The following is a 56,745-nucleotide window of genomic DNA, read 5'->3' as shown; positions in this document are numbered from 1 at the left end:
CAACTACCTGCACCTAATACAGTAACCATGTTATCCCCCCTTAATTTCGTGGGCGTGCAATGATTTTGATCGGTGTTCCTTCAAATCCGAACGTATCACGAATACGGTTTTCTAAAAAGCGCTCATACGAAAAATGCATGAGTTCAGGATCGTTGACAAATACAACGAACGTCGGTGGTTTTACTGCAACTTGCGTCATATAGTAAATTTTTAATCGTTGGCCATTATGTGTCGGTGTCGGATTCATCGCAATCGCATCCATAAGCACTTCATTTAATACATTTGTTTGGACACGCATCGCATGATTTTCGCTTACCATTTGAATAACAGGAAGCAACTTATGCAACCGTTGTTTCGTTTTTGCAGAAACGAATACAATCGGGGCATAATCAAGAAATTGAAAATGGTCACGAATATTTTTCTCAAACTCATTCATCGTCTTTTCGTCTTTTTCGATCGCATCCCACTTGTTCACAACGATCACGACACCACGGCCAGCTTCATGCGCATACCCAGCGATTTTTTTATCTTGCTCAATAATCCCTTCTTCAGCGTTAATGACGACAAGCACCACATCGGAACGCTCGATCGCTTTTAGCGCTCGCAATACACTATATTTTTCGGTGCTTTCATACACTTTTCCTCTTTTGCGCATCCCTGCTGTATCAATAATGACATATTCTTGTCCATCTCTCTTAAACGTCGTATCGATCGCATCGCGCGTCGTTCCTGCGATATCGCTCACAATGACCCGTTCTTCCCCTAAAATAGCGTTAACAAGTGATGATTTTCCAACGTTCGGACGACCGATTAAACAAAACTTTATAACATCCGCATCGTATTCTTTCGTTTCACGCTTAGGAAAATGAGCAACGACCGCATCGAGCAAATCTCCGATGCCTAGTCCGTGCGTGCCAGAAATCGGAATCGGCTCTCCGAATCCGAGCGTATAAAAGTCATAAATGTTTTCACGCATGTCTGGATTGTCAATTTTGTTTACGGCTAGAACGACCGGTTTGTTAGAACGATATAAAATTTTCGCTACTTCTTCGTCTGCTGCTGTGACGCCATCTCGACCGTTTGTCATAAAAATGATGACGTCCGCTTCGTCGATCGCAATTTCTGCCTGTTGGCGAATTTGTGTTAATAACGGTTCATCGCCAATATCAATTCCACCTGTATCAATAATGTTAAACGTTGTATTTAACCATTCCGCACTACTATAAATTCGATCACGCGTTACTCCTGGTACATCTTCTACAATGGAAATACGTTCCCCCACAATACGGTTAAAAATCGTTGACTTTCCGACATTCGGACGACCAACGATCGCTACAACTGGTTTCGACATATTCTCACACTCCTTCACTAAAATTCGAAACCGGAACAAAAAAGAAGCCCTTCCATTGAAGGGGCTAGCTTTCCCATTTTATCAAAAAAATCAATGTTTCACAATAATGAGCAAATCATCGCTTAAGGCGTGGGCAATGCCGTCTAAAATCGCCTCTAAATTGGCTGCGATGCGCTGCATTTCTTCATCGGTTTCACAAACGAACGTCACCCCACCCGCCACTTTATGTGGTGACGTCGTAATGACAGCTAAAATCATTTTTTCTACGGTCATTTTAACACCTTCCCTGCTTGATTCGTTTCAGACTTCGTCGGCATGCGAATCGCATTTTCTAACGTCGGTACGTTACGAATGATCGCTTTTGCTTTTTCGATATCTTTTTCTTGCGGTAAAATAAAAATGCCTACTCGACCATCATCTAAATCACGCTTCGCAAGCGGCACAAGCGCTGGCGTGCCCGAGTCGCGATACACGCCTAATGCTGTTGAAATATCATGTAAAATTGCTTGGCGTTGACCAAGATTTGCGATCGTAGAGCGAGCGTTAAAGTTTTTCGGCTTTAAAATAAAGCCCATGCCATACCGTAAAATTTCTTCGCGACGTGCTTCTAACCCGATATTCATGATGTAAATATTATCAACATACAGCCCCGCCCCTTTAAAGTGTGGTTTTACGTATTCCACTTCGACAATATCACCAAGCCGACTGCCGGACATGAATTTGCGAGCAAGGATAAACGAAATGGCAGCCGCAACAATTCCAAGCCATATATTCCAAACTAAATAAGCAAACGTGCTTAAAAATGACGCAAAAATAACCAAATAGTTTCTCCCTTCAAAAACAATCGCAATCCCTTCAATGTACGTCTTGCCGCGCGGAACAAGCTCGTATTGGTCAAGCTCATTTAACGTATTTCGTTCCATGTTGCGCACGTCACGAAACTGCGAAGCAGCTAATGCTAAAAATGTGATAGCTGCAAACTCTTTCTCCATAATGGCGGGTACCGCAATCGTTCCAAGTCCAGCAGCAATAAAACCAAGTGCAATATGAATAATTTTCCCATGCAAATACGTCGGATATTGACGATAGTCCGTTTTTAATAAATATAGACGCGTTAACACACCGACGGTTACGCCAAATAAAATCGGGTACGTATATTCGTTCACGTCTTAACCTCCCTTGCTCGTTTTTGAAATCGTGCATCAATGTATATCGGTAACTGTTCAAGCCATTGCCATCCAAATAAACAAGCGCTCGCTAACGCCCATCCATCTAAAAAAGAAAGAGAACCGATCAAATGGGGAAAGGAAAATTGCTTTAACACAAATGCGTATAAGAAATCACCTTGACAACAACCAACCGTTAACACAAGTAAGCGATCATAAAATGACCGATATAACGCAAACGATGCAAATAAAAGTACTAACGCCAGCAACCATGTTGCTTCAGTAAACACCCAAACCGGATCAAATAACAATAAAAAATGAAATGCGGCATACAACATAGTCAAACTGGCACTAGCGAACGCAAAATAAATGAACGCTTTTCCCCTTTGCCTCATTACAAAAAAATAACTAACGATGAGCATGAGAATGTAAGCAAGTGAAACAGAGAACGAATACACCGTTATCTCATGAATAGATAGCGTAATTAACAATAAAACATATAGACAGATCAATAGACGAGTGCGGTTTTTCGGAGCAAAAAACGTGTAAACAATCCATAAAAACCAAAGAAGCCAATAAAAATAACTTCCTTCCACCATAACACCTCCACTTTCCATTATGTCTTATTTTTAAAAATTTAATCTCTGTATGTGAAAAAAGAGAGCGGGCAAAATAAAATAAGCAAGGAGGGATCAAGATGGGGAAAGATCGTCAAGAAAAGAAGTTGAAACAGTCGCGTCGCGTCGAATCTGATCGCGATCCAGCGAAAAATTTTAAAGGAAGCACAAAAACAGAAAAATAACGATCTACACAACAAAAGGTGCCCCGCTTTTTTCGGGACACCTTTTTTCATGGGCGCTGGCTGTAACGCGTCGTGTCGATGCCGCGTTCGTGCAACCAATGATGCGTTTTTCCTGTAATGACGACAGGAACTTTTTGTAAGTCAAAAATCGTTCGAGTACCTAGTGCGGTCATAATGACCGTTAAATCTTCGTGCAACTGATTGATGTCTGCCATAAGCGCGTCCACTCCTTTTTCAATCAAGAGACGCAACATATAGCCCGCCATGCCTACCGCAGAAGCACGAAGAGCAATACATTTGGCCACATCGAGTGCATGTTGTACTCCTCCGCTTCCGATAATGCTTATACGCTGGACTTCGGACGCCACTTCCGCAATCGATGCTGTCGTTGTTATTCCCCATTCGTTAAAGTAATCAAGTTGGTTTTCACGTCGCTTATTCTCGATTTGCGCAAAATTTGTCCCCCCAAAGCCTCCGACATCAACAGCACATACACCTATATCCTCTAACTTCCGTGCCGTCTCTTTGCTCATTCCAAATCCGACTTCTTTTACGATCACAGGCACATCAACAGCAGAGACAATTTGTTCAATGCGTGAAAGCGCCCCGCAAAAATTGCGATCTCCTTCAGGCATCACTAACTCTTGAACGACATTTAAATGAATTTGAAGCGCATTCGCCTCGATCATATCGATTGCACGTTTCGCCTCGTCAACCGTTGCCTCGCTACCTAAATTGGCGAATACAATACCATGCTTATTGACTTGACGAATAATGGTAAACGACTGTTGCTCTCGCTCATCTTTTAAAGCTGCCATCTGCGAACCAACGGCCATGGCTAAGCCATATTCATTTGCGACATAAGCAAGCTGTTCATTAATTTTTGTCGTCTCCGCACCTCCACCGCCCGTCATCGCATTAATAAAAATCGGCGAACGTAAAGAAAGTTCGCCGATTTTTGTTTGCAAATCGATATGAGCAGTGGATATATTCGGCAAGCTATTGTGCACAAATGTCACATCTTCAAATCCGTGCAAGCGACGTTGTCCTGTTGCGAGCGCGTATTCAATATGTTGTAATTTTCGTTTTGCACGTTCCACTGCGATCACCATGTTATTTTAATTTTTTTAACTGCTCTCCAATCACTTCGCCAATTTGGAATCCTGTCGTTTCTGTTAAAGTTGTATATTCACGATAGTCTTCTTGTACGTCATCTTCAAGCAACTCACGAATGCTTAACGACAAACGTTTCTCTTGTTCGTTTACGGCAAGCACTTTTACTTTTACGACGTCGCCTTCTTTCAACACTTCATGCGGCGTACCAATATGTTTCGTTGCAATGTGAGAAATATGAACAAGACCTTCGACGCCTGGGAACACTTCGACAAACGCTCCAAATGGAGCTAAACGTTTGACTGTGCCTTCGAGTACGTCACCTTCTTTTATTTTTTGTTCAATGCCGTCCCAAGGCGCTGGAAGCGCAGCTTTCATTGATAAAGAAACGCGTCCGCTTTCTTCATCAATTGCAAGCACTTTCACTTTTACAACATCGCCTTCTTTTACAACATCTGACGGATGATCTACACGTGTATGAGCAAGTTGAGAAATATGTACAAGACCATCAATGTCGCCAATATTGACGAACACACCGAAGTTGGCCATGCGTACTACCGTTCCTTCAAGCACTTGACCGACTTGAAGCGACTGTAATGCAGCTTTCTTTTTGGACGACTCCTCTTCTTCTACAACCGCGCGATGTGATAAGACAACGCGATTTTTTTCGCGGTCAAGCTCAACGACTTTTACCGTTAATGTACGTCCTTTGTAGTCTGTAAAATCTTCAACAAAATCTTTTTCAACAAGCGACGCTGGAATAAATGCACGGACACCAACATCCGCCACAAGCCCACCTTTTACAATATCTTTCACTACTACATCAAACGTGTCACCGTTTGCGAGTTTTCTCTCTAACTCTTCCCACGCTTTTTCTGCATCTGCAGCTTTTTTCGATAAAATAAGCGCTTCATCTTCTACTTTTTTTACTTTTGCGATGACCGTATCCCCAATTGATAGTACATCGCTCGCTTTCTCGATATGAAGGCTTGATAGCTCACTAATTGGGATAATACCAACTAGCTTGCTTCCTTCGACATCGACAAGCACTTGCTTGTCTTCTACTTTTGTTACTTGACCTTTCACTGTGTCACCTACTTCATAGACACGCACATCGACTTGATTCATCTCTTCCATAGTGAATACCTCCTTACACTCCACACCTGCTCAACGACAGAAATATATGTTCAATGGGCGAACATCAGTATGCTCGTCCATTCGACACGAAGAAAAAACTTCCTTTTTTACTAATCTGTATTAAAACAGTCGTTTTGTCAAGTCATAACTATTGATGTTCGTTTAAAAGTTGTTGAATATGTTCCATAATAACTGCCGTTACTTCATCGGCGCTCGCTCTTCTTTCCCGCCATGACGTAAAATCAATGGGCGCACCGTATACGACCTTTAACTTTTTCCCAACACGATAAGGACCGATAATAGCGCATGGTACAACAACCGCTTCGCTACGCAACGCAAAAAAACCTGCTCCTGCTAACCCTTTTTTTAATTTCCCGTCTTTGCTTCGTGTTCCCTCAGGAAATAATCCAAGTACTTTTTTCTCCTTCAGTAAAGCTAAGCCTGTTCTAAGCGCTTCACGATCCCCCATTCCACGACGAACAGGAAACGCACGAAGGCGTGAAACGAGTTGTTTTACAACCGGTGTGCGAAACAGTTCCTCTTTTGCCATAAAATGAACAGGGCGCGGACATGTAATACCGACGATCGGTGGATCTAGGTTGCTAATGTGATTGGCGCAAATAATGACAGCACCTTCTTTTGGAATATGTTCCACTCCGCTTACTTCAATTCGGTAAAGCGGAGTCAGCACTTGTTTCACAATTGTGCGGGCAAACGTGTAAAAACTCACTACCCTTCCACCCTTTCTCGAACAATGCGCATAATGCGATCAACCACTTCATCGATCGATAACGATGTCGTATCAATTTCAATCGCGTCTTCTGCTTTTTTTAGCGGAGCAACTGCACGCTCAGAATCGATTTGATCACGCCGAGCAATTTCTTCTTTCAGCTGCTCGAAGTCAGACGGAATGCCTCTTAAGACGTTTTCTTCATGCCGACGTTTCGCGCGTTCTTCAACAGAGGCAAGTAAAAAAATTTTCACTTCAGCATGTGGCAACACGTGCGTACCGATATCGCGGCCGTCCATGACGACACCGCCATGTTGCCCTAACTCCCGCTGGCGTTTTACCATTTCTTCGCGGACCGATGGGTGTTTTGCCACATACGATACGTTGTTTGTGACGTCATTTGTTCGAATGGCTTCGGTCACATTTTCACCATTTGCAAATACGAGTTGTCCACTCGGTGACGGCTTTAATTCAATATATGTATCATGAAGTACATTCATTAATTGTTTTTCGTTATGAACATCTACACCGCGCTGAAGCGCGCAATATGTTAAGGCGCGATACATCGCTCCTGTATCAATATAGACATAAGATAAAGCTTCTGCTAATCGTTTCGCGACCGTGCTTTTTCCAGCAGCCGCCGGTCCGTCAATCGCGATCGAAATTTTCTTTTCCATAATGCCTCCTGTAAAACATTTTGTTTTCAATATAAAAAGCAGGAACGCTCCTGCCTTTTACATTGTACCATACCGCTTATCTTTGGTCGAATGTTTCAATCGTTTTTGTTTCAGAATTTTTTATGACACCTTCGTAATGAACGACTTTTACAATATAAGGAGCCAACGATGAATGAGAAACAATAAATTGAGCAAGGAGTAAAAAAATAAATTGAATGATTGCTAATTTCCATAACATACGTTCAACGCGCTTCACTTCTTTCCCTCCGCACCATTTTATTCTTATTATGGGAGAAGGAGTGCGTGTTTATGCGTCAAGTTGCTCCTTTTTTCTTAGTTCAAGTTGTTTTTCAAAGCTGTAACGAATTAATGTGAGACGATCAACATCGTTCACTTCCAAAAACTGCAAGGATGCTTTTACGACGTTTTCCTCAAATATACGCACAACACGGGCAGGAAAATGTAAATAATGATAATCTCCTGAACGCATATGTAGCACAAGCCAAATTTCAATGGTCATCCCGTGTTTGATTCCTGTTTCTCTATGGGGTAATACAATTGCTGCCCCACCTGCACTTATGTCGCTTGTGACGGTCGTAAATGGGACAAACTCATCTTGTAACGGATGAATCGCTACATCAACAATCGCATCGACACGCACGAACTGACGACGTTGAATACGAAGAAGTTGATTGTCTCCAGGATATGATAAAATGAGCAACGGAATGTTTCGTTTTGTGCGACCTAGCACTTCCGCTTCAAACGCATATACTGCTTCATCTTCTCCGACAAAACTGACCTTTAGCTGCGTTCCGTCTAACAAAAATGCTGTACGATTTGTGCTCATATCAATTGGATAATCAATGTAAATTTTCCCATCTTCTATTTCAGCCACTTTACACTTATACTTTTCCATATGTTCGCTATATTTTAGTTCAAGCGTTAACGGCACCCCAATTTTAATCAATGTGTAAATCCCCCTCACTAAAACATTTCCGTTATATGAAAAATACACCTCATAGCATTTTCAATTTGACAATAACATGATACCATCAAAATGAAAAGAAAAGAATTGGGAACGAGGAAGAAATTATGTGGGCTATTATTTCTGCGGGGATTGCCCCCGGATTAGCGTTGCTCAGTTATTTTTATTTGAAGGACGAATACGAAACCGAACCGTTATCACTTGTTTTACGCATGTTTTTATACGGTGCATTTTTAGTTTTTCCACTTATGTTTATTCAACACGTTTTAAAAGTTGAGCATATGTTGCCTAACCATTTTGTTGAAGCGTTTTTATCAACGGGTTTATTGGAAGAATTTTTTAAATGGTTTGTGTTTTACTATGCCATTTATGATCATCGGGAATTTAATGAACCGTATGATGGCATTGTGTATGGAGTAAGTGTATCGCTCGGGTTTGCTACGCTTGAAAACATTTTATATTTATTTGCCAACGGCGTTGAATTTGCAGTAACCCGCGCGCTTTTACCTGTATCGAGCCATGCGCTATTCGGCGTCATTATGGGTTTTTATTTAGGAAGAGCAAAATTTAGTTTGCCGAAGAAAGAAAAAAATTATATATGGTTGTCTTTCCTTCTCCCATTTTTATTTCACGGCATATACGACTACATTTTATTGACACAAGAACGCTGGATTTATTACATGCTTCCATTTATGATTTTTTTATGGTGGCTCGCTTTACGAAAAGTAAAACTTGCAAGAGGAATGTCGATAGAGATCCCTCAATCATCAAGCCAGGCGTAACGCTTGGCTTTTTATTATGTTTTGTTATGTATAAAAACGTCATTGTGACAAAAAATATCGTCAAAAGGTATTGTTTACACATCAAGGGAGGAGTCACAATGCGCAAATGGTTCATTTGTTTGTTTTTAATCTTTTCGTTCAGTTATACATCGCAAGTGCACGCGTTTTCTAAACAAGTTATCCAGCGCGGAGCTGTCGGTGACGATGTCATCGAACTACAAGCAAGATTGCAATATCTCGGCTTTTATCGAGGGAAAATTGATGGAGTATTTGGTTGGCGAACGTATTGGGCGTTACGAAACTTTCAATACAAATTTAAATTGCCCGTAGATGGTTTAGCCGGAGAAACGACAAAGAAAAAATTAGTGCGAGCTTCAAAATATTACAAATCATTTGTTCATAACAATTTGCGAAAAGGAAATACATTTACTCATTACGGTGGCGTTCCGCTAAGCAAACAAGTAAAAGTACGGCAAACAAAAGCCAAAAATCAAACAACTGCGAAAAAAACGACAAATACACGTAGCAACTCTAAACAAACAGCCGTAAAACGTGTCAAAGCAGCTGCGGTAAATGTGCCAAACGGGTTTTCCCAAAATGATATACAATTGATGGCTAATGCTGTACACGGAGAGGCTCGCGGTGAACCATATATCGGCCAAGTGGCTGTTGCAGCAGTCATTTTAAATCGTGTCAATAGCCCTTCGTTTCCGAATACAGTCGCCGGTGTCATTTTTGAACCGGGGGCGTTTACAGCTGTTGCAGACGGGCAAATTTGGCTCACCCCAAACGAAACGTCTCGCAAGGCGGTACTTGATGCGTTAAACGGCTGGGATCCGTCGGGCGGAGCGTTATATTATTTTAATCCGGATACGGCGACAAACGGTTGGATTTGGAGTAGACCACAAATTAAACGAATTGGAAAACATATTTTTTGTAAATAGGAGGGGAGCCTTTTGCTACGAATTTTACTCATTGGAGCACTATCGATCGGCGTTGTAGGAACAGCCTATTGGGGATATCGGGAGCATCAACAAAAAAATGCCATTTTGATTCATGCTGAAAACAATTATCAACGTGCCTTTCATGATTTAACGTATCAAATCGACTTACTTCACGATCAAATTGGGACAACGCTTGCAATGAACTCCCGTCAATCGTTGTCGCCAGCGCTTGCAGAAGTGTGGCGCCTTGCTTCTGAAGCACACGCAACCGTTGGACAGCTCCCACTTTCTCTTTTGCCGTTTAATAAAACAGAAGAATTTTTATCGAATATTGGTTCATTCAGCTATCGTGCAGCCATTCGCGATTTAGATAAACAGCCGTTGAACGCTGAAGAATATAAAGCGTTACAACAACTATATAAAAAATCTGCTGATATTCAACAAGAGTTGCGAAACGTCCAGCATCTTGTATTAGAAAACAACTTGCGCTGGATGGATGTCGAGTTGGCACTTGCGACAAACAATCGTCCAAACGACAACACCATTATAGATGGATTTAAAACGGTAGAGAAAAATGTTCAATCTTATAATGAAACTGATTTCGGTCCTTCGTTCACAAGCGTAGAAAAAAGAGAAAAAGGATTTGAACATATTTCTGGAAAAAAGATTACGGAAGCAGAAGCAAAACAAATCGCAAAAACGTTTCTCGGTTTAAAAGGGAATGAAAAAATTGAAGTCGTTCATAGCGGAAAAGGTGCAAGTGATGCATTTTATAGTGTGACGATTAAAAATCCGAAAACGAAGAGTGAAACGTATATGGATATTACCGAAAGAGGAGGATATCCAATTTGGGTCATTGAAAATCGTCCTGTTAATAAACAAAACATCAGTTTAAACGAAGCGACGATGCGCGGGCTTCAGTTTTTAAAGCAACATAAATTTAACAACTTTGAATTGTACGAAAGCACTCAATACGATCACGTTGCTATGCTCACGTTCGTCACAGCAAAAGATGGCGTTCGTATTTATCCTGAATCGATTAAAATGAAAATCGCACTAGATGACGGGAACATCATTGGTTTTTCCGCACGTGACTACCTATCATCTAAGCGCGACCGAACGATTCCAAAACCAGCAATTTCAATTGAGCAAGCGCGCAAAAAAATGAATCCGAATGTTACCATTATGGAAGAAAGAAAGGCGATTATTATGAACAATATGAATGAAGAAGTGCTTTGCTATGAATTTTTAGGAACGCTCGGAGATGACACATATCGCATTTTTATTAATGCGCAAAATGGAATTGAAGAAAAGGTAGAAAAACTTCAAAATCCTGAACCGATATACGGTGAAATATAAGGGGCTGACAATTAGCCCCTTTTTTCTGTTGTTTCAATAATCGCCTCTTTCATAATAGCGATCATCGCCCCTAGTTGCTCAAACGTACTAGCTAACGGTGGCATAAAAACGATCACATCGCCGAGCGGGCGTGTTAACATCCCTTTTTCTCTCATCGTTAATGTCGTTCTATACCCCATCCGTTCCGTCCACGGATACGGTTCGTGTGTACGGCGATCACGCACAAGTTCGATGCCACACATGAGTCCAAGCTGACGTACATCACCGACATGATTAAGTTCATTAAACGATGCAAGCTGTTCAGCGACAAATGTGGCTTTTTGTTCTATTTGTTCTATCAGTCGCTCACGTTCAAAAATTTGTATATTTGCTAAAGCAGCGGCACAACCGAGCTGGTTTCCTGTGTAAGAATGTCCGTGGAAAAACGTTTTAAACTCTGTATAGTCGCCATAAAATGCTTCATAGATCGCTTCGGTCGTCAATGTAGCAGCAATCGGCAAATAACCGCCCGTAATGCCTTTTGCCACCGTCATGATGTCAGGTTGCACATCTTCATGCTCGATCGCAAATCGTTTTCCTGTTCGGCCAAAACCGGTAGCTACTTCATCGACAATGAATAAAATGTTATATTGCCGACATAATTGTTCTACCCCTTTTAAATATCCTTTTGGCATGACATGCATACCACCTGCCCCTTGAATCATTCCTTCAACAATCATGGCGGCAATTTCTTCATGATGTTCAGCAAATAACGCTTCTAATGCACCTAACGCCTCATCGCGCACAACGTTCGGATCGTTGCTTGGATGGCGATAGACGAGCGGAAACGGTGCTTTATAGCTCGTAAACATAAGCGGTTCATATACGGTATGAAAAAGATCAATCGCTCCGACGCTAATGGCGCCGACTGTATCTCCGTGGTACCCATTTGTTAATGTGACAAATTTTTGTTTTTTATGTTCTCCGATGTTTCGCCAATATTGAAAGGTAATTTTGAGCGCAATTTCTACAGCTTCTGCTCCACTGTCTGAATAAAATACGCGCGTTAAATGACTTGGCGTCCATTCGATTAGCTTTTCGGCTAATGCAATGGCAGGAATATTCGCTGCCCCTAACAGCGTTGAATGAGCAATACGTTCAAGCTGAGCACGAATGGCATCATCAATTTCTTTTTTTCGATGTCCATGAACGTTTAACCAAAGAGATGAATATCCGTCATAATATGTTTTTCCGTTTACATCCGTCAAAAAAATGCCTTCCCCGCTTTCGATAACGAGCGGATGTTGTTCATAATCTTTCATTTGTGTAAACGGCAACCATAAATATGTTTTACTTTTTTCAATCCACTCGTTCATTGCCACCATTCCTTTCTCCATACAATTTGTTGATGTGAAAAGTTTGTCATATGCGGAATTTCGCCGATCACCGGAACATGTGTCATCGCTTCAATCATTCGTATGTTTTCTTGTTCAATTTCATTTTTTGGTGTAGAAAAGCCGTTCATAATAATGCCAGCTATTTGTAAACCAAATGCTTTCGCATATTCCACTGTCAGCACCGTATGATTGATCGTTCCAACGCTTGCTCGCGCGACGATGATTAACGGAAGATGTAGCAGTTGAGCTAAATGGGCAATGAGAAACGACTTATCAACGAGTGGAACCGCAATTCCTCCTGCTCCTTCAACAAGCACGAAATCATAAGTTTGTTGCAGTTGATGGACGTGTGCCACAATGTGATCGGGCTCGATTGTCACTCCGTCGATTTTTGCAGCAAGATGCGGCGAACAAGGAGTTTGTAGTAAGTATGTACATCCATCTTCATCAGTCACATCAATCACTTTTCGGTACACGTCGACATCAGGCGCGATCCATTTCCCATCTTGCCATTGCGCTCCACTTTGCACAGGCTTATAAGCTATCACACGTATACGCTTGTCAACAAGCGTGCGCAACATACAAGCAGTGACAAATGTTTTTCCTACGTCTGTATCTGTCCCTGTAATAAAAAAACCTTTCATTATGCTCCTCTCCCCCTTATTTGTCAACCTATATTTTATTACAGTTAACAATATAAAACAATAAAAAAAGCGCCCGAATTTTATTCGGACACTTTCTTCTCTCTTTTAGCAATGCATGTAGCAATCAAGTCACCGTGAAAACGACCGTTTTCAATAAAAATTTCATTTGCGTTATTTCCAGCCGCAATGACGCCTGCAATAAAAATACCTTCCACATTTGTTTCCATCGTTTCTGGATTGTACGTTGGCCGGCCTGTTTCAGCGTCAATATAAACGCCCATTTTCTTTAAAAAATCATGGTCAGGATGATATCCTGTCATCGCAAACACGAAATCGTTTTTTATTTTCTTTTCTTCACCATTTACTGTATAAATGACGGCGTCTTCTGTAATTTCTTTCACATGTGCATTGAATTCCATCGTGATGACCCCTTGGCGCACAAGGGAGTCAAATTCAGGCAAAATCCATGGTTTAATGCTTGAAGAATATTGGGAACCGCGATATAAAACGGTGACGCGCGCCCCCGCTTTCACGAGTTCTAATGCTGCATCAACGCTTGAATTTTTTCCTCCGATGACAACGCAATCTGTGTTGTAGTACGGATGGGCTTCTTTAAAATAATGCGTCACTTTCGGCAAATGTTCGCCAGGCACGTTCATATAATTTGGGTTGTCGTAATATCCCGTCGCAATAATGACGTATGTTGCTTCATACGTACCTTTGCTCGTTTCAACAATAAACGAGCCATTCGCTTGCTTCGTTACGCGTTCGACTTTTTCAAATGCATGAACGCGAATGTTTTTTCGAGTGACAACTTCTCGGTAATAAGTGAGCGCTTGATTGCGCTTCGGCTTTCGATTTTCAGTAATAAACGGAACACCACCAATTTCCAAGCGGTCGCTCGAGCTAAAAAATGTTTGATGTGTCGGATAATGATATAGTGAATTGACGATGTTTCCTTTTTCAATGACAAGCGGGGAAAAGTTTACGTTTTGTAAAGCAATCGCAGCTGCTAACCCACATGGTCCTCCACCGACAATAATAATTTGTTCTTTTTTCACTTGACGCTCACCCCAATTAAAAAATCTCCTATCATACAATGATAGGAGATTTTTTGTATTCATGCAAATATTAAATCCAACCGCGGAAACGGCATGCTTCCGCCATCTTACGTACACCGACCATATATGCCGCTAAGCGCATATCGACGCGACGCGTTTGTGAAGTTTCATATACGTTATTAAACGCTTTCACCATCACTTTTTCCAGCTTTTCTTCCACTTCTTCTTCTGTCCAGTAATATCCTTGATTGTTTTGCACCCACTCGAAGTAAGAAACTGTTACCCCACCAGCGCTTGCTAAAACATCAGGAACGATTAAAATGCCGCGCTCCGTTAAAATTTCTGTCGCTTCTAACGTCGTCGGACCGTTTGCCGCTTCGACGACGATTTTCGCTTTAATGTTGTGGGCATTTTCTTCTGTAATTTGGTTCTCGATCGCAGCTGGCACTAAAATGTCGCACTCTAGTTCAAGCAATTCTTTGTTTGTAATTGTATTTTTAAACAACTTTGTTACCGTACCAAAGCTGTCGCGACGATCTAATAAGTAATCAATGTCAAGACCGTTCGGATCGTACAAACCGCCGTATGCATCAGAAATGCCGATCACTTTCGCTCCGGCATCGTGCATAAATTTCGCTAAATAGCTTCCTGCGTTACCGAATCCTTGCACAACAACACGCGCGCCTTTTAAGTCGATGCCGCGCTTTTTCGCCGCTTCACGAATGCAAATAGTAACCCCTTTTGCTGTTGCCGTTTCACGACCATGTGAACCACCGAGTACAAGCGGTTTTCCTGTAATGAATCCCGGTGAGTTAAATTCGTCAATTCGGCTATATTCATCCATCATCCACGCCATAATTTGTGAATTTGTAAACACATCAGGCGCAGGAATATCTTTCGTTGGGCCGACGATTTGGCTAATGGCGCGAACGTAACCGCGACTTAATCGCTCTAATTCACGGAATGACATGGTACGCGGATCGCATACAATTCCACCTTTTCCACCGCCATACGGTAAATCAACAATCCCACATTTTAAACTCATCCAAATGGAAAGTGCTTTCACTTCTCGTTCTGTCACGTTCGGGTGAAAGCGAATACCCCCTTTAGTTGGACCGACCGCATCGTTATGCTGTGCACGGTAGCCAGTAAACACTTTTACTGAGCCATCATCCATGCGCACCGGAATTTTCACCGTTAACATGCGCAACGGCTCTTTTAATAGCTCATACACCTCTTCAGGATATCCGAGCTTTTCGAGCGCTCTATGTATGACGATTTGTGTTGCTCGTAGGACATCATGTTTTTCTTCGTTGGTATGCTTTTCGGCTACCATTTGTAAACCTCCCATGACCTTTTGTAAAATATTGTCCGCCTTTCATGTCATAGTATACACCTTCTATGCGCATATGCAAAGAAGTTTTTATTGATTTTTTGTAATCGTTTTCAAAAAAACGATCATTCACATCACAATACGAAAGCGATATAATGAACGTACGAGAGAAAGGGGCGAAAAAGATGAAAAAGCGAATTTTATTTTGTTTTGCACATCCTGATGATGAGACGTTTACGGTCGGAGGATTGCTTGCCACATTAGCGAAGCGTGAGGATGTCGAAACGATCGTATATAGCGCAACGCTTGGCGATGCCGGAAAGTGTGGAAATCCTCCGGTTTGTACGAAAGAAGAGCTCCCACACGTACGTAAAAAGGAATTGGAGCAAGCAGCGGCTATTTTAGGTGTTGATCATGTCATTACCGATACATATCCCGATGGAAAGCTACCCGAACATGAAAAACAGCTCGTCGATTCCATTCGTCATATTATTGAACAATATAAGCCGACCGTTGTCGTGACGTTCCCACCGCATGGTATTTCGGGACATCGAGATCATCAAGCGATTCAACGAGCCACGTATCAAGCAGTAACGTCGATGGATCATATTGTAGAGCAGTTGTATTATGTAACTGTCGTTGGTCGCCCGGATCGTTACGGTGACCCAATCGAAAACATCGATATCGTCTTCACATTCACAGATGAAGAAGCAAAAAAAGTGCGCAAAGCTTTACTTGCCCATCGTACACAACATTTATCCGTTGAACGTGTGTTTCCAGCTGTCCATCATGACTCATTTCATAAATTTCAAAATAAGGAATACTTTATACGTGCATGGGCAAAAGAAGATGAACCACCTTATCCATTTTAAGAAAATAACCTTCGCAATAAGCGAAGGTTATTTTTTCACAAAGTATTTATATAGTTGGTCAATCGCTTCGTTGGCGATCAATTTTTTGCCGTACTCTTCGACACGATAAATCGTTAATGTGGAGGGGCTTCCGTATTCAGCTAAAATAGCAACAAAATCATCTGTTGGAATGACAGATTCTGCAAAATGTAAATAAAAGCGTCCTTCATAACTGTAAAGCGAGCCGCCATGACAACCGAGCGAATAAAGACGCGTCGCTAATTGAATGACATCTTCAAACGTTTGAAATTCGAAAAATATATCATCGCTTTCATCTAGCGTGACTTGCATTTCAATATAATCGTCGCTAAACTCGTCTTCCTCATCTGTCATCTCACCTTCGCTCGTTACGATCACGACCATGCCCTGTGCCGGTAAAGAGTACACTTCAACAGCGACCGACCCGTTAATTTCAAAGCCGAGCTCCTCACTTGCTTCCTCAATCATATCACGAAATAGTTCATGCACTTTAAACGTATCTTTCCATAAATCTTCTTTCGTTAACCCGCGCTCGACTAGATCGTCAAATGTGAGGAATATTTTAATTTTATTGTAGTTTAAGCGTTCAAGCCGCATAAACATCCCTCCTTACCTACACAGACTTTACTGTTAGCATATGACGAACGTGTAAAAATGTTCGTCATATTACTAATGAGTTTACATCGTTTTCTCCCTTTTAGACAAGTATTTTTCATTCGATTTTAACCACTCGTCCCATTGCTCTTTTGATTGTCCGAGAAAATAATCACCGTACTTGTCTTTTACTTGTTCATCAACTTTATCGAACGCCCGTCCCCCAATTCCAATACGAATATGTGGGTATGTTTGTTTCAATTGATCGACGAGTTTTAGCGTCGCTTGTACATTTTGTTGTAACGTGCAAGATAAAAAGACGTATGATGGCTTTACTTCCTGAATGACAATTAATAAATCTTGTTGCTGGATGCTTGCCCCTAAATAAATCGTTTCGTAACCCCTTCTGCGCAAATATAAAGTAAAAATAAGTAACCCAAGTTCATGCCATTCATTTGGTCCGCAAACGGAAATCGTTTTTGGAAGCAAGCGATTTACAGGAATCATAGAAAACGCCATGCCAAGTCGTGACCGTAAAAAGGCAGAAGCGAAATGTTCATGCGCGCTCGTAATTTTTTCATTTTCCCATAAGTCCCCGATTTTTACGAGTAATGGGCTTAAAATATCGAGTGCAACTTTCTCAACTGTATATAAACTGAACGCCTCATTTAGCAATTCATGTGCTGTCCACTCTTCAAATGATAAAAGAGCTCGCAACAATCGTTCTCGAAGCGTAGTGACATGATCTTCTGCTTGTATACGCACCTCTGACGGTCGCTGTTCTAACAGTGAAATAGCTTGACTAATCGTGAATCCTTGATTCACTTTATCAACGAGCCATTTCAATATTTGCACTTGTTCCTCTGTATATAGACGATGTCCCGCTTCATTGCGCGGTGGGGCAATAATTTGATAACGGCGCTCCCACGCCCGCAACGTCCCAGGCTGAATACCTAACATGTTTGACACTGCTTTCACATTATATTTTCCTTCTTGCGTTGACATATAAAATCCTCCATCTTTCGCATCATTCTGTCAACATTATAGCGAACATGACGGAGGTGTGTAAATTTTGTATAAGTTTTGCTTAACTTTTCTTATGTTTTAACTCGATCAGATGCGTTTCCGCACGTGCACCGAAACGAAATGGAAGCGTCGTTGTCCCGTATCCGTTGCTCACAAGTAGCATCGTCCCATTTATATTTCGCAAACATCCTTTTTCATATAGCCCAAACGGTCCGAGACGAATTTGTCCGCCATGCGTATGTCCGCTTAAAACGAGCGCAATTTCATGTTGTGGCTTAATTTTTTCAATAATGCGCGGATCGTGGCTAACAAGGATGCGAAACGTTGTCTGTTCGGCATCGCTCAACGCAAGCTCGAGCCGATCTCGCCTTTTGTTCATATCATCGACACCGAGCAAAGCGATGCGATCACCTTGCTCACTTTCAAATGTAACTGCCGTATTGTCTAATATTTTCACGCCATTTTCAAGCAATAGTGCATCTAACTCATGGTAATCTACTTCGTAATCGTTATTTCCCCAAACAAAATAAACGGGACCGAGCTGTTTCAACAACTCAATATTTCGTTTAACACGCGAAAACGGAACCCCTTTTTCTGTTAAATCGCCGCCGATAATAACAAGATCGACTTTTCCTTTTAATGAGCCAATTAACGTTTTCGATACACGTCGACGATGAATATCTGAAATAAAAAAAATACGAAGGCGAGAAAAGCTTTCTGGAAACGTTGAAAATGGCAATGAATGAAAAATAACGCGATTCCGATGTGCTTCGATCCACATGTATAACATAAGTGCTACAAATATTGCTACAATATACACCATTTCAATTTTCCCTCTCTTTGTATACACTCATTGACATCATACCATATATGAGAGAAAAGAGAAAAAAAATCGTCGTCTTTTTTACATCAATCATCGCCAATATAAAAAACGTCAGTAATACGCTATACGAAAGAAATTGCTCTTTTCGATTCGTCGGTTCCTTTCGCCATGCTTGTAACGTATGCCAAGTCGCTGCGCGAATGAGGATCGCATTGGAAATGAAACCGATAAAGAAACTAACAAGCGCAAAAAATGTTTTCATTGGGTCAAAAATGATGTCGGTCAAAAACACTTCAAACACGAACGGCTCGACCGTTGGCGTCCAAGCGATCATAAAATAGCCACATAACAATCCAACAATAAAAAGAAACCACATGTTGCTCCCTCCCTTTTTCAACATATGAAGCGAGAGAGTGTGTGGTCACTTATTTTCATGATAAAGCGTGATATCATATGTTTCTTTCATCCATTCGTAAAGAACGTGCCTTTTTTCCCACGTTCGTTTTTCAAGTAATTCGCTACTTTTTTGAATGAACTCACAGCGGAGTGCATGGAAATCTTGCTCCGCTTTATCACTTTTCTTTTTACAAAATGAAACAAACCAACCAAGCGATCCAACGAATGCAGTAAACCAAAAAATGCGTTCATTATCAATCGCTGCTACAATCATTCGTTCTGTGGACGAATGATTTGGAATAACAACCGTTTGGTATATATACAATCCAAATAAAGCGAGTGAAAACAAAAACAAAATGAACGACCACTTCATTCTTTTTTTCATGTCTTCCCATTCTCTTTTATGCGTTATCATTCGTTGTAAAATCGCCTTTGTCACTTCATCTAATTCAATTGGGAAAATCATAGCCACCCCTGCCGATCGTGTTTTACTACGATTGTATGTCCATCGACAAAGTGGTATACCTTATTTTCCATTCATATTTGGAATTTTTAACACTTGTCCTTTTTGTAGTTTCATGCTCGTTAAATGATTCCATTCTTTAATGAGGTCCATTCCTTTTTCATTTCCGTAATATTTCATCGCAATGCTATATAACGTTTCATTTTCTTGTACGGTATGATAAATAAAAGATGATTCTGTTTCATTCGATTCTTGTTCCTCTTCTTTTGCTTCGTTTTCAAGCGGTTTTTGTTGTGGCTTATGCCCTTTTTGTTGATCGACATCAACAGTCTCATAGCTTTCATCATCAATCGTCACGACTTGGACGGGACGCTTCTCAACTAAGTGATATATGCTGTAAATGGAAATCGGCAATAAAACGAAAAAGAGCGCAAGAATGCGAACGAGTGGATGTTTAACTTTCCATTTCGTTTTTTTCTTTTTATGCACTTCGCTGCGCGGTGGCAACTGAAGCTCATCGTCTTCTTGTTGCTTACTAATATTCTCCATTTTTTTACGCAAATTTTCCGCTTGGTCTTTACGCATCGTTTGTCACCTCTTTTGTACGATACCGGATGTGTAACGCTAAAATAAAATCAATGAGAAAGTGGGCAAAAATCGTGACCCATAAATTGCTTGTCCATTCATAGATAAGTCCAATCCAAAAGCTTAAACTAACGACAGCCAAAAGAAGGAGCCATTTTCGCCAATAACGAATATGCAATAAAGCGAAAATGATGCTTGCGAAAAATAGGCCGACATGCGTCTGAATGACACCACGAAACAATAGCTCTTCACAAAATGCAATGACCATAGTCATGATAAAAATGTGCGGTACCGAACGTGAACGAAATAATTTTTCATTGATTCCACCATCATCATACCATTGTTCAGGTGCATACTGAATAAGTAAAAAATCGACAAAAAGAACAAGCGCCGCACAACCGCTACCGTACAATAGTATTTCCCGTATATCCCACTGCCACATCGAAAAGAAGGTCGCAGGCGTAAATAAAAATACACTTAAAATGAGCGCAATAAGAAAAATAAGCGCTTGTGTTACATATAGATGATAAACGATTTCTTCATCGTTCATTTGACTAGCTATCTCCATTTGTTTTTTAATCATTTGTCCTCACCTTTATTGAAAACATGGAACAGAGCTCTTCCTGCCACGGGCGCAAATGTATTTGTTGAATATGTTTTACAGGAGCGTTTACGTATATATCAGCGCCACACCGATCACAGCAACGCTCATTCGGAAGTGGTTGTTGCTCAAAATATGAAAGCATCGTACGCCGACGACAAGTTTGTTCGTTTATCCATCGTTGCATAAATACCCATTTTTTTATTTTTTCTTGTTTTCTTTGTTCTATATGGGCGTATAGTTGATTAGCTAAAGTGTGTATATCTTCTTGCATATTCATTTGTTCTAGCCAATACAATAAAAGACGTTGTTGCACGTCTGTTAACCCCATTTCCTTCCGCCCATGGCGTAGAGCGTCCAATGCATAGACAATTTGTTCTTTTGTCGGAAATTCCATATCGATCATCAATTGTCCCATTTGTTCATCGCCTGAGGCATACAATAATATGGCAATACTTTCGTTTCCATCGCGCCCAGCGCGCCCAACTTCTTGCCAATATGCTTCTGGTTGTGTCGGCAAGTGAAAATGGATAACAAAGCGAACATTCGGTTTATCAACACCCATTCCAAACGCATTTGTACAACAAATGACGTCTAACTGATCATAAACGAACTGTTGTTGAATAAGAAGTCGCTGTTCACCATCCATACCTCCATGATAATAGCTTACGCGATGATCCTCACGAAGCACTTCTGCTAATGTTTCTGCCCATTGTCGACTAGCTACATACACAATTCCCGGTTTAGGTAACGTGGCGACAAGCTGTTTTAACGCCTTGATTTTTTCTTCTACCGTTTGAACATATTGCACGTATAAACAAATATTTGGGCGATCGAGCGGGTATATATGTTGTTTAACGTCATCGAGTTTAAGCGTCGTTACAATATCAGCAATAACTTGACGTGTAGCTGTAGCCGTTAACGCTAAACATGGCGGATTGCCGAGCGTTTGGCGAAGAAGACCGAGCTTTAAAAAGTCAGGGCGAAAATCATGTCCCCATTGTGAAATACAATGTGCTTCATCTACGACAAACAACGAAATGTTTATGCGTGTTAACGCTTCGATAAGTAAAGGGGATTGTAAAATTTCAGGCGAAGCATAAATAAAACGATACGATGCTAACTCACGCAACACATCTCGTTTTTCGCGATAAGACAGAAAACGATTGAGCGCTACAACACGTTTTTCACCACGATTTCTAAGCTGCTGTACTTGATCTTCCATAAGCGAAACGAGTGGGGAAATAATTAACACACTGCCGTTTAATATATAACCCGGGAGCTGATAACAAAGCGACTTTCCGCCACCGGTCGGAAGCATAGCAACACAATTTCGTCCATTCAGCACATCTTCAATAATTTCTCTTTGCCCCATGCGAAACGAATCGTAACCAAATCGTTCCTTTAATATGTTAAGCATCTTCCCTCTCCCATCTTGCCAACGCAAGCCGAATTTCAAAATAAGAAACGTCTTGTAACACTTCTTTTATCGCCCGTAATTTTTTCGTTTGTAATTTTTGTGCTTGTTGAATAATGCGCTTGCGTTTATTCTCCTCTAAAAATGGCGTCGTCACAAACGTTGGAATATATGTGGCGATTTCGACAATATGATCTTCAATCGTCCCTTTTTTCAATCCACGCAACTCGGCAATTTGTTCGAGTGAATACCCTTCCTTTAGCAATTCCCATGTTTTTTGAGCGGAACTCGTTAATAGGAAACGTTTTTGTTCCCGCAGTGAAAAAAGAAGCGGGAATTTTTCCTTTTCTTTTTCTGTCATTTCAAGCATAAAATGAAGAACATTTTGAAACGATAACAAAACCGCTACATCTTCCTCCTTTATGGCATAGGCAATTTGTTCGTTCGTCCATCCGATACGCTCATGGCTTGTCAACCGCCAAACGAAAATGTTAGCATCTTTTTCCTCTACACAACGAAGTAGCTCGTACATTTCTTCATATAATAAACGAGCGAGCGCTTGTATATGCTTATGTTGAAACAGCCATCGCTTCACGAACGATTGAATGTGTTCATCGCGATGTACAGGCTCAAATGATGTGCGATGAATGATGTTTGCGAGCGTTTGGATAAGTAAAGACAACCTTTTCCAAAACAAAGAAGCCTCATTCATATATTTCCATCCATCAATGTAAGGAGGAAGTATAAAATGTCGGATTTTCTCTTTTCCACTTGCGGTTGTGCAATATATGTGTTCGTCCACTTGGAAAATCAGTCCATCCATCTCTAATGCTCGTGTGACGTCAAATAAACGAGTACGGTCAATTGGTACCGTCCCAAATAGACGACTAACATCATACCATTTACTATCTTGTAACGTTTGTGCTGTTTTTTTGCCATTCAGTAAATGATCGATCGCAGCGAGCGACCGTTCTCCCCGAAATCGGTCGATACAAAATAAAACGATGTGTTGTAACATGCGACATTCACTCCATTTTCCCTTTCATTTTACCAGATTAAGCGAAGCAATGTGAGGGAAAACTGTGTACTGATAAGCATTTTCATTGGAGTTTTTTATTGAAAAGTTACCGCAACACATTTATTATAAAAGTGTGAGGAATACGTTTCCAACGTTTCATATGAAACGATTGGTTCCATATAATTAAGGAGGGTCATTGTATGCCAAAGTACACGATTGTTGACAAAGAAACATGTATTGCCTGTGGTGCATGTGGAGCAGCTGCACCTGATATTTACGATTACGATGATGAAGGTATCGCTTACGTGACATTGGACGACAACCAAGGTATTGTCGAAATACCAGACGTATTGATTGACGATATGATGGATGCGTTTGAAGGCTGTCCAACAGACTCGATCAAAGTCGCGGACGAGCCATTTGATGGCGATCCAAACAAATTTGAATAAGAACAACTAAGGGCAAACTTCACGTGAAGCTTGCCCTTTTCTTTCGTTCAGTCATTGTCACCACTTGTCCAATCGACTATAATAAAAAAGTATACATAACAAAAAGGAGGAATTTGGCATGGCGTTTGAAAACAAGGTTGTTGAAGCGTTTATTGAAATTCCAACAGGTAGCCAAAACAAATATGAATATGACAAAGAGCGTGGCGTATTTAAACTCGATCGCGTCTTATATTCACCAATGTTTTATCCTGCGGAATACGGCTATTTAGAAAATACACTTGCATTAGATGGCGATCCGCTCGATATTTTAGTTATCGTGACAAATCCGACATTCCCTGGCTGCGTTATTGAAACGCGTGTCCTTGGCTACTTAAACATGATAGACGGTGGCGAAGAAGATGCAAAATTAATCGGTGTACCTGTTGACGATCCTCGCTTTGCTGATGTGCGTAGCCTTGAAGATCTTCCACAACATAAATTAAAAGAAATCGCTCATTTCTTTGAACGTTATAAAGACTTAGAAGGAAAGAAAACAGAAATCGGTACGTGGGAAGGCCCAGAAGCGGCTGCAAAACTCATTGACGAATGCATCGCCCGTTACAATGAACAAAAATAAATACACTTCATGCGTTAAGCTGGCTTTTGGCCAGCTTTTTGTCTTTTTTTCCGAACATTCATATATAAAAACGCTTTCATTTGTATGACCTTTCCGAAAGTTATTGACACATGCATACGGGTATGTTAAATTATCAGAAATTTAAAAACTTATTAATTGAAAGGAGCGAATGTTTGTGATTCGCATTTTAGTAGCTGATGCAATGAGCGAAGAAGGACTTGCCCCACTCCTTGCTGATCCAACGATCGAAGTCGTGCAAAAAAAGGTAAGCGAGGTGGAGGACGAACTTGATCAGTTCGATGCGCTGCTCGTTCGTAGCGCGACAAAAGTGACTGAACAATTACTGCAAAAAATGACGAATTTAAAAATTGTAGGACGCGCTGGCGTCGGGGTGGACAATATTGATGTCGATGCAGCTACACGATACGGTGTCGTCGTCATTAACGCTCCAAACGGCAATACAATTTCGACAGCGGAACATACATTTGCGATGATGGCTTCATTAGTGCGCCGTATTCCACAAGCGCACATTTCAGTCAAATCACGTGAATGGAATCGTTCCGCTTTCGTCGGTGTCGAGTTATTCGGAAAACATTTAGGGATTATTGGATTTGGTCGCATCGGTTCTGAAGTAGCGAAACGGGCGCGCGCATTCGGTATGCACGTTCACGTATACGATCCATTTTTAACGAAAGTACGAGCAGAAAAAATTGGTGTCGATGTTTGCACGCTTGATGCGTTGCTTGCACAAGCAGATATCATTACTGTACATACACCGCTAACAAAAGAAACGAAAGGGCTTCTCGGTCCAAAAAACTTAGCAAAAACGAAAAAAGGTGTATATTTAATTAACTGCGCGCGCGGTGGCATCATCGACGAGCAAGCGCTCATTCCGTTTTTAGAAAACGGACATGTGGCAGGCGTTGCGCTCGATGTATTTGAACAAGAGCCACCGGGAGACCATCCGCTTCTCTCTTTTGATAACGTCGTTGTCACTCCACATCTTGGGGCATCGACAGTCGAAGCGCAAGTGAACGTAGCGACACAAGTCGCTGAAGAAGTATTAACATTTTTACAAGGAAAACCGGTCACATCGTCGATTAACTTGCCGACACTTTCAAAAGATGTATACGAAAAAATTCAAGCTTTTTATACATTGGCTCGAAAAATGGGTATTTTAGCTTCGCAATATATGAGCGAGCCGGTTCAAGAAATTGCGATTACGTATTCAGGATCTGTTGCTGATTTAGAAACGACATTCATTACGCGTAGTTTGCTTGCTGGATTTTTAAAACCTCGCGTTGCTTCAACTGTCAACGAAGTAAACGCAGCAATGATCGCCAAAGAACGCGGCATCGCCTTTAGTGAAAAATTTTCAGCAAACGGAAACGACTACAACAACAGCATTACGTTAACTGTATATGGCGAAAACAAAACATTTACGTTGAAAGGTACCCATATTGCCTACTACGGTGACCGGATCGTTCATTTTAATGGCTTTGCGATCGATTTTGCTCCAGAAGGGCATTTGTTGTACATTCAACATCATGATAAACCGGGAATGATCGGAAAAGTCGGTAACATTTTAGGTGACCATCAAGTAAACATCGCAACGATGCAAGTTGGTCGCCAAGAAGCGGGTGGAAAAGCGATTATGATGCTTTCACTCGATAAACCACTTGATGACGCACTCGTTGAAACGCTCGAACAAATTAGCGATATTGATGTTGTCAAAAGATTAGAAGTATAAAAGGTTCAGCCGCGCAGCTGAACCTTTTTTTATCCAAGTGGAACCGCTTTTCGTTCCCCTTTACAAAACGTCATAACTTCCTTGTAACCGACTGTTGTAGCGAGAGCGATCGCTCGATCATAATCCGCCCCAACATCTTGCGGCACGTGTGCATCAGACGATAACACAATTGGAATGCCTTTGTCGTAGCACATTTGTAATAGACGAGGATCAGGATATAGTTCCCCAACAGGTTTACGCAAACCTGCTGTACTAATTTCAACGCACGTTTTCGAGTTGGCTAGTGCCGTCGTGGCACGATCGTACTGTTCTAACAAAAATTCCTCATCTTCTGGCACGTATTTAAAAATTTTCACTAAATCTAAATGACCGATAATGTCAAATAAGTTCGACTCAGCTAGCGTCACCACTTGATCGAAATATTTTCGATATGTATCGTATAGATCGCGACGATCCCACTCTTTCCGAAACTCAGCTAAATCGATACCAAAATCATCAACCCAATGAATCGAGCCAATGACATAATCAAAATCGTAAGCGCGAATAAACTGCGCCATTTCTTCATGTTTGCCTGGCGTGTAATCCATTTCGATCGACATTTTCACATCAATTCCGGCATCCCATGCTTCGTGAAACAAACGAACGTAATCGGCCATATCATAGTAGCGACGCGCTTCAATCCATGGATTCGATAAAATATTTTTTGTTTGATAAAAATGATACGCATGCTCGGAAATACCGAAATGTTCAATGCCTTTCCGCGCAGCTTCGTCCGTAAATTGCTTTAAATAATCAAGCGTTAACGTCCCACGTTCTAAATGATTATGGTAATCTGTTAACATCGTTCTCTCCCCCTCTCTCGTATTGTTTTACATTATATAGCACAACGTTCTCTTTTTCTAGTTGTTTAATCCAACAAGAAATAGTAAATGAATGCATGCAGCCATCCCAACAACAACGAGCACTCGTTTCATCATATCTTCCATCGTTTATTCCCTCCCGTTCGCGATAACCATATATGTTGTATGCAAAAATACGAACGGTTAGAACGATAAAACATGACATTTTACAATTCATTTACAATCGGATAAAAAAGCGTTCCAGCAAGTGACTGCAATAACGGCTCTTGCTTTTGATGATAACTTACAAGCACACATGTCGCTGGGCCAGCAGAAGCATGTAACGGAAGGGAACAACGAAGTAGTCGTTCCCCATGCATAAGCTTCCACTCATGCGATATCCCTTTTGAACCAACTGGGATTATTTCATACACTCCATCTACCTGCAGCAACATGCGAAATAAAGAAAGCGGAATGATTCGATCTTTCCTACGTATGACCGCTTCACCAACGAGTGGTTCTCCGATGACAGCCCAACGTGCATCCATTGGTGTAATATTTATTCTCTTTTCCTCTTTCCGTACCGTTCCGACAGCAACAACTCCAACAGCTGATTGCATAAGCGGCATATTTGATTCGCTACTTCCTGTTATAGGAAGCGACAACTGTAACTCCACCATCGTTTGTTGGACGCCTGTAACAAGTGCATCCCATGAACGATCACCGACAAAGTTTTGTAGTACAAAAGCTTTTGGCGTTGCTCCAATGCTCATCAGTTCCATAAGCGAAACGCGAGCTCCATAGTAACTAACAACATCATATGGCGCTTGAACAACATCATATTGCTTTAAGCCAATTCCACCTGAACAGTCAGCGGCAAAAACGAGCTCATGTTGTTCATCAAATGGCACGCATAATACGTCACGCATGCTGCTTCCCCCACGCGCGTTGCAACGCTTTCGACACGACAACAGCAATCGCTAAATTGACGCCCGTAGCTAATGCAAGAGACGGAATGATAGAAAGTACAAACGCCGGGCTCATGATCCATGCAAAAGGTAACGGTGCAAGTAGTGCATTACCGATAAAAAAACATACATAACTAAAAATGAACCATCCTCGTCTTATCAACAAACCGACAATGTATAAAAGAGCGGCCATTTCAATAGCCACAAGTATATGAAATGGACCAAGCGGAAATCCGCCAAATAAAGCAGATACAACATGTCCAACACTTGCCACAACCGCAGCAGCTGTTGGCCCGAGCAAAACAGCTGCTACAACCGCAGGTGCGCTATCGAGCGCAATACTTCCGATTGTAAATGGGATTTTGATAAGCGAACCGATGACAGATAGACTAATAAACATAACAAGCAACGTGAAACGCCTCATTCCGATTCACCTTTTTTTTCATTTTTATCACGAAACACAATCGCGCTTCGTTCATATTCTACATCTTTTACTTGCAAGCGGGCGTTGACGACGCGCGCAACGGCAAATAAATAGTCTGATAAACGATTCATATATTGTAAAACGACTTCATTCGTTTGTTGTTGCTTCATTAACGCTACAACACAACGTTCTGCTCTTCGTGTCACCGTCCGTGCCATATGTAACGCAGCAGCTTGTGGAGACCCCCCCGGCAAAATAAACCGTTCAAGCGGCGGCGCTTGTTGAATATATGCATCAATGCGTTCTTCTAAAAACGTCACCATTTCCACTTTTACTTTATATGGTATTTTTTCACCGACAATGGCTAAATCACCACCGCAATCAAAAAGTTCATGTTGAATACGTTGCAGTTCTTGATAAATATCACGAAACTTTTCGTCTTGCAATAACGTCATTGCCCAGCCGATCATCGAATTTGCTTCATCAATCGTTCCGTACGCTTCTACGCGCACATCGTTTTTATCAACTCGTCCTCCAACTAAACTCGTTTGTCCTTTGTCACCTGTTTTTGTGTACAACTTCATCCGAATCACCCCTATTTTATTTGTTCATTTATGCCGCACCATACATAATCTACACGACTACATATGTGCGCAAGTTGTTGATACGTCCAACCAACTGCGTCTCGCCACGCTCGTTCATGTGCATCGATTGGTACGATCCCTTGATTCATATCGCAACCAATCCAAACGACCGTCCGTTCTTTCTCTTTTTCCCATCGCTCCCATGCATTCATATACGACAGGATTTTTTCTTTTTCACGTGTTGTATAAGGAAGAAAATATTCGCGAATCCATTGTTCAATTCCTTCAAGGACGACGACGGGTACAGTTTTATATTTGTTTGGGAGTGGGAGTGCCTTTTCATACGCACAATGCCAAACATGTGGTGTATGCGTTAATGCGTAATATGCGTTTACCCATTTTCGCTTTCCTTGAAACGCACCGCCGCTAACGAAATGCATCGCTTTCTCTCCCTCCAACGTTCTCTCGTATTATAAAGCGTCACTCCTTCACCAAATGGGACATGCCATTTCCAAAACGGGCGTACGTCTGACGCGTACTTTGATAATATATAACGAATCACTCCACCGTGCGTCACAACAACAACATGCGATACCGACCGATAAACAACATCATCAATCGCTTGTTCCACACGTGTCTCAAACTCGGTCAACGTCTCTCCGTTCGGAGGTGCATAACGAACCGGATCATCGAGCCAATGGCGATACGCTTCAACTGCTTGCAATTGCTCATACGTTTTTCCTTCAAAATCGCCAAAATGGAGTTCACGCCAACGATAGGAACATTCAATGACGTGATTTGGAAACAAAACATACGCCGTTTGCCGACAACGGAGCAAGTCGCTTGTCATGACAATATCCGCTTCAAGCTGATGCGACACACGCGGTTGCTTTACAATAGGTACATTCGTCCAACCGATATATTGTTTCTCCTCGTTTTCTTTCGTTACAAAATGGCGAATATATGTAATAGCCAAATGACAAGCCACAAACATGTTTCACTCCCTTCAATAAACGCACCTAGCACATCTCCTGTCATCCCACCAAACTGCTTTATCGCAAACACACGCGCGACAACATAATACAACATTAATGATAAGAATAATACGATCGTTTCAAACGATAACAAAGCAATCAGGCCGTATACAACGAGAAATGGCGCATACCGATGATCGATATGTTGGCGGAAGGCTGCCGCCATCCCGGTTTGTTTCGCAAGTGGTGTTGTCAATAAAAGCAACGTCATTCCAAAGCGAGAAAATAACGGAATACAAAAAAGGGAAAACAACGACATATGAGAAACCGTTTCAAACATAAAAATGAAACGAAAACCGAGCAAAAATAAAATGGATAACACCGCAAATGCTCCGACACGAGAGTCGCTCATAATATCGAGACGTCGCTGTCGATCACGATACGAAAAATATGCATCGCTACAATCCATCCATCCGTCCGCGTGCAATCCTCCTGAAAGAAAGATAGAGGAAAATAATAATAAAAACGACAAAACAAGCGAAGAAATGTGATCGGACAGTACCACATGTATGGCAACAAGAAAAAGTCCGATGATTGCACCGACGAAAGGAAACGAAAGGACAGCCACACGCGCTGTTCGTTCATTCCAATCCACTTGCATACGAATGGGGATGATCGTTAAAAACTGTATCGCTAAGACCACTCCGTGCCACATGGCCATCTTCCTTTCTTCACAATGGGCAAGCCGTAACGCATCAAAATGGCTACATCGCTACACGCAACAATCTGTTGATGCAATAAACCGAGACCGTGCATATACGTATACGTTCCTCGTTCGTTTGGTATACCGTCATAAAATATTTCGTTACTTACAATCACAAGCCCTTTTGCTTTGTTCCCTAATTGCTTAATTTGTTGCACGATACGTGGTACTTTTTCCTTCACATCCCATATATAATCGCGAAACAGCTCATTAGCCCATAAGTTGGTTAAACAATCAAGTAAAACAACATCACACCCACCAAACATCGGCATGATACAATAGAGATCATACGGTTGTTCCCACGTTTGCCAGCCGTCATGTTTCCGTTGTGCTTGGTGGTGAGCAATGCGCGCTTCCATTTCTTCATCTGTCCGCAGCGCCGTGGCAATATAATGAAGGGAATCAGTCGGTTCGGCGATCATTTTCGCGCATCGTTCTGCGAATGAAGACTTTCCGCTACGCACCCCTCCGCTAATAAATACAATCATTGCTTCCACCTTCTTAAATAAAAGAGGAGGTGATCGTTTTCCTCTTTCGTTCGAACCGCAAAACGGACATATTTTCCGTCCAGCCCTCGAAAATTAAACGTATGCCGCGCGACAATACCATGTTGTAAAAGAAAAGGAAAAAGCGTGATCGTTTCATCGTATAACACATAAAAATTGACGACAGACGGTGAATATTTGTAGCCAAGTTCATTCAATTGTTCAAATGCTCGTTTTCGCTCCGATGCAATGTACACTTTCGTTCGCTCCACAAATGCATCGTCTTTTAATAATTGTTTCGCTATTTGTTGAGCAATCGTATTGACGCTCCACGGTGGCTGTTTTTTCATTAACTTTTTTACGACGTGTTCGTGTGCGAGCACATAGCCGAGCCGTACACCTGCCAGTCGATACATTTTCGTTAACGACCGCAACACAATTAAACGATCAAACGTACGTAAAAAAGAAGAAACGGAATAACCGTCAATCCAGAAGTCATAAAATGCTTCGTCAACGACAACATATACTCCTTCATCATGCGCTGCATTTAACAACGTATGCATCGTTTCTTCTGACCATACGGTACCGGTCGGATTGTTCGGATGACAAACAAATAGCGCGTGTAAAGACGGCAAGTTCGCAACCATTTGGTCGAGCGGTGGTTGCCAATGTTCATCTAGCATAAACGAGTGAACGGTACAACCGTAAGCTTCACATGCCTGACGATATTCTGAAAACGTTGGCTCAATGATGCCAATATGTTTTCCTGCAAATTGTTCAGCAAGCAAATAAATGCACTCAGCAGCACCATTTCCAACAAAGACGTTTGACGGCATGACATGTTCTCGTTCAGCAATGATCGTACGAAGCGTCTCACTTCGCTCTTCTGGATATTCACTCATCCAACGCAACCACTGTTGTTCTATTGTCACATGTTCGTGCTGAAGCGGATTTACATTGACGCTAAAATCAATATATGAACGCGGGGCTTCCATTTGCATCGCTTCGTATAACCGTTGCGGATTAGCCCCATGTGCAGGTAAGCGCAAGCAAACTCCCCCCTATCGTAAATGCAATGGTCGTTCGTTTCATCACCGCCACAGCTTGTTTGATATGCATAGACGTGAGCGGAACGGACGCATCGCCAATCGTCGGACGAACAGATACAACTCCTTGATATGTATTCACTCCCCCAAGCTGAACATCTAATAACGCCGCCATCGCCGCTTCGCACCATCCGCTATTTGGGCTCGGATGATTGCGTGCATCACGAAATAATAGTTTCCATGCTCGTCTGTTGGCACGATGGACAAAGAGCATAGCAAGCGCTGTCATTCGGGCGGGAACGTAATTAAGCACATCATCGAAACGAGCGGACGCCCAGCCAAATTGAGCATATCGTTCGTTCTTATAGCCGAGCATCGAATCGCACGTATTCACGGCGCGATACAACATGGCTAACGCTCCCCCGCCAAGAAAAGCATAAAAAAGGGGCGCCGTTACTCCATCGCTCGTATTTTCCGCTACCGTTTCCACACATGCACGCACAATTCCATCTTCTTGTAACTTCTCTGTGTCACGTCCAACGATCATCGCCACGTTTTTTCTCGCTTCATCGATGTTGCCTCTTTTTAGCGGATCAAGTACATCGTATGCGGCTTTTGCTAATGATGTTGGCGCAATCGAAGTAAAAATGATAATCGCTTCAACGAAAACCCCCACTATAAGAGAAAGTCGATATGCGCTTGCAATCAATGCGTAACTTATTACAAATGTGAACGTACAGACGACAAAAAGGGTGAACACTCCTTTTCCTTTTCGCCATCTTCCTTTATTGAAACGACGATCCATATACGCAATCATTTGCCCAATCCAACAAACGGGATGGAAGCGGCGGGGATCGGCGAGTAGACGATCGAGCAAAAGTGCCAGCCATACCGCCCATATATGCGTCATCAACTTTCACCCTTTCGTTTTCGATAACGATCAATGGCTATTTGCGTCGCTTCATATACGAGACGAGCTAGCTGTTTACCAATCGTTGTAATTGTTCCTGCGTATTCATAATATGTTCCTTGTTGAGACGCAGCGATGGCCGTACAATCGGTTGACGTGCCTGTAGCGATTGTATTCGTTTGTGGATCGACGACTTGTTTATCATACAACGCCTTTGCTTTTGCTTCTGTTACAGTCATTAGCGCTTGCACAAATGCAGCTTCTGACAAATGGCCATCAATGAAAACAAACGTATTAATCGTTCCAGGAGAAATAACCGTATCTGTACGACGCCACGCATTTGCACTATCAACGGCATTCCCCACCCCAGCAGTTACTGCAACAAAAAGACGAACATCTTCATGAACAGATGCAAATGCGACATCGTTTACATCGACCGCTGTCATCATTCCTACGGTCCATTGCTCATCAAATCCTCTTTGTCTCAAAAATTGAATCATCTCTCGTTCAGCATCATCACAATAATAATCAAGCGAAACGTGCCGATTCACAAACGTTGTTGCCCAACGCATACCGCCGCCAACAAGAGCCGATGAAATCACTTTAAAAGGTTTTATCGTTTCAACGACAAGCAGCTTTTCGTCCTGCCTCACGTGCCATAACACGTCATCAATTCGTTGTTCTGAAAATGGAACAAACGTCACAAGCGGTTTTGGCAATACCGGGTGCTCGTAACGCTTCATCTTCGTCTCAAACACAGATGCAATCATCGATTCATTCAACAACTCTTTCGGTGTGCCACACGCCACTACCTTTCCATCTCGCAAAAAAAGAAGACGATCGCAATAGAGCGACGCGATGTTTATATCATGAAAAATAGCAATGACCGTCAGTTTCGACTGTTTTAATAAATTCAACAACTTAAACTGCTGAGCCACATCCATATGGTTCGTCGGTTCATCTAACAACAACACGCGCGGTTGTTGCGCAAGCGCGCGTGCAAGCGCTGCTCGCTGACGTTCTCCCCCGCTTAATTGTTCTAATAAGACATGCTGTTTATGTGCTAACGTCACACAATGAAGTGACTCGTTGACCACTTGTTCGTCTTTCTCTGTCCATTGCGGAAAGAGAGATGACTGATAAGGATATCGTCCAAGTTCCACCATCTCTTTCACTGTATATCCAAATGAAACATCTGTATGTTGTGGCAACGTCGCAACGAGTTTGGCATATTGTTTCGGTTTATACGTTTCAATATGCTGCCCGCAAATAAAAATGGCCCCCTCTTGTAAAGAAAGATCTCGGCTTAACAGTTTCATTAACGTTGTTTTTCCTGACCCGTTCGGACCTAAAATACCGAAAAACTCACCTTCATAAACAGTAAACGAAACGTTTTGTAATACTTGTTTTTCTCCATATTGATACGAAATGTGTTTGACATCAATCATACTGATCCCGTCTTCCGTTTTAAACTTTTAAATAACAATATGGCAAATAACGGAGCTCCGATGAACGATGTAATGACTCCGATCGGCAATTCCCTCGGTGAAACAATCGTTCGTGCCACAACATCTGCTAACACTAAAAACGTGCCACCGTACAAAAAAGAAAGCGGCAATAATTTCCTGTGATTTGCCCCACAAATCAAACGCGTCATATGCGGAATGACAAGCCCAACAAAGCCGATCGTGCCCGATACAGCTACCGCTGCGCCTGTAAGCAAGGAAGCGCTAAGTAAAATCCATAACTTTTTTCGCAACACATGTACGCCAATGTTTGCTGCTGTTCGCTCGCCAAATGAAAAAGCGTTTAACTCGCGAATATGTGTAAATAAGCCGAGAGAACCGATGATAAAAAACGGTACAAATAAAGAAACATATGACCAACCGCGCATCGCGACGCTTCCCATGAGCCAGCTAATGACTTGACGCAATTCCTCACCACTAAGGGCAACCATAAGTGAAATAACCGAGCCGAAAAACGCATTCATGATAATGCCGATTAAAACGATCGTTTCAATTCCCATATTGCGTTCTGCAAGTCGAGCAAATAATAAAACAAACAATAATGTCACGAGCGCACACATAATGCTCACGATCGGTAACGTAAAGCGTCCGAGAAACGACAAATGAAGTTGAAAAAAGAAGACGAGTACCGCTCCGACAGCAGCGCCAGATGATACTCCAATCGTATACGGATCAGCTAAAACGTTTTTTAAAAGCCCTTGGAACGCTACACCAGCAAGTGCTAAGGACGCCCCAATCAAAAAGGCGAGCACCACTCTCGGCACACGAATCGCAATAATAATTTGCGAAATGGTGGCGGGAACGTCCATCGGTGTATGAAACAAATGATGCGACAACGTGTCCCATATAGAAGAAAAGGGAATCGATTGTGATCCAATCGATATCCCTAATAATAGTGCAACGATTGCAATGATGGATGCAGTCATATAGTTATTTAAAAATGTCTGGATAAACGACTTTGGCAATTTCTTCGACCCCTTCAGCTAAACGTGGTCCTGGACGAGAAACTAAATCGGAATTAACATCGTATACGCGTTTATTTTTAATTGCAGGAACTTCTTTCCAAGCTGGGCGAGCGAGCACTTGCTCGACAGCGTTCGGTGTATAGTAACCGTACGTCGTAATAATGACGTCTGGATTTAACGCCACCGCATCTTCTTCAGTAAACATCGGCCATCCTTCTTGGTCGCCGGCTGCGTTTTTCGCATGAATGATCGTTAACATCTCATCCATAAAAGTTCCTTTTCCAGCTGTATAAATTTCTGGAGCAGGAGAAACTTCTACCCAAACGGTCGCTTCTTCTTTCACTTCTTTCGCCTTTTCAGCGATGGCATCAATTTTTTGTTTCATTTGTTGTACAACATCTGTCGCTTCTTTCACTTTTCCTGTCGCTTTTCCGATGAGTTCAATCGATGCATATACGTCGTTGAGCGATGTTGCGTTTGGTACAACAACAACTGTAATGCCTGCATCTTTTAATTGCTTTAATCCTTCTTCAGAGTTATGAGCACTCGATGCATGCGCAAGCACAACGTCTGGTTGAAGCGAAATAATTTTTTCTACATTAAACTCCATACCACCAATTTTTTCTTTGTTTTTCACATCTTCTGGATAGTTATCAAAGTCGCTGACACCAACAATTTTGTCACCAAGTCCTAATGCGTACGCAATTTCTGTATTACTCGGAATAAGCGAAACAATTTTTTTCGGTTCTTTTTCAATCGTGACATCACCAACCGCATCTTTTATGGTGACTGGAAATGCGGCTTGTTCCGTTTTCGCTTCTTGCTTCGTCTCTTTTGCTGGCTCTGCGTTATTGTTGCATGCCGCTAATCCGAGCGTCAACAAAAGCGCAAGAAGCCATACGTAATGTTTCCATTTCATCATTTTTCCCCCTTTTTTATGTATAAAAATAAAAAGCTCACCCCAAACGGAATGAGCTGGAAACAACAAAAGATAATTACTCCTCTTGTCGTTTCGTCGTCTCACTCCCCGAAGACGCGAATGACGAAGCAAAAAGGCAGGTCTACTGACTTATGCGTCATCCTACTTTGAAGCCTTCCCGTACAAATTGTACAGTGGCACGTTTCATTTCGTCAGCATTTACAGTTGCGGGGACAGTTCTGGACTTGCACCAGATTCCCTATTAAGTCTACTAGGTTGCCCGTTCGACACCTTTTTACAACAGACATATATAATTGTCGAACAATTTTTACGTTTCTATCATAGCGAAAAATATCGTTAATAGCAACAAATTTTTTCTATTTTAATGGCAATGTAAATGTAAATGTCGTTCCTTCTCCGAGTTTGCTATGAACAGTAATTGTTCCTTTATGCGCTTCGACGATGTTTTTCGCAATCGCAAGACCTAATCCCGTACCCGATCGGCCGCGCGTGCGTGCTTTATCCGCTTTATAAAAACGTTCAAACACAAACGGCAAATCTTCTTCTGGAATGCCTGAACCAGAATCTTGTACAGAAATGCGTACTACTTCTTCGTCCGCATCGACAATGACGCGCACTTCCCCGCCTTCATCTGTATGACGAAGAGCGTTATCAATTAAGTTCGTCAACACTTGTTCAATGCGATCAGGGTCGAATGAAACGATGAGCTCATCGTTCATTTCAACAAGCAAATGAACTCCTTTTTCTTTCGCTAACGCTTGAAACTTATGAATAATGCGCTCTATATATGGTTTGAGCGGTACTTGTTCGTGATGAAGCGTTAAATGACCCGCTTCCATGCGCGCTAAATCAAGCAAATCATTGACAAGGCGTCCCATGCGCAACGATTCATCATAAATGACTTTTGCTAGTTCTTTTTTCTCTTCATCTGTTGCCGCAATATCATCGACGATCGCTTCGCTATATCCTTGCAACATCGCAATCGGCGTGCGCAACTCATGCGAGACGTTTGCGATAAAATCCTTACGTAACTTATCTAATCGTCGTTCTTCTGTCATGTCACGAAGCACCGCAACAGCTCCACGAATAACTTTACCATTGTATAGCGGAGTCATAACAATGACCCAATTGCGACCTTGTAAAGCGATTTCGGCAGCTTGTTCCTTTTCTTCCGTTACCGCTTTTTTGAACAATTCATTTACTTGCGGAGGAAGGGGTAATAAATCGTCGCGCTGCCCTTGTTCGTAGTACCATGCTTGTAAAAATCGGTCGGCAGGTGGGTTTGTAATAAGCACTTCGCCATTTCGATTGAGCGTAATGACGCCATCCGCCATGCTGCTTAAAATGCTTGCCAATTGCTCTTTTTCTTGGTTTAACGCATTAATGTGAAATTGCAGTTGCCGCCCCATTTGATTAAATGCCATTGCCAGCTCCCCAATTTCATCATGAGTAACAATCGGCACTTTTGAGTCAAACTTTCCACGGGCAATTTCAAATGCCACTTGTCTCATTTTTCGGAGCGGAGCTGTAATGCGTGTGGACAAGAAAAAGGCGAATACCGTCGTTAGTACAATCGCGATAAATGCTGCAAGAAAAATAAATTTCGTCGTTTGTTTTGTCGTTTCTTCCACCGCTTTCAACGATTGATACACGAATACAGCACCGTTTCCATCAGATATATGAAGCGGGACACCGACAATAAACAGCTCGTTATATTCATTGTTTCGCATCGTTTGATTTGGCATTAATGTTCGTTTCACTACCTTTTTTCCATCAAAAACGCGCGATAACTGTTGATCTTGTTGTACAAATGAAAGCGGCAAGTCGGCAAGCTTCTCATTCGGTGAGTACCAATAATGACGATCGTCGATAATAATCATGAGCTTCGATACGTCATCAACCATCGTCCACGCAATCGAGCGTGCAAATTGTTCATCATGTTCTGCCACGACACGCGCCACTTTCATTGCTTGTTGGGTCAGCTGATCTCCTGTCTTTTCTAAATAATATTTTTCAAAAAAACCGAGTAACAAAACCGTTAAAATAAAAAGAACAAAAGCAACGAGCAACAAAATCGTCAGCCATAGCTTACCAACGACACTACGCCATAGCGCCATCATTCATTCACGACCTCAAATTTATACCCGACACCCCAAACGGTGACGATCATTTTCGCGGCAGCTGGCGACACTTTATTTAGTTTTTCACGCAACCGTTTGACATGTGTATCAACCGTGCGCAAGTCGCCAAAAAATTCATAATGCCACACTTCTTTTAACAACTGCTCGCGATCAAACACTTTATCTGGCGATTTCGCTAAAAAGTGAAGCAACTCATACTCTTTCGGAGTTAAACTGACTTCATGTCCATCCGCTGTTACGCGATGCGCATCATGATCAATCGTTAAATGTGGAAAAACAAGCACATCCCGCGCGGTCGTATCCGTCGGTACATATGGAGAGTTGGCTGTGCGACGAAGCAACGCTTTCACACGAAGCACGACTTCACGTGGACTGAACGGCTTGACGATATAATCGTCCGTTCCTGCTTCAAATCCCTGCACGCGGTTCGCTTCTTCTCCTTTTGCCGTCAACATAATGACTGGCGTCGCTTTTTTCTCACGCAATTGTTTACATACTTCAATACCATCTTTTCCTGGTAACATCAAGTCAAGCAAAATTAAGTCATAATCATTTTCAAGCGCTAACGCTAGCGCCTCCTCGCCATTTTCCGCCTCATCAATGACGTATTGCTCACGTTCTAAATACATGCGAAGCAAGCGGCGAATTCGTTCTTCATCATCAACAACTAAAATTTTAACTTCCTTCTCCATGATGTCATACCTCCTCAATCACTATTGTACAAAACCGCCAAACTTTTTTCTACTTCTCATAAGAAAAGCGCCTTCGCAATGAAGGCGTTTTTAAGATCCAGCATATGAGTGTAAGCCAGCAATGACTAAGTTAACGACTACTAAGTTAAACATAATGATCGCAAAACCGATGACCGCAAGCCATGCGGAACGTTCACCATGCCATCCTTTCGATAAACGCAAATGTAAAAACGCCGCATAAAACAACCATGTAATGAGCGCCCATACTTCTTTCGGATCCCAACCCCAAAAGCGCGTCCATGCAATTTGTGCCCAAATCATTGCAAAAATAAGCGCACCAAGCGTGAATACAGGGAAGCCGATCGCCACAGAACGATAACCAATTTCATCAACTAAGTCCAAATTTACGTTTTTCACAAGCGGCTGCAACGCGGCTGCGATGCGTTTACGTAAAAGAAGGCGAAGCAAACCGTATAACACACCACCTGCAAACAATGACCAAATTACTGTATTTAATTTGCGAGCATTAATAATTGCAGGCATATGAACGAACGGTTCCATCCGTCCTTCCGTTTTTAACACCCCTTCATGCGGGCCGACAAGCGCTGGCATGTGGTACACCATTTCACTTTGCTGTCCATTTTTGTCAATCCATTCAAACGTAGCTTCATAACCAGCCATGCGAAACGATGTAGTTACGATAACAAAACCGAGCGTGCTAATTAAGAAAAATAACACAAACTCTAGCCAAAACGTACGTTTGCTCGCTTTCGACTGATCGACTACTCGAATTAAATAAATGAGCCCCGCTGCAAAGCTAATAGCTAAAATGGCCTCGCCAACTGCTGCGGTTATGACATGAATATGCAACCAATCGCTTTGTAAAGCTGGGATGAGCGGAGAGATTTCCCTTGGAAACATGCTTGCATACGCAATCACTAAAATGGCGATTGGCAAAGTAAATAAGCCGAGTAAACTCGTTTTATAAATAAAATAAATGACAATAAACGCGCCAACAAGCATCATGCCAAAAAACGTCGTAAATTCGAATAAGTTGCTGACAGGTGCATGTCCGGCTGCGATCCAGCGCGTGATGAAATAACCAAGCTGAGCGAGAAACCCAACGATCGTTACAAAAATTCCGAGCGTTGCCCAACGGTCTACTCCTTCTCTCTTTTTAGGACGAATCGCGCCCCCAAAGAAGAATGTTGCGACTAAATAAAGAACAAATGCAACGTACAGTAACGTGCTGCTTAACTGAACCACGATGTTCCCCCCTTATGACCGCTTGTCCAATTGATCGATTGGCATGACAAACGGTGTATCGTTAAATATTCTTTCAAGCTCCTTTTTTAATCCAAACCAGTTTTTGTTCGTATGTGCTGCAATAAGCACATCTTCGTTGATCCGCTGAATCCATACACGCCGGTGGTTCCAATACATTCCTTGTATAAGGCCAATCATAAAAATGGTGCCCCCGATACCTAAAATCCAAAGCGTAAAATCACGACGGACGGTTAACGCCGATACATGTCGTGTGTCAGCACCAGCAAACGCCATTTTATACTTGTTATCACCGAACGGTTCGATCGTTTGACGAATAGCAGTAAAACTGACTTCCCCTTTCGGACGATCTGGGGCAAACATTTTAAATACAAACGCCGGATTGTTTGGCACTTTCGAGCGCGTATTCGGATTTCCATTTTCATCAAAATAAAAATCTGGAAAGTAGCTTAATAGTTGTACTTTATAACCGTTGCCAAGATCATATTCTTTCTCCGGTTGGATTAAATCAACTGTAATCGTACCAAAAGACTTGGCCGTTTGTTTATCTGTCAAATGGAACGACATACTTTTTAGCTCATTCAGTTTAAAGTCCACTTGGTACAATGCATAGTAGTCGTGTTTGAGCGGCTCGTTGACACGAATGGAAAAGCTTTTTATTTTTTTTAACTTCGGCTCTTCACCGGCAACAACCGGGCCAACACGCTCATATAGCACCACATCTGTTTGATAGTTTTTCGCCATCATTCCGCTACCGACACGGTCAATGGCAGCTTGAAACGCCTCTTTTTCCTTTTCTTTCTCGTATACTTCAAAAATAAACGTTTTGTTTTCTAAAAAATATTTCCCATTCGTTCCCGGAATTTCTTTTATTTCACCTTCACGAATCCACATGTTTTCGTCGACATACATTCCTGGAACAAAGCGAAGCATCGCACCGATGAGAAAAATGATAAGTCCTATGTGATTCACATACGGTCCCCAACGGGAAAAACGCCCTTTTTCTGCTAAAATGTTTCCGTTTTCTTCACGAACACGATACCCTCGTTTTGTTAGCTTGTCCATGACGCTTGGCAATGCCTCTTCATAATTCGTTACTTGTGAGCGACTAAATAGCCGTTGGCGTTGCAAAAATTGTTCATTGCGCGTCACCCGTTGATTGTTTAACGCACGATACAGTGGCACGACACGGTCTAAACTACAAATGACAAGCGATACACCAATGAGTGCAATAAGCAGCATATACCACCATGAACTATACAAGTCATGGAAGCCGAGCGCATAATACCATTTTCCGAGCCAACCGTATTGTTGTTCATAATATTCAGCTGGAGATACTGTTGGCGGAATATACATTTGTTGCGGATAAATCGTGCCAATCGCGGAGGCAATTAGCGTAATTACAATGAGCCAAACCCCAACTTTGACAGATGAAAAAAAATTCCAAATTTTATCGATGATCGTTTTGTTGTACGTTTGCGAACGGCGTGCGCTCCCTTCATAGCGCATATCTAATAATGTTGGCACTTCTTCAAGCGGCTTGCCACACGCTTCACAAAGCACCGTTCCGATCGGATTAACATGTCCGCATTCACATTTTACTTGTTCCATGTTGAAAACCCCTTACGGCTTAATTCGCTCCATATGTTTTTTCACATCTTCTTCCGTCATCGTTCCTGTGATGATATCTACAACTTTTCCATCTTTGTCGATTAAAAATGTCGTTGGCAATGGATTAATATCGTATGCATTCATCACTTGATCTTGTTGATCAATCACAATTGGGAACGTAAGCTGAAAGCGATCAACGAATGTTTGTACCGTCACTTTCGCCTCACCAACATTGACCGCAATCACTTCTACTCCCTCATTTTTATATACGTTGTATTGTCTATTAATGTATGGCATTTCTTTTTCACACGGTTTACACCAAGTTCCCCAAAAATTTAAAAACACACCTTTTCCTCGGTAATCAGATAGTTGAACTTTGTTGCCGTTTAAATCCGTTAGTACGAAATCCGGCGCTGAATCACCAACTTGGATCGCCTTTTTGTCAACAAATACATTGGAATAAATCGTATAGCCAATAGCTACAAGCATCATGGCTAAAATGATCGTTCGAAGCCAAAATCGCTTTTCTTTCATCGCCAACTCTCCTATAAACCGTTTTCATCAATCTCATTATACAAGTTACTACTATACAAATAATGAAAATGATTTGAACAAATTGTGACAAAATTATGATGGAAAAGGCGAACCAGCTAGCGCTAACGTGCGCAATCGTTTCACTTCATGCGGTGATAGCTCGCGATAGTCTCCAGGATTGAGCCCTTTTAAATCTAAAAAAGCGTAGCGTTCTCGTTTTAATTTCAATACAGGATGACCGATGGCTTCAAACATGCGACGCACTTGACGATTGCGTCCTTCATGAATGTGCAGTTCAACAATCGCTGTTTGTTTTCGTTTATCGATCGATAACACTTTCGCTTTCGCTGGTGCCGTTATCCCATCTTCTAACATCACACCTTTTTCAAGCTGTTTTATTTTTTCGCGTGCAGGTATTCCTTTTACTTTTGCGATATACACTTTTTCAATTTCATAACGCGGATGCATTAATAAATTTGCAAACTCACCATCGTTTGTTAACAACAATAACCCCGACGTATCGTAATCTAGACGTCCGATCGGATAAATGCGTTTGTTGACATGTTTGAAAAAGTCGGTCACTACTTTTCTGCCCTTTTCATCTTTTACGCTCGAAATGACGCCACGTGGCTTGTACAACAAATAATATACCGGCTCTTCACGCTCAAGCGGAATGCCGTCTACTTCAATGCGATCTTGTGGGCTTACTTTCACCCCAAGTTCTGTTACGACTTTTCCATTTACTTTCACTTTTCCTTCGACGATTAATTGCTCTGCCTTTCTTCGTGATGCCACACCGGCATGAGCAATTACTTTTTGTAATCGTTCCATTTCATTCACCTCACTATATAGTTTTACCACATTCGGTAAAGGAGTTCAAAAATAAGAAAAGAGAAAATCGCTCACAATGCGACTTTCTCCTAGCCTCTCTTGCATAAGGGAAAAGAAAGAATAACAAAAGAAATAAGCAGTAACCAAACGATTTTCACTTGAAAAGACATATATAAAACGAATAATAAAACAAGACCAATCAAATAGAAAGCAATAGCCTTCCTTCTCATCGAACCCACTGTTTTATTTACAAACATGTAATGTAGCCATGAAATAAACAGATGAAACATATATAAAATCAAAAATATAGCTGTAAAAACAACAATACTTCCCGGACTACTCATCTCGTTAGAAAAAAGAGGGTGTTCAATCATCAGAAGTACCAAGCTATATACAAAACTTAAAATAAAGGATAAAACAGTAACATTTAGAATCAATCTCTTGTTTTCAGTCATTCCCCACACTCACACCAATCTAAACATCGTATTTTATTATTCAAACCAGTCGATCCCGTATACTCTGATCATGTTACCAATATACCTGTCATCGGGCAACAAGCATATCGACCGCTTCATTTCCCAAACATCCATAATACAATAATAAATGATACGATAAAGCTAATGAGATCGGCAAGTAAGCCGACTTTTAGAGCATCGCCCATTTTGCGAATGCCGACAGCACCGAAGTAAACGGTGAGCACGTATAACGTCGTTTCTGTACTTCCTTGAATTGTAGAAGCTAACCGCCCGATAAATGAATCTGGTCCGTATGTTGCGATTAAGTCCGTCACAATGCCGAGCGATGCCGTTCCTGAAATCGGACGGATGATCGCAAGCGGAACGACTTCAGACGGCAGTCCGAGCGGGACGATGAACGGTTTTATATATGAAATAAAAAAATCAAGCGCACCGGAAGCGCGAAAAACGGAGACAGCAACGAGCATACCAACTAAATACGGAATGAGAGAAAAAGCGATTTGAATTCCCTCTTTTCCCCCTTCAACAAACGCCTCATACGTCGGCACACGCTTGTACGTTCCATGCAACAAAATGCAAGCGATTAAAATAGGAATCAGCCAAAGCGATAAAAATTGAATAACGTGCATCACAGTCCTCCTTTTTTCCGCCTCCGTATGTAAAACGCGCGGTCAATCATAATCGCTGATATCGTGGCAATAAGGGAAGCGACAAATGTCGTGCCAATAATTTCTCCAGGTGAAGCTGATTGATATGTCATGCGAATCGATATGACCGTCGCGGGAATAAGCGTAACGCTTGCGGTATTTAAAGCGACAAACGTAATCATCGAACGGCTCGGTTCATCTTTTTGACCGTTTAGTTGCTTTAATTGCTCCATCGCTTTAATGCCAAGTGGTGTCGCAGCATTCCCTAACCCGAACATGTTTGCCACCATATTTGATAATATATACCCAAGCGCGGGATGGTCAGGCGGCACTTCCGGGAAAATTTTTTTTGCAATTGGGCGGAACAAATGGGCAAAAAACGAAAGTAGCCCAGACCGTTCAGCAATTTTCATTAAACCGAGCCAAAAAACGAGGACGCTAATTAAGCCAATGCTAATCGTCACCGCCTCTTTCGCCCCTTGAAACATCGCCTCGTTCACATCTTTCATCGTTCCGTTTATTCCCGCAAACAGAAGTCCAATAAGCAAAAGCGCCACCCAAATAAGATTAACCATCGCTCCCCACCCCTAACAACCAGTCAAAAAAAGAACGTGTTTTCTTTTGTTGCTTATAAAAAATAGGCGTTTCATCGACCTTTTTGTTTCCGATATACAGTTCAGCCTTTCCAACAATCGCTGGCACCCCTGTTTCTTTCCATCGTTCTTGCGGGCGAAGTAATTTTCGCTCTAAACGAATAAGCGCCTCTTCTTTTTTTGTAACTGGATATATAAAATCACGTGCAACAAATAGATGATTATCATAAAATGGGTTTTCGATCTGTCCTACGATTTCATCGGCTTTTACGGTCACTAGTTCATAGTGCGCAAATCCATATTCATACATTGCAATGTGGTCGTTCCAATCATCGCCTGCGTCAATCGTCACTGCAATGAGGTCGAGCCCATCTTTTGAAGCGGTTGTCACTAATGTTCGCTTCGCTCGCTTCGTATATCCTGTTTTCCCCCCTGTACAATATTCATACAAATGCGTCAACAGTTTATTTTTATTACGCCAAACGCGGTCCCAATCTTCTGTCGGATTTGGCGCGCGATACAATTTCGTTCCCGACACCTCACGAAATTGTTCATTTTGCATCGCATATCGCATCAGTAACGCCATGTCATATGCGGTGGAATAATGATTTTCCGCATCATCTAACCCATGAGGATTCGCAAATTCCGTATTTGTCATGCCGATTTCTGCAGCCTTTTTGTTCATTAAAAAAACGAAGCCTTCGACGCTACCGCCAACATGCTCAGCGATCGCCACCGCCGCATCGTTTCCAGAACGAAGCATCAATCCATATACTAAATGTTTGAGCGCAATTTTTTCGCCTGGTTTTAAATAAATCGAAGATCCTTCTGTCCGAACCGCCCGTTCACTTACTGTCACAATCTCTTCCCATTTTCCTGATTCAATCGCTAAAATGGCGGTCATAATTTTTGTAATGCTCGCAATACGCCGCTTTGTATGCGCATCTTTTTCAAATAGCACCCGTCCTGTCGTCTGTTCCATTAAAATCGCGCTTTTGGCACTCACCGACATCGCCTTCGCTTCATTCGGAAAAAGCGAACAAAAAAAACAAAGCACGATCACCCATACAAGCCATTGCCGTCGCATACACCCTCATCCCTTTGTCCGTTTTGTACAAGTGTATGCATAAGTACATGATGTATGACAAAAAGACCGCTACATGACGCGGTCTTTTGCTTTTACAAATCGTCGCGCGACATCATCCCAATTGACAACGTTCCACCATTGTTGAACGTACGTTGCGCGATCGTTTTTATATTGCAAATAATATGCATGCTCCCACACATCTAACACAAGGATCGGAACAGTCGTCCATTGTGTGCCGTTTTGATGTTTTTCCGTCTGTAAAATTTCTAACCTCCCTGCAAACGGTGACCAAACGAGAAGCGCCCATCCGCTTCCTTCCACTTGCTTCGCCGCTTCCGTAAAATGTCGTTGAAACGCTTCGAAGCTGCCAAAATCGCGCTCGATTTGTCGAAGTAACTCCCCAGCCGGACGCCCACCGCCACGCGGTTTCATATTGTTCCAAAACATTGTGTGTAAATAATGCCCCGATCCATGAAACGCAGCTTCGCGCTCCCAATGTTTTAATAACGCATAATCATTCTTCTCACGCGCTTGTTGCATCATTTTCTCCGCGCGGTTCAATCCGTCGACGTAGCTTTGATGATGTTTTTCATGATGCAAACGCATAATTTCTTCAGCGATATACGGTTCTAATGCATTGTACGCATACGGTATCTTCGGTAGCGTATGTCCTCCAATCGGTACGCGCTTACGTTGTATTTGTTCATATATATTTGTCACTTGTTTATGAATGCGCGCGACATCTCCACGTTCAAGCTCCATGTTTAATCGCCCAAGCGCCTCTTCCTCTACAAATGGCTTTACACGCTCAAGCCACGCTTGCACGTTATGAATATATTGTTGCATACTCCCACCTCCTTCGGCATCATATGCAACAAAAAAAGAAGCTGACACACGCAGCTTCTTATTGCGATTGAATCATTTTTGTTCGGTAGTCTGTTTCATAAAATTCGAGTTCTTCCCGCATTGTTTGAAAATCAGCCTCAATCGCATGGAGCAATTGTTGTAACGATGGAGGAGCAGGTTGTCTCAATTTAATTGAATGTCTTCCTGTATACGCTGAACGGCTATCTTCATACCATAAATCGCGCTTTGGTGTAAAAAATTCCGCCACACATGAATGATAAATTTTATATAACGCCTGTTCTGCTGCGGCTTTCCGAAACGGTTCTTCTTGAAGGACGATGCGACATGCATCAATCCCTTCTTCACCATATACAGCTAAACGGCGTAAGTCCGCAAGCACCCCTTCATAATAATGGCGGTCTCCTGCGCATTCTTCTTGCATTTGCTCAATCGTCGTTTCGTTTAAATAACGAGTAATTTGTTCTACAATGCCGCTTAGCAACTGCTCGACTTGCTTCGTTTGGTTAAAAACAACAGTATTCCCCATCTCCATCCTCCTTTACGGTTGCGCAATAAATAAAAGCGGTGATTTCACATCGTACGCTTGTTGTTTCGCAAGCGACTCAAATACTTCGGGCAATTTCGCAAAGTCGATCGATGAAAAATAGCGACGAAGCTCTTCTTCCTCACTTATATATACACGTTTTCGCGTCCGAAGTGATGGATCGGCGAGCAAACAAACGAGCGCGACAATGTCTTTAAAATATACGTCTTTCCCACCTGCTTGAAATACAGGATCTTGTTCATACGGCGTCCATTGTGAAAAACGCTCATCGAAATATCGAACATATAACACATGCAACGTTCGCTCTGTTCCATCGTCGTCAACAAACGTCACTTCCGAACGGTTAAAAAAATCTTCCGACGTATTCGGCTGTGCTTTTTGCAGTTCATAGCCATGACAAGAAATAATTTTCACAAACGATACACCCCTTTTTCAACAACGAAGCTACATTTATTTTACCATAAATTACGAATCGTGCGAAAAATTTTATCATTACTATAAAAAGAAAAAACAGGCGCATAAAAGCACCTGTATATGCCGATTTCGTATAAAAAGATTGCTAAACATAACGCACCGATCAAGCTTGGGAGCCAGATGTGCATCTTCACTTTTTTATCCAAAAAATCGTAACACTTGCTCACCTTCCCACTTAATATAAACACAACAGCAACAAAAACAGCGAGAATGGCACTTTGCAAAATTGGATGTAAAATATACGTCTCTACATAGTATTCAACCATTCTTCCAAAAACAAAAATAAAAAGAAGCCCAAAGAAAAAACGAAAACTCATCCCCCATCACCTTTGATTTACTCATTCACTTCTTGCAGTTGTTCGTTTAGACGTTCGAAAAATAAGTCGGCTTCCCGTTCTTCTTCTTGTTCGTCCCATTCTGGAAGAGGCGGAAGTTCGTCTAACGTCTTTAAGCCAAAGTAGTCTAAAAACTCTTTCGTCGTTCCATATAAAATCGGGCGACCTGTTCCTTCTGCGCGACCTACTTCTTTAATTAACGCTTTTCCTAATAGGGTTTGAAGCGGTTTATCGCTTTTCACGCCACGAATATGTTCAATTTCTGCACGCGTAATTGGTTGGCGGTAGGCGATGATCGCTAACGTTTCAAGCGCGGCTTGTGACAACGATGACGTCGTTGGTGACTCAACAAGTTTTTGCAAATATGGAGCACATTGTTTTTTCGTCACAAGTTGAAGCGTTCCTGCCATCTCGACGACCATAATGCCGCGCTCCGCTACGTCATACATATGCTTTAATTGCTGCACAAGTTCATATACACGTTCTTCTTGAATATCAAGCACATCAGCCAGTTGCTTGTATGTTAATCCTTCTTCTCCGGCAGCAAACAATAGCGCTTCCATTATCGCTAGTTCATTCATATCGATCACCTTTTCGTCGAATATATAAATCAGCAAAATTATTTTCTTGCTCAACAATAATTTCATCTCGCTTAATTAATTCAAGCAAAGCTAAAAACGTCACGACAATTTGCTCGCGATCGTCATACGGAAATAAATCGTAAAAGTTCATTCGCTCTCCATGTTTTAATATGTGTAAAATTTCTTCCATCCGTCGTCCGATCGGAATTTCTTGACGCGCTACTTTCGTATGAAGCGGTTTTTGTAGTTTTTTCCGCCTTAACAATTTCGCGAGCGCCCCAAGCATATCATACAAATCAACATCGAGCGCAAGCGGTGCACCGTTTGACGCATAAGCCGTTAAATCGCTCGGCGGCTTCGTAAATAAAAGCGCTCGTTCTTCTTCACGCTCGCGCAACTGTTTGGCAGCTTCTTTAAACTTTTTATACTCGATTAACTGCTGCATGAGTTGCTCACGCGGATCTTCTTCAATAAATAATTCATCGTCCTCCAATGTTTCTTCATGCTTAGGCAACAACATTTTACTTTTCATTTCAATAAGCGTTGCCGCCATTACTAAATATTCGCTTGCGACATCAAGTTGCAATTGTTTCATCGCGTGAATGTAAGCCATATATTGCTCTGTAATTTGTGCCACAGGAATATCATAAATATCAATTTCATAGCGATGAATTAAATGTAGCAATAAATCAAGCGGCCCTTCAAATTGATCTAATTTCACATGATAATGCACATTGATCCCACCTTTATTCATAAGTAATAGTATAATACAGGTAAGCATATGAAAAAAGGGGGCTTTCGCTTGTATCCAAGGGCATATATCGAATATTTACTTCACTTTCACGCCACGCGCGACTATTTTGAATGCCATGAAGTGCTAGAAGAACATTGGAAACAAACAGGCGAACATGTATGGGTCGGCTTCATTCAGCTCGCTGTCGGGATGTATCATTATCGCCGAGGAAATATGATCGGAGCAAAACGAATGTTTACAAAAGCATTAAACGCATGCGAAAGAGAAAAGCAAGCATATGAAGCGCTAGGCATACATGTAGAACAACTCATTGCGCTTATTCATACATATGTAGAGCGAATCAATCATGGACAACCGTATGAAAGCACTTGCTTGCCGATCATTGATGCTTCCTTGTTGCATATATGTCAACAACAGTGCGATCAAAAAGGGCTTGTATGGGGGGAAAAAAGCGATATGACAAACGAATATACGATTCATAAACATAAGTTGCGTGATCGAAGTGATGTCGTTGCTGAACGTGAGCGACAAAAGCAAAAAAGACAGGGACGTTGATCCCTGTCATTGTTCGCATTTATCCAAAAATGGAGCGGTCATGTCATTGGCACATAACGACTTGTTTGGATACAATTCTTTTAACGCTTTCACCATTTGCTTTCCAATCCCTTGATGACGATGGGACGGATTGACGCTAATATGTTGCACTTCAACCGCATGTTCACGCACAATGGCGCCGATAATGCCAATAAAATCTTCTTCTTCCTTCCATAAAAACAGTTGCCAATCGTCGTTCGTTTCATAGTTTTTCATCGTTTGTTGCAACTGCTTTAAGTCTTTTTCATTTGGCATAAACGACAAAAGACCCATCGCAATTTTCTCATAGTTTTTTCGATAGCGAACTAGCATATGAATCCCTCATTATCGACAAGACTTATTGTTTACTCGCTATTGCTATTATAAACGGTCTTGTCGCTTTTTTAAACATTTTTTAAGAAAATGTGCGCATGACATTCGCCATTTCAATGGCGCTGAGCGCTGCTTCCCATCCTTTATTTCCTGCTTTTGTCCCAGCGCGTTCAATCGCTTGCTCAATCGTATCTGTCGTCAACACGCCAAAAATAACCGGAACACCTGAAGAAAGAGCGGCGTGCGATGTTCCTTTCGCTACTTCATTGCATACGTAATCGTAATGGCTCGTTGCTCCACGAATCACGGCACCGAGGGTAATGACCGCATCGTATTTTTTCGACTCCGCCATTTTTTTTGCGACAAGCGGAATTTCAAATGCACCTGGCACCCACGCGACATCAATATGTTGTTCCTCTACTCCGTGCCGTTTTAATCCATCAAGCGCTCCACTAAGCAATTTGCTTGTAATAAATTCGTTAAATCGCGCAACAACAATGCCTATTTTTAATCCTGTTCCGACTAAATTTCCTTCATATACGTTCATTTTTTCTCCTCCTTAAAAATGCAACATATGTCCTAGTTTTTCGTATTTTGTGCGCAAATAGCGCTCATTATGGCGTTTGGCTGGCATTTGTAGCGGCACACGCTCTACCACTTCTAAGCCGTATCCTTTCAATCCGGTAATTTTCCGCGGATTGTTCGTCAACAAACGCATTTTTGTCACACCTAAATCTTTTAAAATTTGCGCCCCAATGCCATAGTCGCGCAAGTCTGGCGCAAAACCTAATTTTTCGTTCGCTTCCACCGTATCGTATCCTTGTTCTTGCAGTTTATAGGCACGCAATTTATTTAACAAGCCGATGCCGCGTCCTTCTTGACGCATATATAACAATACCCCTCGACCTTCTTCTTCAATTTGTGCGAGCGCTGCATGAAGTTGCGGACCGCAATCGCAACGATGAGAGCCGAACACGTCACCTGTTAAACATTCGGAGTGGACACGTACGAGCACAGGTTCATCTGGGATGATTTCCCCTTTCACGATGGCAATATGTTCTTTCCCATCTAACGTATTTGAATATCCGATCACTTTAAATTCACCAAAGTCCGTTGGCAACGTAATTTCCACTTCGCGTTTGACGAGCTTTTCTTTTCGATTGCGATAAGCGATTAAATCTTTAATCGTAATCATTTTCATATCGAATTGTTCCGCGATTTTCTTTAAATCAGGCACGCGCGCCATTGTTCCGTCATCTTTTATAATTTCGCAAATAACGCCTGCTGGCTTTGCCCCGCAAAGACGGGCTAAATCGACCGCAGCTTCCGTATGTCCGGCGCGACGCAATACCCCACCTTTTTTCGCAACAAGCGGGAAAATATGACCTGGTCGTTTAAAATCGCTTGCTTTCGCTTCAGGGTTGAGCATTTCTTGAATAGTCAACGAGCGTTCAAATGCGCTAATGCCTGTTGTTGTCGCTTTATGGTCAATGCTGACGGTAAACGCTGTGCCATGCGCATCTGTATTATGATTAACCATCGGCGCTAAATCGAGCCGATCAGCCAACTCTTCCGTGATGGGCACGCACACAAGACCGCGCCCGTGTGTAATCATAAAGTTAATGACTTCCGGCGTTGCTTTTTCCGCAAGCGCTACAAAATCCCCTTCATTTTCACGATCTTCATCATCGCAAACGATAATAATTTTTCCTTGCATTAAATCGTAAATCGCTTCTTCAATCGTATGAAACATGGCGCTCACTCCTTATATCCGTGCTCTTGTAAAAATTGCATCGTCAATCCTTCACGCTTTCCACCAACGAACTGTTCAACATATTTTCCAATGATGTCACATTCAATATTGACAATATCGCCAACTTTTTTTGCTCCTAAAATCGTCGCTTCACGCGTATGGGGAATGAGCGAAATTGTAAACGTTCGGTCCGTTAAACCGAAAATCGTTAAGCTTGTGCCATCGACAGCAACTGATCCTTTTAAAATCATATATTTACGTAAATGGCTTGGCACCTCAATATCATAATAAACAGCGTTTGCGACAGGCTGTTTACGAACGATGCGTCCAATGCCATCAACATGCCCCGAAACGAAGTGCCCACCAAAACGACCGTTTGCTGCCATTGCGCGCTCTAAATTGACTTTCGCTCCTACTGTAAGCGTTCGAAGCGATGTTGCTCGCACCGTTTCAGGCATGACATCGACAGTAAACAAGCGATCTGTAAATGACGTCACAGTTAAACAAACGCCATTGACAGCAATGCTGTCACCGAGCTGCACGTCTTGTAACACTTTTTGTGCCCCGATCGTGAAGACGATCGCTTCCCCTGTTTGTTTCATTTGTTGAATCGTGCCGATTTCTTCAATAATTCCTGTAAACATCGTGATCATCCTTTAGCAACGATTTTTATATCTGGTCCGATCCTTTCGACATGTTTCACTTGTAAACGAAGCGCATCCATCATTCGTCCAAACCCTTCTCCACCAATGGCAGAAGGAGCTTCATTCCCCCCAATCAACATCGGTGCGATATACGCAATCACTTGTTGAACGGAATGAGAATGTAGAAAACTACCATGCACATGCGCTCCACCTTCAACAAATATGGACATGACGTTCCGTTTGCCAAGTTCATGTAAAAGTGATGGAATATCAATTTTATTTTCATTCATACGAATGATGTGTACGCCGGCATGTTCGTATGGCTTCATTTGCTCCTCTGTCACATGTTGGCCGACGACGATCCATGTTGGCGCCTTTTGATCTGTGACGACATTCGCGTGAAGCGGTGTACGTAAATGTGTATCGAGAACGATTCGAATTGGTTGCTTTCCTTCATACCCAAAACGAACGGTTAAACTTGGATCATCTGCTAAAATTGTGCCGACACCAACAACGATCGCATCGTGCATACGTCGCTCGCGATGCACGTCACGCCGCGCATCTTCCGACGTAATCCACTTGCTTTCGCCCGTTTTTGTTGCAATTTTCCCATCTAAGCTCATCGCATACTTTAACGTCACATACGGCGTTTTTGTTGAAATATAATGAAAAAACATTTCGTTTAACGCATCCGCCTCTTCTTTCAACACTCCGACGGTGACGTCAATTCCTGCTCGCTTTAATTTTTCAATGCCTTTTCCTGCCACGAGCGGATTTGGGTCCGTCGTCGCCACAACGACGCGCTTCACCTTTTTTTCAATTAACAAATCAGCACAAGGGGGCGTTTTTCCGTAATGGCTGCATGGTTCAAGCGTCACATAAACGGTTGCTCCTTCCGCTTTCTCGCCCGCCATGCGCAAAGCGTGTACTTCTGCATGTGGCTCTCCTGCTTTTAAGTGTGCACCAAAGCCGACAATTTCACCATGTTTTACAACAACAGCCCCAACAAGCGGGTTCGGTGACGTTTGTCCGCGAGCTGATTGCGCTAATTGTAATGCGAAACGCATATATTGTTCGTCCATCTCGCACCACCTTTCTTTATAAAAGATAAAAACCCTAGGAACGACGTCCTAGGGCAAGATGTATGTAAAGATCGCCTTTTTTGCATAGCAAAAATAACCCATCGCCAAGCTTATTTTTTCAATAAGTGACGTGAGTTTTGGCAATCCTTCTCCCATCCAGACTATACTGTCGGCTCCGGAATCGCACCGGATCATGCCTTAACGGCTCGCGGGCTGAGAAACATCTGTTTCATTACCGCCGGTCGGGAATTTCACCCTGCCCCGAAGGATGCGTTTATTCCATTTTTATTCATTATAGCACAATAAAACGAAATGTCTATTACTTTGCAATAAACAGCCAATACATTGCTCCCCAAACGAAACTAACGAGTAAAAGGATGAAAAATAATACCCAGTTTTTTTTCATCGCTTCATCGTCCCTTTTATTGTTCGTCCCACACCTTTACTTCTTTCATGACATCACCATTTTTCATCGCCTTTACAACATCCATTCCAGCGGTGACTTGACCGAATACGGTATGCACACCATCTAAATGCGGCTGCGGCTCATGGCAAATGAAAAACTGGCAACTTCCTGTATCACGTCCGCGATGCGCCATCGATATCGCACCTTCGATATGTTTATGCGGATTGTTATCTGTTTCACACGGAATCGTATAACCTGCATCGCCTGTTCCGTTTCCAATCGGGCAGCCACCTTGACTTACAAATCGCTTAATGACGCGATGAAACGTCAGCCCGTTATAAAATCCTTCATTCGCTAGTTTTTCAAAATTCGCAACCGTTATTGGCGCTTCATTTGGGAATAGTTCAAACTCCACTTTTCCGCCGTTTTCCATTAAGATATATCCTTTTTTCTTCATGAAACTTTTCCACCTTTCTATCGTAAAAACAAACGTAACTTCATTTTACTATATTTCACTTCTATGTTCACGCAAATGTTTGTACAATAGTATGGAAGATGTTGAAGGAGGTTATGAAATGAAGAAGTGGTTTACGATATTTATTTTATTGTTGTTTATGATCCCATCGGTTAGTTTCGCTGATGCGATTGAAGGGGACGTCATTATTACGCTCGGGGAAAATTTAACAGAACAGCAAAAACAACAAATATTAAAAGAAATGAATGCGCCAGACAACGCTGAAATCATTACGGTTACAAATGCAGAAGAGCATAAATATCTCGGCGGCATTATTCCAAAAGGACAAATTGGGACGAAGGCTATTTCATCCTCAAAAATTACGATTGGGGCACCTGGTTCGGGGTTGCAAGTCGAAACGAATAACATTAACTGGGTAACCAAAGAAATGTATATGAATGCGCTCATTACTGCTGGAGTAAAAGATGCAGTCATTTACATTACTGCACCGTTTCCTGTATCAGGGACAGCTGCGTTAACAGGGTTAATGAAAGCGTACGAACTTTCATCAAATGAGGCGATCCCGGATGAAGTGAAAAAAGTAGCGAACGAGGAAATGGTGAAAACAGCACAGCTTGGCGAATCAATCGGAAACGATAAAGCGGTCGCGTTGCTGGCGAAAATTAAAGAAGAAATAGCGAAAAATCCACCGCAAACAGATGCAGATATGCGTACGCTCATTGAGCGGATCGCCCAAGAGCTTGGCATTACGTTAACAGAAGACGAAATAAACAGTTTACTTTCTTTATTTAACAAAATGAAAAATGTGAACATCGACTGGAATCAAGTGAACGAACAGCTTGCTCAAGCGAAAGACAAGCTATCTGCTTTTTTACAAACAGAAGAAGGTCGAACGTTTATTCAGCGCATTGTTGATATTTTACGAGAAATATGGAATGCCCTTCGCGGAGCGTAACTATTCACTCCGATAGTAGTATGTAAAGAAGCGCAACACAAATAGGGCATCCCCGTAATAGAAAATGCCCTAAGTGGTAGAAAGAACGCGATCAAGCGTGTCACCCGTCAACAGAAGACATAACGAATCCCACACGTTTTTTTCGTGTTTCGTCAGTGTGGAAACGATGCTTCTTGTGATACAAAAAGACTGGGCGAATGTTTCTACGCGAAACGTACCCGAAATGTTCTCTTTGACTTTAACCATGCGAAGATCGCGTTCGGCTTGGTTGTTGTCAAAGGGAACATGTACTTCACGTAAGAAACGCAACGCTTCTTCCTTTCGTTTCTGAAGCCGTCGAACAAAAGCGAGTGCTTTTTTCGGAAGAGGTGTCATCGTTTCCAATCGATGTTGTGCTCTTTCTAGGATGCGATCATACACTCGTTCCCACCGTCTCGCTTCTTCTTCGGAAAGTGCACCGTGATGGGCTTCGACGGCTTGCTTGGCGGCTAACAGAAACGTGGTCATGCGCATCGCCCACGTATGCCCTTGTTCGATGAATCCTTTTAACTCACGCAAATG

Annotated in this window: 69 protein-coding genes and 2 riboswitches (1 of these 71 only partly in view); of the genes, 10 read left to right on the top strand and 59 right to left on the bottom strand. The window is 42.1% G+C overall.

Annotated elements, in window-relative coordinates; genetic code table 11:
• The 5 genes from ETB99_RS07480 to ETB99_RS07460 all read right to left on the bottom strand — a co-directional run.
• A protein-coding gene (locus ETB99_RS07480; RefSeq protein ID WP_077428619.1) for an NAD(P)H-dependent glycerol-3-phosphate dehydrogenase crosses the window boundary here: on the bottom strand, positions 1-29 show its 5' end (the start). Its footprint begins 991 nt before the window's first position; 29 of the gene's 1,020 nt are visible here — the first part of the coding sequence; its start codon is at positions 27-29; the stop codon falls past the left edge of the window.
• Positions 30-40: 11 nt separating this feature from the next.
• The gene (der, locus tag ETB99_RS07475; protein WP_006319424.1) at positions 41-1,351 is read right to left on the bottom strand and encodes a ribosome biogenesis GTPase Der; all 1,311 of its coding nucleotides are present in this window, start codon (positions 1,349-1,351) and stop codon (positions 41-43) included.
• Between the two features lie 90 nt (positions 1,352-1,441).
• Positions 1,442-1,624 (bottom strand): capping complex subunit for YIEGIA, encoded by a 183-nt coding sequence (locus tag ETB99_RS07470; protein ID WP_004889819.1) that lies wholly within the window; start codon positions 1,622-1,624, stop codon positions 1,442-1,444.
• On the bottom strand, positions 1,621-2,517 hold the full coding sequence (locus tag ETB99_RS07465) for a YIEGIA family protein (protein ID WP_129000438.1): 897 nt from the start codon (positions 2,515-2,517) through the stop codon (positions 1,621-1,623). The genes ETB99_RS07470 and ETB99_RS07465 overlap by 4 nt, the downstream gene beginning before the upstream one ends.
• Entirely contained in the window at positions 2,514-3,116 is a 603-nt protein-coding gene (locus ETB99_RS07460) for a YphA family membrane protein (protein ID WP_253263582.1), read from the bottom strand. Before ETB99_RS07460 ends, ETB99_RS07465 begins: the two co-directional genes overlap by 4 nt.
• Positions 3,117-3,214: 98 nt before the next feature.
• Here ETB99_RS07460 and ETB99_RS07455 point away from each other — a divergent pair, with 98 nt between their 5' ends.
• Positions 3,215-3,319: a YpzI family protein gene (locus tag ETB99_RS07455; RefSeq protein ID WP_091700416.1), complete on the top strand. Its 105-nt coding sequence runs from the start codon at positions 3,215-3,217 to the stop codon at positions 3,317-3,319.
• Positions 3,320-3,366: 47 nt separating this feature from the next.
• Here the strand turns inward: ETB99_RS07455 and fni are convergent, their stop codons facing one another.
• The 6 genes from fni to ETB99_RS07425 all read right to left on the bottom strand — a co-directional run bounded on the left by fni (position 3,367) and on the right by ETB99_RS07425 (position 7,943).
• Positions 3,367-4,419 carry a type 2 isopentenyl-diphosphate Delta-isomerase gene (gene fni / locus ETB99_RS07450; RefSeq protein WP_171700346.1) on the bottom strand — a complete coding sequence of 351 codons (1,053 nt, stop codon included), beginning with the start codon at positions 4,417-4,419 and terminating at the stop codon, positions 3,367-3,369.
• A gap of 13 nt (positions 4,420-4,432) precedes the next feature.
• Positions 4,433-5,569, bottom strand: a complete 1,137-nt coding sequence (rpsA, locus tag ETB99_RS07445) for a 30S ribosomal protein S1 (RefSeq protein ID WP_077428622.1) — start codon at positions 5,567-5,569, stop codon at positions 4,433-4,435.
• A gap of 148 nt (positions 5,570-5,717) precedes the next feature.
• A complete protein-coding gene (locus tag ETB99_RS07440; RefSeq protein WP_077428623.1) occupies positions 5,718-6,299 on the bottom strand; it encodes a lysophospholipid acyltransferase family protein in 582 nt (193 codons plus the stop codon).
• Entirely contained in the window at positions 6,299-6,976 is a 678-nt protein-coding gene (gene cmk / locus ETB99_RS07435; protein WP_077428624.1) for a (d)CMP kinase, read from the bottom strand. Before cmk ends, ETB99_RS07440 begins: the two co-directional genes overlap by 1 nt.
• 76 nt (positions 6,977-7,052) lie before the next feature.
• Entirely contained in the window at positions 7,053-7,232 is a 180-nt protein-coding gene (locus tag ETB99_RS07430) for a YpfB family protein (RefSeq protein ID WP_006319402.1), read from the bottom strand.
• A gap of 51 nt (positions 7,233-7,283) precedes the next feature.
• On the bottom strand, positions 7,284-7,943 hold the full coding sequence (locus ETB99_RS07425; RefSeq protein ID WP_077428625.1) for a flagellar brake protein: 660 nt from the start codon (positions 7,941-7,943) through the stop codon (positions 7,284-7,286).
• Positions 7,944-8,068: 125 nt separating this feature from the next.
• On the opposite strand from ETB99_RS07425, the gene prsW reads away from it, so the two are divergent.
• The 3 genes from prsW to ypeB all read left to right on the top strand — a co-directional run bounded on the left by prsW (position 8,069) and on the right by ypeB (position 11,046).
• A complete protein-coding gene (gene prsW, locus ETB99_RS07420) occupies positions 8,069-8,743 on the top strand; it encodes a glutamic-type intramembrane protease PrsW (protein ID WP_004889807.1) in 675 nt (224 codons plus the stop codon).
• 98 nt (positions 8,744-8,841) lie between these two features.
• Complete coding sequence (sleB, locus tag ETB99_RS07415) at positions 8,842-9,687, top strand: spore cortex-lytic enzyme (RefSeq protein ID WP_253263581.1); 846 nt, start codon at positions 8,842-8,844, stop codon at positions 9,685-9,687.
• A gap of 12 nt (positions 9,688-9,699) precedes the next feature.
• On the top strand, positions 9,700-11,046 hold the full coding sequence (gene ypeB, locus ETB99_RS07410) for a germination protein YpeB (RefSeq protein ID WP_171700309.1): 1,347 nt from the start codon (positions 9,700-9,702) through the stop codon (positions 11,044-11,046).
• Positions 11,047-11,057: 11 nt separating this feature from the next.
• Here the strand turns inward: ypeB and bioA are convergent, their stop codons facing one another.
• The 4 genes from bioA to ETB99_RS07390 all read right to left on the bottom strand — a co-directional run bounded on the left by bioA (position 11,058) and on the right by ETB99_RS07390 (position 15,463).
• Positions 11,058-12,422 (bottom strand): adenosylmethionine--8-amino-7-oxononanoate transaminase, encoded by a 1,365-nt coding sequence (gene bioA, locus ETB99_RS07405; RefSeq protein ID WP_171700308.1) that lies wholly within the window; start codon positions 12,420-12,422, stop codon positions 11,058-11,060.
• Positions 12,398-13,066, bottom strand: coding sequence for a dethiobiotin synthase (bioD, locus tag ETB99_RS07400; RefSeq protein ID WP_077428630.1), 669 nt, complete (start codon positions 13,064-13,066; stop codon positions 12,398-12,400). Before bioD ends, bioA begins: the two co-directional genes overlap by 25 nt.
• Positions 13,067-13,146: 80 nt before the next feature.
• Complete coding sequence (locus ETB99_RS07395) at positions 13,147-14,127, bottom strand: YpdA family putative bacillithiol disulfide reductase (protein WP_171700307.1); 981 nt, start codon at positions 14,125-14,127, stop codon at positions 13,147-13,149.
• A gap of 70 nt (positions 14,128-14,197) precedes the next feature.
• A complete protein-coding gene (locus ETB99_RS07390) occupies positions 14,198-15,463 on the bottom strand; it encodes a Glu/Leu/Phe/Val family dehydrogenase (protein ID WP_077428632.1) in 1,266 nt (421 codons plus the stop codon).
• A 182-nt stretch (positions 15,464-15,645) separates the two neighbouring features.
• Between ETB99_RS07390 and ETB99_RS07385 the strand changes: the two genes are divergently transcribed.
• Positions 15,646-16,332: a PIG-L deacetylase family protein gene (locus ETB99_RS07385; protein WP_253263580.1), complete on the top strand. Its 687-nt coding sequence runs from the start codon at positions 15,646-15,648 to the stop codon at positions 16,330-16,332.
• Between the two features lie 27 nt (positions 16,333-16,359).
• On the opposite strand, the gene ETB99_RS07380 is transcribed toward ETB99_RS07385, so the two are convergent.
• The 9 genes from ETB99_RS07380 to ETB99_RS07340 form a co-directional block, all read right to left on the bottom strand.
• Entirely contained in the window at positions 16,360-16,947 is a 588-nt protein-coding gene (locus ETB99_RS07380) for a genetic competence negative regulator (RefSeq protein ID WP_035019793.1), read from the bottom strand.
• Between the two features lie 81 nt (positions 16,948-17,028).
• A complete protein-coding gene (locus ETB99_RS07375) occupies positions 17,029-17,949 on the bottom strand; it encodes a MerR family transcriptional regulator (RefSeq protein WP_171700305.1) in 921 nt (306 codons plus the stop codon).
• 82 nt (positions 17,950-18,031) lie between these two features.
• Positions 18,032-18,793, bottom strand: a complete 762-nt coding sequence (locus ETB99_RS07370) for a metallophosphoesterase (protein WP_077428635.1) — start codon at positions 18,791-18,793, stop codon at positions 18,032-18,034.
• A gap of 1 nt (position 18,794) precedes the next feature.
• The gene (locus tag ETB99_RS07365; protein ID WP_077428636.1) at positions 18,795-19,169 is read right to left on the bottom strand and encodes a hypothetical protein; all 375 of its coding nucleotides are present in this window, start codon (positions 19,167-19,169) and stop codon (positions 18,795-18,797) included.
• 45 nt (positions 19,170-19,214) lie between these two features.
• Complete coding sequence (locus tag ETB99_RS07360) at positions 19,215-19,655, bottom strand: YpbF family protein (protein WP_077428637.1); 441 nt, start codon at positions 19,653-19,655, stop codon at positions 19,215-19,217.
• 60 nt (positions 19,656-19,715) lie between these two features.
• A complete protein-coding gene (locus tag ETB99_RS07355) occupies positions 19,716-20,237 on the bottom strand; it encodes a LysM peptidoglycan-binding domain-containing protein (protein WP_006319362.1) in 522 nt (173 codons plus the stop codon).
• A complete protein-coding gene (locus tag ETB99_RS07350) occupies positions 20,230-20,820 on the bottom strand; it encodes a CPBP family intramembrane glutamic endopeptidase (protein ID WP_006319361.1) in 591 nt (196 codons plus the stop codon). The genes ETB99_RS07355 and ETB99_RS07350 overlap by 8 nt, the downstream gene beginning before the upstream one ends.
• Positions 20,813-22,258 carry a RecQ family ATP-dependent DNA helicase gene (locus tag ETB99_RS07345; RefSeq protein WP_171700304.1) on the bottom strand — a complete coding sequence of 482 codons (1,446 nt, stop codon included), beginning with the start codon at positions 22,256-22,258 and terminating at the stop codon, positions 20,813-20,815. The genes ETB99_RS07350 and ETB99_RS07345 overlap by 8 nt, the downstream gene beginning before the upstream one ends.
• On the bottom strand, positions 22,251-23,273 hold the full coding sequence (locus tag ETB99_RS07340; protein ID WP_077428639.1) for a YpbB family protein: 1,023 nt from the start codon (positions 23,271-23,273) through the stop codon (positions 22,251-22,253). The genes ETB99_RS07345 and ETB99_RS07340 overlap by 8 nt, the downstream gene beginning before the upstream one ends.
• A gap of 200 nt (positions 23,274-23,473) precedes the next feature.
• On the opposite strand from ETB99_RS07340, the gene ETB99_RS07335 reads away from it, so the two are divergent.
• The 3 genes from ETB99_RS07335 (at position 23,474) to serA (ending at position 26,088) form a co-directional block, all read left to right on the top strand.
• Positions 23,474-23,722, top strand: a complete 249-nt coding sequence (locus ETB99_RS07335) for a ferredoxin (protein ID WP_066325905.1) — start codon at positions 23,474-23,476, stop codon at positions 23,720-23,722.
• Positions 23,723-23,840: 118 nt separating this feature from the next.
• Entirely contained in the window at positions 23,841-24,338 is a 498-nt protein-coding gene (locus ETB99_RS07330; RefSeq protein ID WP_129000454.1) for an inorganic diphosphatase, read from the top strand.
• 175 nt (positions 24,339-24,513) lie between these two features.
• Positions 24,514-26,088: a phosphoglycerate dehydrogenase gene (gene serA, locus ETB99_RS07325; protein WP_171700303.1), complete on the top strand. Its 1,575-nt coding sequence runs from the start codon at positions 24,514-24,516 to the stop codon at positions 26,086-26,088.
• Between the two features lie 29 nt (positions 26,089-26,117).
• On the opposite strand, the gene ETB99_RS07320 is transcribed toward serA, so the two are convergent.
• The 28 genes from ETB99_RS07320 to ETB99_RS07185 all read right to left on the bottom strand — a co-directional run bounded on the left by ETB99_RS07320 (position 26,118) and on the right by ETB99_RS07185 (position 49,963).
• Positions 26,118-26,930: a histidinol-phosphatase gene (locus ETB99_RS07320; protein ID WP_077428641.1), complete on the bottom strand. Its 813-nt coding sequence runs from the start codon at positions 26,928-26,930 to the stop codon at positions 26,118-26,120.
• A 224-nt stretch (positions 26,931-27,154) separates the two neighbouring features.
• Positions 27,155-27,856: an ATPase gene (locus ETB99_RS07315; protein WP_171700302.1), complete on the bottom strand. Its 702-nt coding sequence runs from the start codon at positions 27,854-27,856 to the stop codon at positions 27,155-27,157.
• Positions 27,849-28,319 carry an ECF transporter S component gene (locus ETB99_RS07310; protein WP_006319337.1) on the bottom strand — a complete coding sequence of 157 codons (471 nt, stop codon included), beginning with the start codon at positions 28,317-28,319 and terminating at the stop codon, positions 27,849-27,851. The genes ETB99_RS07315 and ETB99_RS07310 overlap by 8 nt, the downstream gene beginning before the upstream one ends.
• Positions 28,316-28,903 (bottom strand): cob(I)yrinic acid a,c-diamide adenosyltransferase, encoded by a 588-nt coding sequence (locus ETB99_RS07305; RefSeq protein ID WP_077428645.1) that lies wholly within the window; start codon positions 28,901-28,903, stop codon positions 28,316-28,318. The genes ETB99_RS07310 and ETB99_RS07305 overlap by 4 nt, the downstream gene beginning before the upstream one ends.
• A gap of 11 nt (positions 28,904-28,914) precedes the next feature.
• Positions 28,915-29,343 (bottom strand): bifunctional adenosylcobinamide kinase/adenosylcobinamide-phosphate guanylyltransferase, encoded by a 429-nt coding sequence (locus ETB99_RS07300; protein WP_171700301.1) that lies wholly within the window; start codon positions 29,341-29,343, stop codon positions 28,915-28,917.
• Positions 29,295-29,891 carry a histidine phosphatase family protein gene (locus ETB99_RS07295; protein ID WP_171700345.1) on the bottom strand — a complete coding sequence of 199 codons (597 nt, stop codon included), beginning with the start codon at positions 29,889-29,891 and terminating at the stop codon, positions 29,295-29,297. Before ETB99_RS07295 ends, ETB99_RS07300 begins: the two co-directional genes overlap by 49 nt.
• Positions 29,849-30,598, bottom strand: coding sequence for an adenosylcobinamide-GDP ribazoletransferase (locus ETB99_RS07290; RefSeq protein ID WP_077428647.1), 750 nt, complete (start codon positions 30,596-30,598; stop codon positions 29,849-29,851). The genes ETB99_RS07295 and ETB99_RS07290 overlap by 43 nt, the downstream gene beginning before the upstream one ends.
• A complete protein-coding gene (locus ETB99_RS07285; protein ID WP_129000458.1) occupies positions 30,571-31,128 on the bottom strand; it encodes a bifunctional adenosylcobinamide kinase/adenosylcobinamide-phosphate guanylyltransferase in 558 nt (185 codons plus the stop codon). The genes ETB99_RS07290 and ETB99_RS07285 overlap by 28 nt, the downstream gene beginning before the upstream one ends.
• Positions 31,125-32,174, bottom strand: coding sequence for a threonine-phosphate decarboxylase CobD (gene cobD / locus ETB99_RS07280; protein WP_129000459.1), 1,050 nt, complete (start codon positions 32,172-32,174; stop codon positions 31,125-31,127). The genes ETB99_RS07285 and cobD overlap by 4 nt, the downstream gene beginning before the upstream one ends.
• Positions 32,149-33,081 carry an adenosylcobinamide-phosphate synthase CbiB gene (gene cbiB / locus ETB99_RS07275; protein ID WP_171700300.1) on the bottom strand — a complete coding sequence of 311 codons (933 nt, stop codon included), beginning with the start codon at positions 33,079-33,081 and terminating at the stop codon, positions 32,149-32,151. The genes cobD and cbiB overlap by 26 nt, the downstream gene beginning before the upstream one ends.
• Complete coding sequence (locus tag ETB99_RS07270; protein ID WP_171700299.1) at positions 33,081-34,529, bottom strand: adenosylcobinamide amidohydrolase; 1,449 nt, start codon at positions 34,527-34,529, stop codon at positions 33,081-33,083. The genes cbiB and ETB99_RS07270 overlap by 1 nt, the downstream gene beginning before the upstream one ends.
• On the bottom strand, positions 34,526-35,572 hold the full coding sequence (locus ETB99_RS07265) for a FecCD family ABC transporter permease (RefSeq protein WP_077428652.1): 1,047 nt from the start codon (positions 35,570-35,572) through the stop codon (positions 34,526-34,528). Before ETB99_RS07265 ends, ETB99_RS07270 begins: the two co-directional genes overlap by 4 nt.
• On the bottom strand, positions 35,538-36,494 hold the full coding sequence (locus ETB99_RS07260) for an ABC transporter substrate-binding protein (RefSeq protein ID WP_077428938.1): 957 nt from the start codon (positions 36,492-36,494) through the stop codon (positions 35,538-35,540). Before ETB99_RS07260 ends, ETB99_RS07265 begins: the two co-directional genes overlap by 35 nt.
• Positions 36,495-36,609: 115 nt before the next feature.
• Positions 36,610-36,801, bottom strand: a riboswitch (cobalamin riboswitch).
• Between the two features lie 67 nt (positions 36,802-36,868).
• Positions 36,869-38,632, bottom strand: coding sequence for an ATP-binding protein (locus ETB99_RS07255; protein ID WP_077428653.1), 1,764 nt, complete (start codon positions 38,630-38,632; stop codon positions 36,869-36,871).
• Positions 38,629-39,345, bottom strand: a complete 717-nt coding sequence (locus ETB99_RS07250; protein WP_041638194.1) for a response regulator transcription factor — start codon at positions 39,343-39,345, stop codon at positions 38,629-38,631. Before ETB99_RS07250 ends, ETB99_RS07255 begins: the two co-directional genes overlap by 4 nt.
• A 90-nt stretch (positions 39,346-39,435) precedes the next feature.
• Positions 39,436-40,611, bottom strand: a complete 1,176-nt coding sequence (gene ccsB / locus ETB99_RS07245) for a c-type cytochrome biogenesis protein CcsB (protein ID WP_171700298.1) — start codon at positions 40,609-40,611, stop codon at positions 39,436-39,438.
• A 12-nt stretch (positions 40,612-40,623) separates the two neighbouring features.
• Entirely contained in the window at positions 40,624-42,240 is a 1,617-nt protein-coding gene (resB, locus tag ETB99_RS07240; RefSeq protein WP_171700297.1) for a cytochrome c biogenesis protein ResB, read from the bottom strand.
• A 12-nt stretch (positions 42,241-42,252) separates the two neighbouring features.
• A complete protein-coding gene (gene resA, locus ETB99_RS07235; protein WP_171700296.1) occupies positions 42,253-42,774 on the bottom strand; it encodes a thiol-disulfide oxidoreductase ResA in 522 nt (173 codons plus the stop codon).
• Positions 42,775-42,867: 93 nt separating this feature from the next.
• Positions 42,868-43,605, bottom strand: coding sequence for a 23S rRNA pseudouridine(2605) synthase RluB (rluB, locus tag ETB99_RS07230; RefSeq protein WP_077428657.1), 738 nt, complete (start codon positions 43,603-43,605; stop codon positions 42,868-42,870).
• 571 nt (positions 43,606-44,176) lie between these two features.
• The gene (locus ETB99_RS07225) at positions 44,177-44,710 is read right to left on the bottom strand and encodes a spore maturation protein (protein WP_171700295.1); all 534 of its coding nucleotides are present in this window, start codon (positions 44,708-44,710) and stop codon (positions 44,177-44,179) included.
• Positions 44,710-45,303, bottom strand: a complete 594-nt coding sequence (locus ETB99_RS07220; RefSeq protein ID WP_171700294.1) for a nucleoside recognition domain-containing protein — start codon at positions 45,301-45,303, stop codon at positions 44,710-44,712. Before ETB99_RS07220 ends, ETB99_RS07225 begins: the two co-directional genes overlap by 1 nt.
• On the bottom strand, positions 45,296-46,408 hold the full coding sequence (locus ETB99_RS07215; RefSeq protein WP_129000469.1) for a D-alanyl-D-alanine carboxypeptidase family protein: 1,113 nt from the start codon (positions 46,406-46,408) through the stop codon (positions 45,296-45,298). Before ETB99_RS07215 ends, ETB99_RS07220 begins: the two co-directional genes overlap by 8 nt.
• Positions 46,409-46,477: 69 nt before the next feature.
• Entirely contained in the window at positions 46,478-47,254 is a 777-nt protein-coding gene (locus ETB99_RS07210) for a superoxide dismutase (RefSeq protein ID WP_171700293.1), read from the bottom strand.
• Between the two features lie 58 nt (positions 47,255-47,312).
• Complete coding sequence (locus ETB99_RS07205) at positions 47,313-47,801, bottom strand: YpuI family protein (protein ID WP_171700292.1); 489 nt, start codon at positions 47,799-47,801, stop codon at positions 47,313-47,315.
• Positions 47,802-47,813: 12 nt separating this feature from the next.
• Positions 47,814-48,233 (bottom strand): hypothetical protein, encoded by a 420-nt coding sequence (locus tag ETB99_RS07200; protein WP_006318246.1) that lies wholly within the window; start codon positions 48,231-48,233, stop codon positions 47,814-47,816.
• A 41-nt stretch (positions 48,234-48,274) separates the two neighbouring features.
• Entirely contained in the window at positions 48,275-48,610 is a 336-nt protein-coding gene (locus tag ETB99_RS07195; protein ID WP_253263579.1) for a hypothetical protein, read from the bottom strand.
• Positions 48,611-48,627: 17 nt separating this feature from the next.
• Positions 48,628-49,209, bottom strand: coding sequence for an SMC-Scp complex subunit ScpB (gene scpB / locus ETB99_RS07190; RefSeq protein WP_171700291.1), 582 nt, complete (start codon positions 49,207-49,209; stop codon positions 48,628-48,630).
• Positions 49,202-49,963 carry a segregation/condensation protein A gene (locus tag ETB99_RS07185; RefSeq protein ID WP_006318215.1) on the bottom strand — a complete coding sequence of 254 codons (762 nt, stop codon included), beginning with the start codon at positions 49,961-49,963 and terminating at the stop codon, positions 49,202-49,204. Before ETB99_RS07185 ends, scpB begins: the two co-directional genes overlap by 8 nt.
• 27 nt (positions 49,964-49,990) lie before the next feature.
• Between ETB99_RS07185 and ETB99_RS07180 the strand changes: the two genes are divergently transcribed.
• A complete protein-coding gene (locus ETB99_RS07180) occupies positions 49,991-50,518 on the top strand; it encodes a DUF309 domain-containing protein (protein WP_171700290.1) in 528 nt (175 codons plus the stop codon).
• A 6-nt stretch (positions 50,519-50,524) separates the two neighbouring features.
• Here the strand turns inward: ETB99_RS07180 and ETB99_RS07175 are convergent, their stop codons facing one another.
• From ETB99_RS07175 to ETB99_RS07150, 6 genes are all read right to left on the bottom strand, one after another.
• On the bottom strand, positions 50,525-50,869 hold the full coding sequence (locus tag ETB99_RS07175; RefSeq protein ID WP_006318213.1) for a GNAT family N-acetyltransferase: 345 nt from the start codon (positions 50,867-50,869) through the stop codon (positions 50,525-50,527).
• An 82-nt stretch (positions 50,870-50,951) separates the two neighbouring features.
• A complete protein-coding gene (ribH, locus tag ETB99_RS07170) occupies positions 50,952-51,416 on the bottom strand; it encodes a 6,7-dimethyl-8-ribityllumazine synthase (protein WP_006318211.1) in 465 nt (154 codons plus the stop codon).
• Between the two features lie 12 nt (positions 51,417-51,428).
• Positions 51,429-52,622, bottom strand: coding sequence for a bifunctional 3,4-dihydroxy-2-butanone-4-phosphate synthase/GTP cyclohydrolase II (locus ETB99_RS07165; protein WP_004889735.1), 1,194 nt, complete (start codon positions 52,620-52,622; stop codon positions 51,429-51,431).
• Positions 52,623-52,627: 5 nt separating this feature from the next.
• Complete coding sequence (gene ribE, locus ETB99_RS07160) at positions 52,628-53,266, bottom strand: riboflavin synthase (RefSeq protein ID WP_035019552.1); 639 nt, start codon at positions 53,264-53,266, stop codon at positions 52,628-52,630.
• Positions 53,267-53,271: 5 nt separating this feature from the next.
• On the bottom strand, positions 53,272-54,348 hold the full coding sequence (gene ribD, locus ETB99_RS07155; protein ID WP_077428663.1) for a bifunctional diaminohydroxyphosphoribosylaminopyrimidine deaminase/5-amino-6-(5-phosphoribosylamino)uracil reductase RibD: 1,077 nt from the start codon (positions 54,346-54,348) through the stop codon (positions 53,272-53,274).
• 140 nt (positions 54,349-54,488) lie between these two features.
• Positions 54,489-54,621: riboswitch (FMN riboswitch) on the bottom strand.
• A gap of 149 nt (positions 54,622-54,770) precedes the next feature.
• Positions 54,771-55,211: a peptidylprolyl isomerase gene (locus tag ETB99_RS07150; protein ID WP_171700289.1), complete on the bottom strand. Its 441-nt coding sequence runs from the start codon at positions 55,209-55,211 to the stop codon at positions 54,771-54,773.
• Between the two features lie 118 nt (positions 55,212-55,329).
• Between ETB99_RS07150 and ETB99_RS07145 the strand changes: the two genes are divergently transcribed.
• Positions 55,330-56,184, top strand: a complete 855-nt coding sequence (locus ETB99_RS07145; RefSeq protein WP_171700288.1) for a DUF1002 domain-containing protein — start codon at positions 55,330-55,332, stop codon at positions 56,182-56,184.
• Positions 56,185-56,253: 69 nt separating this feature from the next.
• On the opposite strand, the gene ETB99_RS07140 is transcribed toward ETB99_RS07145, so the two are convergent.
• Positions 56,254-56,745, bottom strand: a 492-nt coding sequence (locus tag ETB99_RS07140) for an IS66 family transposase (protein WP_171700287.1), incomplete at its 5' end; no start/stop codon positions are given.

This window comes from Anoxybacillus sp. CHMUD (assembly GCF_013096965.1).
Lineage (GTDB): Bacteria > Bacillota > Bacilli > Bacillales > Anoxybacillaceae > Anoxybacillus > Anoxybacillus kestanbolensis_A.
Note: the sequence above shows the minus strand (reverse complement) of the source record. Positions and strands in the feature narration are given on the sequence as shown.

Bases quoted from the DNA above. Each gene is read 5' to 3' on its own strand.
- der (WP_006319424.1), bottom strand. From the start codon at position 1,351: ATGTCGAAACCAGTTGTAGCGATCGTTGGTCGTCCGAATGTCGGAAAG.
- ETB99_RS07470 (WP_004889819.1), bottom strand. From the start codon at position 1,624: ATGACCGTAGAAAAAATGATTTTAGCTGTCATTACGACGTCACCACAT.
- ETB99_RS07460 (WP_253263582.1), bottom strand. From the start codon at position 3,116: ATGGTGGAAGGAAGTTATTTTTATTGGCTTCTTTGGTTTTTATGGATT.
- ETB99_RS07455 (WP_091700416.1), top strand. From the start codon at position 3,215: ATGGGGAAAGATCGTCAAGAAAAGAAGTTGAAACAGTCGCGTCGCGTC.
- rpsA (WP_077428622.1), bottom strand. From the start codon at position 5,569: ATGGAAGAGATGAATCAAGTCGATGTGCGTGTCTATGAAGTAGGTGAC.
- cmk (WP_077428624.1), bottom strand. From the start codon at position 6,976: ATGGAAAAGAAAATTTCGATCGCGATTGACGGACCGGCGGCTGCTGGA.
- prsW (WP_004889807.1), top strand. From the start codon at position 8,069: ATGTGGGCTATTATTTCTGCGGGGATTGCCCCCGGATTAGCGTTGCTC.
- sleB (WP_253263581.1), top strand. From the start codon at position 8,842: ATGCGCAAATGGTTCATTTGTTTGTTTTTAATCTTTTCGTTCAGTTAT.
- bioA (WP_171700308.1), bottom strand. From the start codon at position 12,422: ATGGAGAAAGGAATGGTGGCAATGAACGAGTGGATTGAAAAAAGTAAA.
- bioD (WP_077428630.1), bottom strand. From the start codon at position 13,066: ATGAAAGGTTTTTTTATTACAGGGACAGATACAGACGTAGGAAAAACA.
- ETB99_RS07390 (WP_077428632.1), bottom strand. From the start codon at position 15,463: ATGGTAGCCGAAAAGCATACCAACGAAGAAAAACATGATGTCCTACGA.
- ETB99_RS07385 (WP_253263580.1), top strand. From the start codon at position 15,646: ATGAAAAAGCGAATTTTATTTTGTTTTGCACATCCTGATGATGAGACG.
- ETB99_RS07380 (WP_035019793.1), bottom strand. From the start codon at position 16,947: ATGCGGCTTGAACGCTTAAACTACAATAAAATTAAAATATTCCTCACA.
- ETB99_RS07375 (WP_171700305.1), bottom strand. From the start codon at position 17,949: ATGTCAACGCAAGAAGGAAAATATAATGTGAAAGCAGTGTCAAACATG.
- ETB99_RS07370 (WP_077428635.1), bottom strand. From the start codon at position 18,793: ATGGTGTATATTGTAGCAATATTTGTAGCACTTATGTTATACATGTGG.
- ETB99_RS07365 (WP_077428636.1), bottom strand. From the start codon at position 19,169: ATGTGGTTTCTTTTTATTGTTGGATTGTTATGTGGCTATTTTATGATC.
- ETB99_RS07360 (WP_077428637.1), bottom strand. From the start codon at position 19,655: ATGATTTTCCCAATTGAATTAGATGAAGTGACAAAGGCGATTTTACAA.
- ETB99_RS07355 (WP_006319362.1), bottom strand. From the start codon at position 20,237: ATGCGTAAAGACCAAGCGGAAAATTTGCGTAAAAAAATGGAGAATATT.
- ETB99_RS07350 (WP_006319361.1), bottom strand. From the start codon at position 20,820: ATGATTAAAAAACAAATGGAGATAGCTAGTCAAATGAACGATGAAGAA.
- ETB99_RS07345 (WP_171700304.1), bottom strand. From the start codon at position 22,258: ATGCTTAACATATTAAAGGAACGATTTGGTTACGATTCGTTTCGCATG.
- ETB99_RS07340 (WP_077428639.1), bottom strand. From the start codon at position 23,273: ATGTTACAACACATCGTTTTATTTTGTATCGACCGATTTCGGGGAGAA.
- ETB99_RS07335 (WP_066325905.1), top strand. From the start codon at position 23,474: ATGCCAAAGTACACGATTGTTGACAAAGAAACATGTATTGCCTGTGGT.
- ETB99_RS07330 (WP_129000454.1), top strand. From the start codon at position 23,841: ATGGCGTTTGAAAACAAGGTTGTTGAAGCGTTTATTGAAATTCCAACA.
- ETB99_RS07320 (WP_077428641.1), bottom strand. From the start codon at position 26,930: ATGTTAACAGATTACCATAATCATTTAGAACGTGGGACGTTAACGCTT.
- ETB99_RS07315 (WP_171700302.1), bottom strand. From the start codon at position 27,856: ATGCGTGACGTATTATGCGTGCCATTTGATGAACAACATGAGCTCGTT.
- ETB99_RS07310 (WP_006319337.1), bottom strand. From the start codon at position 28,319: ATGAGGCGTTTCACGTTGCTTGTTATGTTTATTAGTCTATCTGTCATC.
- ETB99_RS07305 (WP_077428645.1), bottom strand. From the start codon at position 28,903: ATGAAGTTGTACACAAAAACAGGTGACAAAGGACAAACGAGTTTAGTT.
- ETB99_RS07300 (WP_171700301.1), bottom strand. From the start codon at position 29,343: ATGCATTTCGTTAGCGGCGGTGCGTTTCAAGGAAAGCGAAAATGGGTA.
- ETB99_RS07290 (WP_077428647.1), bottom strand. From the start codon at position 30,598: ATGGCCATGTGGCACGGAGTGGTCTTAGCGATACAGTTTTTAACGATC.
- ETB99_RS07285 (WP_129000458.1), bottom strand. From the start codon at position 31,128: ATGATTGTATTTATTAGCGGAGGGGTGCGTAGCGGAAAGTCTTCATTC.
- cbiB (WP_171700300.1), bottom strand. From the start codon at position 33,081: ATGACGCATATATGGGCGGTATGGCTGGCACTTTTGCTCGATCGTCTA.
- ETB99_RS07270 (WP_171700299.1), bottom strand. From the start codon at position 34,529: ATGATTGATGTCAAACACATTTCGTATCAATATGGAGAAAAACAAGTA.
- ETB99_RS07260 (WP_077428938.1), bottom strand. From the start codon at position 36,494: ATGATGAAATGGAAACATTACGTATGGCTTCTTGCGCTTTTGTTGACG.
- ETB99_RS07255 (WP_077428653.1), bottom strand. From the start codon at position 38,632: ATGATGGCGCTATGGCGTAGTGTCGTTGGTAAGCTATGGCTGACGATT.
- ETB99_RS07250 (WP_041638194.1), bottom strand. From the start codon at position 39,345: ATGGAGAAGGAAGTTAAAATTTTAGTTGTTGATGATGAAGAACGAATT.
- resB (WP_171700297.1), bottom strand. From the start codon at position 42,240: ATGGAACAAGTAAAATGTGAATGCGGACATGTTAATCCGATCGGAACG.
- resA (WP_171700296.1), bottom strand. From the start codon at position 42,774: ATGAAAGAAAAGCGATTTTGGCTTCGAACGATCATTTTAGCCATGATG.
- rluB (WP_077428657.1), bottom strand. From the start codon at position 43,605: ATGGAACGATTACAAAAAGTAATTGCTCATGCCGGTGTGGCATCACGA.
- ETB99_RS07225 (WP_171700295.1), bottom strand. From the start codon at position 44,710: ATGCACGTTATTCAATTTTTATCGCTTTGGCTGATTCCTATTTTAATC.
- ETB99_RS07220 (WP_171700294.1), bottom strand. From the start codon at position 45,303: ATGGTTAATCTTATTTGGGTGGCGCTTTTGCTTATTGGACTTCTGTTT.
- ETB99_RS07215 (WP_129000469.1), bottom strand. From the start codon at position 46,408: ATGCGACGGCAATGGCTTGTATGGGTGATCGTGCTTTGTTTTTTTTGT.
- ETB99_RS07210 (WP_171700293.1), bottom strand. From the start codon at position 47,254: ATGCAACAATATATTCATAACGTGCAAGCGTGGCTTGAGCGTGTAAAG.
- ETB99_RS07205 (WP_171700292.1), bottom strand. From the start codon at position 47,801: ATGGGGAATACTGTTGTTTTTAACCAAACGAAGCAAGTCGAGCAGTTG.
- ETB99_RS07195 (WP_253263579.1), bottom strand. From the start codon at position 48,610: ATGAGTTTTCGTTTTTTCTTTGGGCTTCTTTTTATTTTTGTTTTTGGA.
- scpB (WP_171700291.1), bottom strand. From the start codon at position 49,209: ATGAATGAACTAGCGATAATGGAAGCGCTATTGTTTGCTGCCGGAGAA.
- ETB99_RS07185 (WP_006318215.1), bottom strand. From the start codon at position 49,963: ATGAATAAAGGTGGGATCAATGTGCATTATCATGTGAAATTAGATCAA.
- ETB99_RS07180 (WP_171700290.1), top strand. From the start codon at position 49,991: ATGAAAAAAGGGGGCTTTCGCTTGTATCCAAGGGCATATATCGAATAT.
- ETB99_RS07175 (WP_006318213.1), bottom strand. From the start codon at position 50,869: ATGCTAGTTCGCTATCGAAAAAACTATGAGAAAATTGCGATGGGTCTT.
- ribH (WP_006318211.1), bottom strand. From the start codon at position 51,416: ATGAACGTATATGAAGGAAATTTAGTCGGAACAGGATTAAAAATAGGC.
- ETB99_RS07165 (WP_004889735.1), bottom strand. From the start codon at position 52,622: ATGTTTCATACGATTGAAGAAGCGATTTACGATTTAATGCAAGGAAAA.
- ribE (WP_035019552.1), bottom strand. From the start codon at position 53,266: ATGTTTACAGGAATTATTGAAGAAATCGGCACGATTCAACAAATGAAA.
- ribD (WP_077428663.1), bottom strand. From the start codon at position 54,348: ATGGACGAACAATATATGCGTTTCGCATTACAATTAGCGCAATCAGCT.
- ETB99_RS07150 (WP_171700289.1), bottom strand. From the start codon at position 55,211: ATGAAGAAAAAAGGATATATCTTAATGGAAAACGGCGGAAAAGTGGAG.
- ETB99_RS07145 (WP_171700288.1), top strand. From the start codon at position 55,330: ATGAAGAAGTGGTTTACGATATTTATTTTATTGTTGTTTATGATCCCA.